General features: G+C 35.1%; 47 protein-coding genes and 1 pseudogene (2 of these 48 cut by a window edge). 31 read left to right on the top strand and 17 right to left on the bottom strand.

Translation table 11 applies throughout. The features are described from left to right. Nucleotides 1-324: the 3' portion of a neutral zinc metallopeptidase gene (locus tag H3S88_RS07495; protein ID WP_198228489.1), read on the top strand. The gene continues 534 nt to the left of window position 1, outside the view; the window shows 324 of its 858 coding nt (coding positions 535-858); the start codon falls outside the window, past its left edge; the stop codon is at nt 322-324. 9 nt (nt 325-333) lie between these two features. Then, nucleotides 334-1,116: a 5'/3'-nucleotidase SurE gene (surE, locus tag H3S88_RS07490; RefSeq protein WP_198228491.1), complete on the top strand. Its 783-nt coding sequence runs from the start codon at nt 334-336 to the stop codon at nt 1,114-1,116. A gap of 70 nt (nt 1,117-1,186) precedes the next feature. Here the strand turns inward: surE and H3S88_RS07485 are convergent, their stop codons facing one another. Further along, complete coding sequence (locus H3S88_RS07485; protein ID WP_198228493.1) at nt 1,187-2,395, bottom strand: MFS transporter; 1,209 nt, start codon at nt 2,393-2,395, stop codon at nt 1,187-1,189. Between the two features lie 215 nt (nt 2,396-2,610). Here H3S88_RS07485 and H3S88_RS07480 point away from each other — a divergent pair, with 215 nt between their 5' ends. Beyond that, nucleotides 2,611-4,953 carry a zinc/cadmium/mercury/lead-transporting ATPase gene (locus H3S88_RS07480; protein ID WP_198228495.1) on the top strand — a complete coding sequence of 781 codons (2,343 nt, stop codon included), beginning with the start codon at nt 2,611-2,613 and terminating at the stop codon, nt 4,951-4,953. A 51-nt stretch (nt 4,954-5,004) separates the two neighbouring features. Here the strand turns inward: H3S88_RS07480 and birA are convergent, their stop codons facing one another. From birA to murB, 3 genes are all read right to left on the bottom strand, one after another. Continuing rightward, nucleotides 5,005-5,958 carry a bifunctional biotin--[acetyl-CoA-carboxylase] ligase/biotin operon repressor BirA gene (gene birA / locus H3S88_RS07475; protein ID WP_198228497.1) on the bottom strand — a complete coding sequence of 318 codons (954 nt, stop codon included), beginning with the start codon at nt 5,956-5,958 and terminating at the stop codon, nt 5,005-5,007. Continuing rightward, a complete protein-coding gene (locus tag H3S88_RS07470; RefSeq protein WP_198228499.1) occupies nt 5,924-7,075 on the bottom strand; it encodes an MFS transporter in 1,152 nt (383 codons plus the stop codon). The genes birA and H3S88_RS07470 overlap by 35 nt, the downstream gene beginning before the upstream one ends. 84 nt (nt 7,076-7,159) lie before the next feature. Then, nucleotides 7,160-8,170 carry a UDP-N-acetylmuramate dehydrogenase gene (murB, locus tag H3S88_RS07465; protein ID WP_198228501.1) on the bottom strand — a complete coding sequence of 337 codons (1,011 nt, stop codon included), beginning with the start codon at nt 8,168-8,170 and terminating at the stop codon, nt 7,160-7,162. Between the two features lie 576 nt (nt 8,171-8,746). Between murB and H3S88_RS07460 the strand changes: the two genes are divergently transcribed. The 10 genes from H3S88_RS07460 to H3S88_RS07415 all read left to right on the top strand — a co-directional run bounded on the left by H3S88_RS07460 (nt 8,747) and on the right by H3S88_RS07415 (nt 21,746). Beyond that, nucleotides 8,747-9,976 (top strand): phosphopentomutase, encoded by a 1,230-nt coding sequence (locus H3S88_RS07460; RefSeq protein ID WP_198228503.1) that lies wholly within the window; start codon nt 8,747-8,749, stop codon nt 9,974-9,976. A 51-nt stretch (nt 9,977-10,027) separates the two neighbouring features. Further along, complete coding sequence (gene deoD, locus H3S88_RS07455; protein ID WP_025315976.1) at nt 10,028-10,741, top strand: purine-nucleoside phosphorylase; 714 nt, start codon at nt 10,028-10,030, stop codon at nt 10,739-10,741. A 152-nt stretch (nt 10,742-10,893) separates the two neighbouring features. After that, nucleotides 10,894-12,147 carry a nucleoside permease gene (locus tag H3S88_RS07450; protein WP_086309204.1) on the top strand — a complete coding sequence of 418 codons (1,254 nt, stop codon included), beginning with the start codon at nt 10,894-10,896 and terminating at the stop codon, nt 12,145-12,147. 291 nt (nt 12,148-12,438) lie between these two features. Continuing rightward, the gene (locus H3S88_RS07445; RefSeq protein ID WP_198228505.1) at nt 12,439-13,602 is read left to right on the top strand and encodes an adenosine deaminase family protein; all 1,164 of its coding nucleotides are present in this window, start codon (nt 12,439-12,441) and stop codon (nt 13,600-13,602) included. A 33-nt stretch (nt 13,603-13,635) separates the two neighbouring features. Further along, on the top strand, nt 13,636-15,615 hold the full coding sequence (locus H3S88_RS07440; RefSeq protein ID WP_198228507.1) for a bifunctional 2',3'-cyclic-nucleotide 2'-phosphodiesterase/3'-nucleotidase: 1,980 nt from the start codon (nt 13,636-13,638) through the stop codon (nt 15,613-15,615). Between the two features lie 28 nt (nt 15,616-15,643). Next, nucleotides 15,644-16,039: a cytidine deaminase gene (locus H3S88_RS07435; protein WP_086309207.1), complete on the top strand. Its 396-nt coding sequence runs from the start codon at nt 15,644-15,646 to the stop codon at nt 16,037-16,039. A gap of 169 nt (nt 16,040-16,208) precedes the next feature. Further along, the gene (locus H3S88_RS07430) at nt 16,209-17,510 is read left to right on the top strand and encodes a pyrimidine-nucleoside phosphorylase (protein ID WP_086309208.1); all 1,302 of its coding nucleotides are present in this window, start codon (nt 16,209-16,211) and stop codon (nt 17,508-17,510) included. A 29-nt stretch (nt 17,511-17,539) separates the two neighbouring features. Further along, nucleotides 17,540-19,225 (top strand): bifunctional UDP-sugar hydrolase/5'-nucleotidase UshA, encoded by a 1,686-nt coding sequence (gene ushA, locus H3S88_RS07425; RefSeq protein WP_198228509.1) that lies wholly within the window; start codon nt 17,540-17,542, stop codon nt 19,223-19,225. 132 nt (nt 19,226-19,357) lie between these two features. After that, complete coding sequence (locus tag H3S88_RS07420) at nt 19,358-20,905, top strand: YjjI family glycine radical enzyme (RefSeq protein ID WP_198228511.1); 1,548 nt, start codon at nt 19,358-19,360, stop codon at nt 20,903-20,905. Next, the gene (locus H3S88_RS07415; RefSeq protein ID WP_198228513.1) at nt 20,880-21,746 is read left to right on the top strand and encodes a YjjW family glycine radical enzyme activase; all 867 of its coding nucleotides are present in this window, start codon (nt 20,880-20,882) and stop codon (nt 21,744-21,746) included. Before H3S88_RS07420 ends, H3S88_RS07415 begins: the two co-directional genes overlap by 26 nt. Nucleotides 21,747-22,343: 597 nt before the next feature. Here the strand turns inward: H3S88_RS07415 and H3S88_RS07410 are convergent. Then, a complete protein-coding gene (locus tag H3S88_RS07410) occupies nt 22,344-23,813 on the bottom strand; it encodes a hypothetical protein (RefSeq protein WP_198228514.1) in 1,470 nt (489 codons plus the stop codon). A 789-nt stretch (nt 23,814-24,602) separates the two neighbouring features. After that, nucleotides 24,603-26,774, bottom strand: a pseudogene (locus tag H3S88_RS07405) (Tex family protein); the annotation flags it as partial. 44 nt (nt 26,775-26,818) lie between these two features. Here H3S88_RS07405 and greB point away from each other — a divergent pair. Together greB and H3S88_RS07395 are read left to right on the top strand one after the other, a co-directional pair. After that, complete coding sequence (greB, locus tag H3S88_RS07400) at nt 26,819-27,301, top strand: transcription elongation factor GreB (protein ID WP_039128773.1); 483 nt, start codon at nt 26,819-26,821, stop codon at nt 27,299-27,301. A 266-nt stretch (nt 27,302-27,567) separates the two neighbouring features. After that, a complete protein-coding gene (locus H3S88_RS07395; protein WP_198228516.1) occupies nt 27,568-28,668 on the top strand; it encodes a YcbX family protein in 1,101 nt (366 codons plus the stop codon). Between the two features lie 444 nt (nt 28,669-29,112). On the opposite strand, the gene H3S88_RS07390 is transcribed toward H3S88_RS07395, so the two are convergent. Beyond that, nucleotides 29,113-29,694: a cell division protein ZapC domain-containing protein gene (locus H3S88_RS07390; RefSeq protein WP_144092402.1), complete on the bottom strand. Its 582-nt coding sequence runs from the start codon at nt 29,692-29,694 to the stop codon at nt 29,113-29,115. 1,266 nt (nt 29,695-30,960) lie between these two features. Next, nucleotides 30,961-32,439: a ketol-acid reductoisomerase gene (ilvC, locus tag H3S88_RS07385; protein WP_065738831.1), complete on the bottom strand. Its 1,479-nt coding sequence runs from the start codon at nt 32,437-32,439 to the stop codon at nt 30,961-30,963. Between the two features lie 174 nt (nt 32,440-32,613). Here ilvC and H3S88_RS07380 point away from each other — a divergent pair, with 174 nt between their 5' ends. From H3S88_RS07380 to fis, 5 genes are read left to right on the top strand one after another with little or no spacing between them, the layout of a single operon-like run. Beyond that, nucleotides 32,614-32,850, top strand: a complete 237-nt coding sequence (locus tag H3S88_RS07380; protein ID WP_086318565.1) for a YhdT family protein — start codon at nt 32,614-32,616, stop codon at nt 32,848-32,850. 7 nt (nt 32,851-32,857) lie between these two features. After that, complete coding sequence (gene panF / locus H3S88_RS07375) at nt 32,858-34,309, top strand: sodium/pantothenate symporter (protein ID WP_086318564.1); 1,452 nt, start codon at nt 32,858-32,860, stop codon at nt 34,307-34,309. After that, nucleotides 34,284-35,150: a 50S ribosomal protein L11 methyltransferase gene (prmA, locus tag H3S88_RS07370; RefSeq protein WP_198228517.1), complete on the top strand. Its 867-nt coding sequence runs from the start codon at nt 34,284-34,286 to the stop codon at nt 35,148-35,150. Before panF ends, prmA begins: the two co-directional genes overlap by 26 nt. 36 nt (nt 35,151-35,186) lie before the next feature. Continuing rightward, nucleotides 35,187-36,194, top strand: a complete 1,008-nt coding sequence (gene dusB, locus H3S88_RS07365; protein WP_198228518.1) for a tRNA dihydrouridine synthase DusB — start codon at nt 35,187-35,189, stop codon at nt 36,192-36,194. Nucleotides 36,195-36,201: 7 nt separating this feature from the next. Further along, the gene (gene fis, locus H3S88_RS07360) at nt 36,202-36,498 is read left to right on the top strand and encodes a DNA-binding transcriptional regulator Fis (RefSeq protein WP_034883623.1); all 297 of its coding nucleotides are present in this window, start codon (nt 36,202-36,204) and stop codon (nt 36,496-36,498) included. A 104-nt stretch (nt 36,499-36,602) separates the two neighbouring features. On the opposite strand, the gene rbsR is transcribed toward fis, so the two are convergent. Genes rbsR through rbsD form a run of 6 tightly spaced genes read right to left on the bottom strand, consistent with a single transcriptional unit; the run spans nt 36,603 to nt 42,421 of the window. After that, nucleotides 36,603-37,586, bottom strand: a complete 984-nt coding sequence (rbsR, locus tag H3S88_RS07355) for a ribose operon transcriptional repressor RbsR (RefSeq protein ID WP_232352535.1) — start codon at nt 37,584-37,586, stop codon at nt 36,603-36,605. A gap of 24 nt (nt 37,587-37,610) precedes the next feature. Continuing rightward, nucleotides 37,611-38,540: a ribokinase gene (gene rbsK, locus H3S88_RS07350; RefSeq protein ID WP_198228521.1), complete on the bottom strand. Its 930-nt coding sequence runs from the start codon at nt 38,538-38,540 to the stop codon at nt 37,611-37,613. Between the two features lie 54 nt (nt 38,541-38,594). Continuing rightward, nucleotides 38,595-39,482, bottom strand: a complete 888-nt coding sequence (gene rbsB, locus H3S88_RS07345; RefSeq protein ID WP_086309026.1) for a ribose ABC transporter substrate-binding protein RbsB — start codon at nt 39,480-39,482, stop codon at nt 38,595-38,597. Between the two features lie 22 nt (nt 39,483-39,504). Then, nucleotides 39,505-40,455 (bottom strand): ribose ABC transporter permease, encoded by a 951-nt coding sequence (gene rbsC / locus H3S88_RS07340; protein WP_086309025.1) that lies wholly within the window; start codon nt 40,453-40,455, stop codon nt 39,505-39,507. Then, nucleotides 40,442-41,956, bottom strand: coding sequence for a ribose ABC transporter ATP-binding protein RbsA (gene rbsA / locus H3S88_RS07335; protein WP_198228523.1), 1,515 nt, complete (start codon nt 41,954-41,956; stop codon nt 40,442-40,444). Before rbsA ends, rbsC begins: the two co-directional genes overlap by 14 nt. Nucleotides 41,957-42,001: 45 nt before the next feature. Beyond that, nucleotides 42,002-42,421 (bottom strand): D-ribose pyranase, encoded by a 420-nt coding sequence (rbsD, locus tag H3S88_RS07330; protein WP_198228525.1) that lies wholly within the window; start codon nt 42,419-42,421, stop codon nt 42,002-42,004. 355 nt (nt 42,422-42,776) lie between these two features. Between rbsD and H3S88_RS07325 the strand changes: the two genes are divergently transcribed. Together H3S88_RS07325 and ruvC are read left to right on the top strand one after the other, a co-directional pair. Further along, nucleotides 42,777-43,520 (top strand): YebC/PmpR family DNA-binding transcriptional regulator, encoded by a 744-nt coding sequence (locus tag H3S88_RS07325; RefSeq protein ID WP_025316003.1) that lies wholly within the window; start codon nt 42,777-42,779, stop codon nt 43,518-43,520. Further along, nucleotides 43,520-44,008, top strand: coding sequence for a crossover junction endodeoxyribonuclease RuvC (ruvC, locus tag H3S88_RS07320; RefSeq protein ID WP_065738819.1), 489 nt, complete (start codon nt 43,520-43,522; stop codon nt 44,006-44,008). The genes H3S88_RS07325 and ruvC overlap by 1 nt, the downstream gene beginning before the upstream one ends. A gap of 193 nt (nt 44,009-44,201) precedes the next feature. Here ruvC and H3S88_RS07315 read toward each other — a convergent pair whose 3' ends face one another. Further along, entirely contained in the window at nt 44,202-47,414 is a 3,213-nt protein-coding gene (locus H3S88_RS07315; RefSeq protein WP_198228527.1) for an efflux RND transporter permease subunit, read from the bottom strand. Nucleotides 47,415-47,433: 19 nt separating this feature from the next. Continuing rightward, on the bottom strand, nt 47,434-48,630 hold the full coding sequence (locus tag H3S88_RS07310) for an efflux RND transporter periplasmic adaptor subunit (protein ID WP_198228529.1): 1,197 nt from the start codon (nt 48,628-48,630) through the stop codon (nt 47,434-47,436). 391 nt (nt 48,631-49,021) lie between these two features. Between H3S88_RS07310 and zipA the strand changes: the two genes are divergently transcribed. From zipA to H3S88_RS07290, 4 genes are all read left to right on the top strand, one after another. Continuing rightward, the gene (gene zipA / locus H3S88_RS07305; RefSeq protein ID WP_198228531.1) at nt 49,022-49,936 is read left to right on the top strand and encodes a cell division protein ZipA; all 915 of its coding nucleotides are present in this window, start codon (nt 49,022-49,024) and stop codon (nt 49,934-49,936) included. Between the two features lie 221 nt (nt 49,937-50,157). Further along, nucleotides 50,158-52,188: an NAD-dependent DNA ligase LigA gene (ligA, locus tag H3S88_RS07300; RefSeq protein WP_198228596.1), complete on the top strand. Its 2,031-nt coding sequence runs from the start codon at nt 50,158-50,160 to the stop codon at nt 52,186-52,188. A gap of 67 nt (nt 52,189-52,255) precedes the next feature. Continuing rightward, nucleotides 52,256-52,771 (top strand): S-ribosylhomocysteine lyase, encoded by a 516-nt coding sequence (luxS, locus tag H3S88_RS07295; protein ID WP_198228533.1) that lies wholly within the window; start codon nt 52,256-52,258, stop codon nt 52,769-52,771. Between the two features lie 9 nt (nt 52,772-52,780). Beyond that, nucleotides 52,781-52,969: a 2-hydroxymuconate tautomerase gene (locus tag H3S88_RS07290; protein WP_198228535.1), complete on the top strand. Its 189-nt coding sequence runs from the start codon at nt 52,781-52,783 to the stop codon at nt 52,967-52,969. A 106-nt stretch (nt 52,970-53,075) separates the two neighbouring features. Here the strand turns inward: H3S88_RS07290 and ribA are convergent, their stop codons facing one another. After that, the gene (gene ribA, locus H3S88_RS07285; protein ID WP_198228536.1) at nt 53,076-53,693 is read right to left on the bottom strand and encodes a GTP cyclohydrolase II; all 618 of its coding nucleotides are present in this window, start codon (nt 53,691-53,693) and stop codon (nt 53,076-53,078) included. A gap of 96 nt (nt 53,694-53,789) precedes the next feature. Between ribA and H3S88_RS07280 the strand changes: the two genes are divergently transcribed. From H3S88_RS07280 to H3S88_RS07260, 5 genes are all read left to right on the top strand, one after another. Beyond that, a complete protein-coding gene (locus tag H3S88_RS07280; protein WP_198228538.1) occupies nt 53,790-54,509 on the top strand; it encodes a phosphatase PAP2 family protein in 720 nt (239 codons plus the stop codon). A gap of 81 nt (nt 54,510-54,590) precedes the next feature. Next, nucleotides 54,591-54,902 carry a LapA family protein gene (locus H3S88_RS07275; protein ID WP_198228540.1) on the top strand — a complete coding sequence of 104 codons (312 nt, stop codon included), beginning with the start codon at nt 54,591-54,593 and terminating at the stop codon, nt 54,900-54,902. A gap of 5 nt (nt 54,903-54,907) precedes the next feature. Next, nucleotides 54,908-56,080, top strand: coding sequence for a lipopolysaccharide assembly protein LapB (gene lapB, locus H3S88_RS07270; RefSeq protein ID WP_198228542.1), 1,173 nt, complete (start codon nt 54,908-54,910; stop codon nt 56,078-56,080). 18 nt (nt 56,081-56,098) lie between these two features. Then, nucleotides 56,099-56,881 carry a YchF/TatD family DNA exonuclease gene (locus H3S88_RS07265; protein WP_086327208.1) on the top strand — a complete coding sequence of 261 codons (783 nt, stop codon included), beginning with the start codon at nt 56,099-56,101 and terminating at the stop codon, nt 56,879-56,881. Then, nucleotides 56,874-57,671, top strand: partial view of a cupin domain-containing protein gene (locus tag H3S88_RS07260; protein ID WP_086351321.1) — the 5' portion only. 318 nt of this gene lie beyond the right edge of the window; only the first 798 of its 1,116 coding nucleotides appear in the window; it begins with the start codon at nt 56,874-56,876; its stop codon lies off the right edge, out of view. Before H3S88_RS07265 ends, H3S88_RS07260 begins: the two co-directional genes overlap by 8 nt.

Here is a 57,671-nt window from a genome sequence, read left to right as displayed (position 1 = left end):
GTGTTCAATAAAATAGAACAATTAAAGCAAGGCCAATCTGAAGTGTTCGCCAATCAATTATCGGTTAAATTAGAGCTACAAGCCGACTGCTTTGCCGGTATGTGGGGGCATGCAATGCAACAAAAAAATATTTTAGACGTTGGCGATATTGAGCAAGCGTTAAAGACCGCTGAAGCGATTGGTGATGATCGCTTACAACGTCAAAGTAATGGTTACGTTGTACCAGATAGTTTTACACATGGTAGTTCTAAGCAACGTTATACTTGGTTTAAACGAGGATTTGATAGCGGTAATATCAATCAATGTAATACTTTTGCTGAATAAGGAAATAGAATGATGTTTAATAAATTAGTAAATCGCGTTTTGTTAGTCAATGATGATGGTATTGATGCATCTGGCATTAAAATTTTAAAGGATGTAGCACACAAAATTGCTCATGAAGTTTGGATAGTAGCGCCAGCAATTGACCAAAGTGGTGTATCATGTTCGGTCAGCTTAAAAGCGCCTTTTCGAGTTGCAAAACGAGATGAACGAGAATACGCGGTTTATGGAACTCCCGCAGATTGCTCATTATTTGCTATAAAGCATCTAATGGCAGATAAGTTGCCTGATCTTGTGCTATCGGGCATTAATAATGGCTCAAATGTTGGATTTGAAACGGTTTTATCCGGTACGGTTGGCGCAGCTATGATGGCAACAGCTTTAGGAATACCATCAATTGCCTTAAGCCAATGCTCTACTGAAGATAACCAACCAACAATATGGGATTGTGCTGCATACCATGCTGAATCAGTGATCAGCAAACTACTATCATTATCTACCCCTAAAAATATCTGTTTTAACGTTAATTTTCCTGCTTGTGATGCTCATCAGATTAAAGGATTAAAAATCACTAAACAAGGTGATTGTGATGTCAGTCGTTTTGTGGTGGCACCAACTAAAGATCCAGAAGGTCATGATTATTTTTGGTTTAGAGCTAAGCGTAATCAGCAGGTGTTTGATGATAATAAAGAGTTGGATGCGGCTAATGGTAATTTCATTGCCATTACACCTATTGGTTATGAAAGAACAAATTATGCTTTTTATGAAACGTTATTAAAAGAATTTGATTGTTAATAATTGATTTTGATATCGTCTTCCAATTCGTTTTGGAAGACGAACAAATAAAAGATAATGGATGGCTTACTTAAGGTGACCGTTTCTTTCCATCTTTAACCAGTGCACAAAACAGCAATGAAACAGCAACCATCACAAGCGCAATCCAGTAGATAGCTTCATGCCCATATTCATCAGAAACAAACCCTTGCAAAACACCTGCCAGAATAACGCTAAAAATAATCCCGTTATTAAATAGTGTCGAAGCTACGCCCATTCTAGTTGGTAACAAATCCTGAAAGTAGATAATACCAATATTAGCCACAATTCCGATAAATAATGCATTAAATATCTGTAGTGCTAACAAAGCAAATTTACTGGTAAAGAAAATCATGCCAATATAAAAAAATAAGCCACAAATAATGGCAATAAAAAATAGATTTCGCTTGCCCAAATAAGGCACTAAAAATCCAGCAATAAGCATCACAGGAATTTCAATACCCGCTGCTAACCCCATTAAAATGCCGGGTAAAGAGTCGGGAAGATGTAAAACTAAGTCAACATAAAGTGGCATGTCGATAATGTACATCATGTTAGCTGTCCACATAAATACTGTAGATAATAATAAACAAACGACATTTCTGTTTTTCCAAAGTGGTATATTAGCCGCTTGTAATTCAGCTGCACTGCTGAGTTGTGAAGTAGGATTTTTTTCGACTGATGGTAAGAATATTGCAACAAATAACATTGCAATAATAAACATGGACATTGCGGTTAGATACATTACAGTAAAGCCAAAGCTTAAAGCTAAACCGAATGAAATTGGTGGACCAAATACCCATGCCAACGATAACTGAGCACGAATTAATGAGTTGAAAGCAACTACATTACGTCCTGATTTAACCGCATATTCACGCGCTAAAGCAAAAACTTGCGGCATGCCGGCCGATGATAATGCGGCAAATAAAACCCCCAGCGTAATCAGTATAAAATAGTTGCGCGTAAACGCAAACGTAACACTATTGGCAACCCCCATTAAACAGCAAAATATGACGATATAACGTCTATCCCCTTTTTTGTCCGAATATTTTGCTAATAGAAAACTGCCCACAATGCTGGCTAAAGCATTTATCGAAAAGAAAAGACCGACTAAATGGGAATTTACATTAACTTCAAAGGTTAAGAAACGGCTTAAGGTAGGTGACTGTAATGCCCCTGCAATACCAATAATAAAGGTCGTAATTAGAAAAGCTAAAAAGACAATGCTCTGTTTTTGGCGAAAGGATGAAACTTTGGACATAAACTTTCTCTAACATTTTATTTTGTACAATTATAAACATAAAAAAGCGAGGGATACAGTAGAAGAAAGAAATAAAAAATGGTTATTTTTAGATTTGTTTCGTCACTTGTCATGTACTCAAAATTTTTGATCTAACGATCAAATAAATTAAAAAAAGATATCTTTTTATTTTTTTGAGCGTACAATCAAAATCATCCACGAAGCGAGGTAACGTTATGTTATATAATAACAAATCCACACAATCCCACCATGAAAATCACGCTCATTGTCATAGCGATTGTCAAAATATTGCTCATAATCATACACATGACACCCATCATTCCCATGATGCAAATCACAATCATTCTGGGGACCATTGCTGTGAGGGGCATGATCATGGATCAACGCAAAAAAATGAGATAGAAGATCCTCCCGAAGATCCCGAGCGGAAAAGCCAAGACATTAAATTGACTTGGAAAATTAAGGGAATGGATTGCGCTCATTGCGCTAGTAAAATCGAAAATGGTGTTAAAACACTGCCAAACATTAATCAAACCAAAATTATTTTCTCTACAGAAAAGTTAATCGTTTTTGTTCCTAAGCATGACGATGCAGTAATAAAAATGATTGAAGACAAAGTAGTAGAATTAGGGTATACCCCGATTTTTGAAAGCACCCCTAATCACGCACATCATCACGAGCATTCACATAGTTTTGATAAAAAAGCATTCATACCGTTAGCGGTGTTAGGTTCATTAATTGTGATAAGTTACCTTATTTTATTAGTGAATCATACAGCAGGTGAATATGCCTTTATCTTGACTGCAATTGTCGGATTGATTCCGATTTTGAAAGAGGCTTTAGTATTAACGCGAAGTGGTACACCATTTGCCATTGAATCATTGATGAGTATTTCAGCTATAGGTGCCCTATTCATCGGAGCGGCCGAAGAAGCCACCATGGTACTCTTCTTATTTATGATTGGTGAGATGTTAGAAGGCGTTGCGACTACTAAAGCAAAAAAAGGAATTTCATCCCTTGTACAACTAATGCCTGAAGAAACGGTAGTTATTATTGACGGCAAAAGGAAAACGGTTGCCAGTCATAGTTTAAAACCTGACGATATAATCGAAATTTCATCTGGTGGGCGATTACCTGCTGATGTTATTTTGGTAAGCGAACAAGCTAGCATTGATGAAAGCGCCTTAACTGGGGAATCAATTCCGGTCAATTATCTATCGGGCGATAAAATTTTAGCCGGATCGCTGGTTGTGGATAATACCATTCAACTAAAAGTTATCTCGCAATCAGGACAAAATGCCGTAGATCGCATTTTACAATTAATTGAAGATGCTGAAGAGCGTAAAGCACCCATTGAGCGATTTATTGATAAATTTAGCCGTTACTATACTCCAGCTATCGCCCTGTTTGCGCTATTGGTCATTGTTATTCCTCCGTTATTATTTAATGAGGATTGGTACACTTGGGTTTATCGTGGATTAACTTTATTATTAATTGGTTGCCCTTGTGCGTTGGTAATATCAACACCAGCCGTTATCACATCAGCCCTATCCAATGCGGCTAAGCAAGGTGTATTAATAAAAGGGGGTGCAGCTTTAGAACATATTGGTTCGATTAAAATGGTGGCATTTGATAAGACCGGCACCTTAACCGAAGGCAAGCCACAAGTCACCGATGTCATCGCACAATCTGTTACCCAACAACAGTTACTTACTCTTGCAGCAGCCATTGAAAGCGGTTCACATCACCCTTTAGCGAAAGCAATCGTTGATTATGCAGCTAAGCAGCAGATCGAAGTTATCGAAGCAAGTAATCGCAAAGCTAATGCGGGTGTAGGTATCCAAGGCGATATCGATAATCAAACTTATTATATTGTTGCGCCAAGTAAAGTTACTACGGTATCAATACCCTTAAATGATGAAAATGCACAAAAAATCCATCAACTGGAAAGCGCCGGTAAAACCGTTGTGGTACTAGTGACACAACAAAAATTAGTCGGAATGATTGCCTTGCAAGATGTGTTACGTTCTGATTCTATTACGGCAATAAAAGCGCTTAATGAATTGGGTCTTAAAACCTTAATGCTTACGGGTGATAATCAACGTGCGGCAAAAGCCATTGCAAGTCAATTAGGAATTAATTATCGTGCTGAATTATTACCAGCAGATAAATTGGTCGAAATTGAAAAAATTCGTAATACAACTTCAATTGCCATGGTTGGGGATGGTATTAACGATTCACCCGCAATGAAAGCGGCGACCGTTGGCATTGCTATGGGTAGCGGTACCGATGTAGCGCTAGAGGCAGCCGATGCCGCATTAACCAAAAATAGCCTACTAAGTTTGCCTAATTTAATTCGTTTAACTCGTTTTGCTAACCGTAATATTAAGCAAAATATCACTATTGCATTAGGGATCAAGTTGGTGTTTTTGTTAACAAGTTTATTCGGTTATACCGGATTATGGTTAGCGGTATTAGCGGATTCAGGAACAACAGCTATCGTAACAGCCAATGCTTTAAGAGTGCTTGGTTTTAAAAGTAAAAAAGACAAAATTTAATTACTGATTTAAAAACTATTCCATTGAATAAATGGAATAGTTTTCTATTGGTTACTCATCACCACGCAATGAGATTTCACCACCAATATGTGCATTGATTTTGCCATCTTGCTCCAACATTAAAGCGCCTTGCTCATTGATGCCTTTAGCAATCCCTCGGATAATCTTATCACCAATAAGCAGTTTTACAGGACGATTAGCGAAGTTATCTAATCGGTTCCAATCACTAATAAAAGGTGCTAAGCCCTGTTTTTCAAATTCAGATAATTTAATGTTTAAATTTTTGACAATACGCGCGACTAACAAATTACGATCGACCTTACCTAAATTTGCCCATTTTTGATTAACTATATTAGGATCTGGATTAGTCATCATTAAGTTGACACCAATACCAATAATTGCATGCGCACAATCACCCGTTTTACCCGCTAACTCAATCAATATTCCTGCTAATTTTTGATCGTTAAGATAAAGATCATTAGGCCATTTTACTTTAATATCTTGACCGGATAACTCCCTTAAAGTATCTGCTATTACAATTCCAACAACTAAGCTCATTCCCATAGCGGCAGCCACGCCCTGCTCTAACTGCCAATACATGGAAAAATAGAGATTAGAGCCGAACGGTGAAAACCATTTTCGTCCACGACGACCGCGCGCTTTTGATTGAAACTCCGCTACACAACAATCACCCGAGTGAAGTTGGCCAATTTTATCGAGTAAATATTGGTTAGTTGAATCAATAATGGGTAAAATTTCGCAACGACTATCCGCTTGATAATAGTGATCAATTTTACTCTTATTTAATAAATCAATCGGGGCAGTTAAGCAATAACCTTTACCTTGAACCGAGGTAAAATCCAGCCCCCATTCGCGCAGTACTTTCATGTATTTATTGATTCCAGCACGAGTTATTCCAAAACTCGCTGCAAGTTCTTCACCTGAATGAAACTCACCGTCCGCTAAGATTTCAATTAATTTGAGTGGATTTTGGTGGCTGCGCATCGATTCCTCTTTTTTTAACTAATAGGGCAATAAAATAAAGCGAGATTATAGCAAAACTTACAAATAAATAAGTATTATTCGTTTTATCCATAACTAAAGCAATCACTGCTGGGGCAATAAGGCTCCCTAATGTATTAGTTAATAACATGGCTTGATTCATTGCCACAATATCTTGCTTTCTAACGCATGAACATGCCCATGCCATAGAGATTGGATAAATGGTATAAATTGTTGCGCCTAATAAGATAATTGCTAATGTATCAAACCAATTAAATATCAACATTACACAAGCCAATAACATAAGTGTTGATTCAAACAATAATACAACTTGTCGACCAAATTTATCGGCACACCAATTAGCAGGCATTTGTGCTATTACACCAGATAAAATTAGCAAAATCATCCAATTGGCAACTTGAGTGTCGTTATAACCTAAATGAGAATAATAAGCAGGTAATAACGAATACAGCGATCCGATTAACATACCAGCAATCACACAACCAATTAAACCAATGCGTGACGGTTTATTGACAATCATGGGAATGATATTAAAACTGCTTTTTTTACGTTTAGGTAATTTATAGTGAGTTAGCAATATAAATAATATCGCAAGTCCCATTAGTAAAGCGGTCACTAGACCAAAATACAATACATTTTGCGGAAAATACTGTAATAACGCTTGTCCTAACACCGTGCCTAAATAATAAGTAGTTAGATACACCGCCAGCATTTTTCCACGAGTACGCACTGTACCTGTTACTAAAATACAACTTTCAATAACAACCCAAGTCACTGCGCAAGCAATACCAATAAAGAACCGCCATATTACCCAGCTATAAAAATCCATTGAAAAACTCAACCCAATGGTAGCAATAGCAAAAATAATACAACTGTAAGTATAAGTATAACGAGCATTAAATTTACTGATGAACCAATTCGCAAAAATGGTACCAATCAAGTTACCAGTAAAGTAACTTGAGCCAACTAAACCAATTTGCCCTAGTGAAAATTCATTACGCACTAACCATAGGGGTACTTGGGTATTAAGTGCCGATAATGCAATTGTCACAAATAATAAGCTTGTTAATAAAATAGGAAATGAATATGAATGTTTCATCGTCTTTTACAATATCATTGTTTAATTATAAATTGTTGGTTGCAACCTAAATGACTGACAACCTAAATTTATAACCGTTGTTATTTATAAAAAGTTGTCTACATCAATTTCAGCTATTTTGCCAATAAAACGGATTTCAGGTGAAAGATTAACTGAAAATTTTCGTAATACGGCATTTCGAACATAACGTGCTAATTCAACCACATCTTGCGCGGTTGCGTTATTTTTATTGACTAATACAAGTGCTTGATTTTGATGAACTGCAGCGCCACCCAATTGATAGCCTTTTAGACCACATTGATCGATAAGCCAACCTGCAGCAAGTTTGACTTGATTATTTACTTGTGGATATATTGGCATAGTTGGGTAAATTTCAAGTAGCTTATCGGCAACTTTTTTATCAACAACTGGATTTTTAAAAAAACTACCGCCGTTACCCAGCACCTTTGGGTCAGGCAACTTACTAAGCCGAATTTCACAAACTTTATCGAAGATCATCTTAGGGGTAATACTTTTTGGATCAAAGTTACGCAATTCGCCATAGGTTAATACAGGTTGCCACTGTTTAGGTAATTTGATACCGACATAAATGACCGCATAACCATCAGCATATTGCTTTTTAAAAATACTTTCCCGATAGCCATACTGACCATCTGTCACCTTAATGATGTTTCCTGTAGCAAGTTCCAATAATTCCACATAATCCGCCACTTTTTGAAACTCAACTCCATAAGCGCCAATATTTTGAATTGGTGCAGAACCCACACAACCTGGAATTAATGCTAAATTTTCAAGTCCTGCGATATTGTGTTCAATAGTTTGTGATACAAGTTGATGCCAAATTTCGCCTGCCCCCACTTTTAAATGCCATGCTTGTTCCGTTTCGGTGATGGTAATGCCTTTAATTCGATTCACAATCACAATGCCTTCAAAGTCACAAGTAAAAAGTGTATTACTGCCTTCACCAAGAATCATAATGGGCAGATTCTGGTGATTATCTTGCCAAACCTGCATTAATTGTTCGACCGTTGTTACGGTCACAACTTTTTGAGCATAAACTTCAAGATTAAAAGTATTTGGGATTCTTTGTTTCATCAACTACAACCTTATCTGGGTGGAAATAGACCGCCAATTTTAAATTGTTTTCAGTGTGTTATTTGATTTTATTGAGATGTCTATCACATATGGCAACATATATTATCACATTGGTTAATCTTATATTATTAATTATTTACTCACTCATTATTATAAGATTCTTGGAACTCAAAATATGTACATTTATTAACATTTTAATTACAAAAATGTGATAATGATCGAATTTGGAGGATCAATTAATCAAATAAACCGTTAAAGTAATGCTTAAATCTTTTTTGTTTTTTTAGATCATGTATTATAGATATATGAGCGATGTTTTTTTAAAATTACAGTTAAACAGATTACTGTTTACAGATACATTTAGTGCAAATAATAGACGTTATCATCAAGATATCATATCAAAGGTGTAATTACTTAAATGAGTATTATAAAATAGACAGCTAAGTATGAAAGTAAGAATGAAAGATTGTTCAAGTGGCTGTTCTTCCTTAACCCGTACCCATATAAGCGAAAAGTAAAATGCGAGTACGAAGATAACTTGTAGCAAGATCCGTTTTTGATAAGTTCGAGGAAATTATGAAAAGAGTTTTTATTATGATCCTAGATTCATTCGGGATTGGTAGTGCCAAAGATGCAGCAAAGTTTGGGGATGAAGGTTCCGACACATTAGGTCATATTGCTGAACAATGCGCATTAGGCAATGCAGAACAAGGACGCAGTGGTACACTTAAATTACCTAATTTGGGTAAATTAGGATTAATTGAAGCAGCATACGAATCAACAGGTCATTACCCTAAAGGTATGCAAACCGAAGGCGAGATTATTGGTGCTTACGGTTATGCTAGCGAAATTTCATCTGGTAAAGATACGCCATCTGGCCATTGGGAAATTGCTGGAGTTCCAGTACTGTTTGACTGGGGTTACTTCACTAATACAACCAATAGCTTTCCTCAAGATCTATTAGATAAAATCGTTACCCGCGCAAAACTACCTGGTTATCTTGGTAATTGCCACTCATCAGGTACCGTTATTCTTGATGAACTTGGCGCTGAACACATGGCGAGTGGCAAACCTATTTTCTATACATCAGCTGATTCCGTTTTCCAAATTGCTTGTCATGAAGAAACTTTCGGTTTAGACAAACTTTACGAAGTGTGCGAAATCGCACGTGATGAACTTAATAAAGGTAATTACAATATTGGTCGTGTTATTGCCAGACCTTTTGTTGGTAAAAAAGCAGGTGAATTTGTGCGAACAGGTAATCGTCATGATCTAGCGGTTGAACCACCTGCACCAACTGTGATTAAAAAACTGGTTGACGAAAAACAAGGCAATGTTGTTTCGATTGGTAAAATCGCCGATATTTACGCTCACGTTGGCATCACCAAAAAGATTAAAGCAACCGGCATTGAAGCATTATTTAATGCATCGTTAGAAGAAATTAAACAAGCTAAAGATAATACCATTGTATTTACCAATTTTGTTGATTTTGATTCCTCTTATGGACACAGACGTGATGTAGCTGGTTATGCTGCTGCATTAGAATATTTTGATAGTCGCTTACCTGAAATGTTAGCGCTAATTGAACCAGGCGATCTGTTAATTATCAGTGCAGATCATGGTTGCGATCCAACTTGGGCCGGTACTGATCATACTCGCGAACATATTCCTGTTTTGGTGTATGGTGATAGTGTACCAGTAGGCTCATTAGGTCATCGTGAAACGTTTGCCGATATTGGACAAAGTGTCGCTGACTATTTTGATTTATCACCAATGGAATATGGTAAATCTTTTATTAGTAAGTAAGCAAATGAAGTTAATGTAATACTTTTTTGAATTGAAGATCAGGAGAATTAGATGTCTACCCCACATATTAACGCTGTTGATAATGCTTTTGCAGAAACAGTTTTGATGCCAGGCGATCCGCTACGCGCAAAATTTATTGCTGAAACATTTTTAGAAGATGCACAAGAAGTCACAAATGTAAGAGCCATGTTAGGATTTACTGGTTATTACAAAGGGAAAAAAGTTTCAATCATGGGGCATGGCATGGGTATTCCATCTTGTTCTATCTATGCAACTGAACTGGTTAAGTTCTACGGTGTTAAAAATATCATTCGCATTGGTTCTTGTGGTGCCATTAGTCCTAATGTAAACCTTGGTGATGTGATAGTGGGCATGGGTGCTTGCACCGATTCAAAAGTCAATCGTTTACGTTTTAAAGATAGTGATTTCGCTGCAATTGCCGATTTTGATTTAACCTGTAATGCTGTTAATGCTGCTAAAAATTTAGGTGTAAACGTTAAAGTAGGTAACCTATTTTCAGCTGATCTTTTCTATAGTGTCGATCCTGAAATGTTCGATATTATGGAAAAATACAACATTCTAGGCGTAGAGATGGAAGCTGCAGGTATTTATGGTGTAGCGGCAGAATATGGTGCGAAAGCATTAGCAATCTGTACGGTTTCGGATCACATCCGTAAAGGTGATGCTATGTCACCAGAACAACGTCAGATTGGTTTTAAAGAGATGATAACTGTTGCGTTAGAATCTGTACTATTAAATCAATAATTGAAAATGGCAGATCAACTGCCATTTTTTTTAACTAAATATTGATAGCTTGAGCACTATAAAATTGATAATAGTGCTTGTTTATATAAATTTATTCATTAGTAATTGTTAGGCGGAAGATTATCAAATATGTCATTTAATAAGGAATCAAAATGAATATTAAGTTTAAACTTAAAATTATATTTTTCTTACAGTTTTTCATCTGGGGGAGTTGGCTGATCACCTTAGGTTCTTACATGATGGAGACATTACATTTTAATGGTGTAACCGTAGGTTCAGTTTATGGCACAATGGGGATAGCTTCTTTATTTATGCCTGGCTTACTTGGAGTTGTCGCAGATAGATGGATTCCAGCTAATCGTTTATTTATGCTTTGTCATTTAATTGGTGCCATCACGTTATTTATTGCAGCATCAATCACATCACCTTTTTTGATGGTAGTGATAATTTTGATTCATTGCCTTGCGTTTATGCCAACCATCGCAATTTCTAACTCAATTTCCTATTCTTGTTTAGAAGCACAAAATCTTGATGTTATTTCGCAATTTCCGAAAATAAGAATTTTTGGAACTATCGGCTTTATTGCAGCCATGTGGTTAGTGAGTTTCTTAGAATATGGATTAAGTAATATGCAACTTTATATTGCGGCGGCTGGTTCAGTTTTACTTAGCTTATATTCATTAACACTACCATTAATTAACATTACTAAAGACAACTCAAATAGAAAGTCTTTAGCAAGCTCTTTAGGTTTAGATGCATTCGTATTATTTAAAGACCCAAGAATTGCGATCTTTTTTATCTTTGCCGTATTCCTTGGCGGTATTTTACAAATAACTAATACTTTTGGTAATCCATTCTTACTTTCGTTTAAAAGCATTCCAGAATATACCGAAAGCTTAGTAGTAAAATATCCTTCGGTGTTATTGTCTATTTCGCAAATGTCTGAAGTGGTGTTTATTCTGTTTGTTCCATTTTTTATGAAACGACTTGGCATCAAATATGTCATGTTAATCAGTATGCTTGCTTGGGTAGCTCGTTTTGGTTTATTTGCTTATGGTGATCCATCTCCAACTGGCTTTATATTACTGCTTTTATCAATGATAGTTTATGGGTGTGCATTTGATTTTTATAACATTTCTGGCTCAATGTATGTTGAAAAATCAGTCTCACCAAGCATCCGTAATAGTGCGCAAGGTCTATTTATGATCATGACTAATGGTATCGGGGCATATTTAGGTTCGACAATCAGTGGCTTTGTTGTTGATTATTACACAACGGATGGTCTTACTGATTGGCGTACAGTTTGGCTAATTTTTGCTGGTTACTCTTTATTGTTGGCTATCGTGTTTATGATTATTTTTAAAAACGATGACTTAAATAAAACAACTACAGCCAATAATAATTAATCATTTATGGTGTTTTAAATAAAACTTTCCATAATCAAAATACTGGCAACAACCTTGGTTGTTGCCTTCTTCAAAAATATTTAATGAGTTAAAATGGCTTTTATTGCATATTACTGCATAAAAACTAATTAAGTCACACAAAATGTATGGTAATAAGATGTCTGTTCAAGGTAAAATAGCAAAGATTATGATGAGCAAAGCTAAGGTTACTATACTAAGCTTTCCAATAAGTGTTTTTCATATCATTATTATTTGTACTCAATTGGCAAAATAAACTAGATTAAATATTAAATGAATACACATACCGTACCAAAAGTCATTTTACATGAGCATATTGAAGGTAGTATTACGCCTTTTATGGCTCAACAGTTAGCCAATAAAAATAATATCGTTTTCCCTGAATCATTATGTTATAAAGCGGGTCAATACGATGCAAACGAGTATAAAAATGGTCGTTATTGCTATGATGAAACTGACTTTGTTCAATTCATTCAAACTTATGACACTGTTTCCAATTTTGTAAAAACACCCGAAGATTATTATCTAATTACTTATGATTTTCTCATTAGAAACGCCAAGCAAGGATTAATCTATTGCGAGCTTTTCTTATCCCCTTTTCATATCTGTACTACCGAAATTGATGGCGAAATTATTTGGAACAAAGAAAGATTCCAACAAACACTCAACCAAATGGATAACGCCATTATTGATGTACAAAAAGTTTATAATATTACAGTAAGGTATCATGTAATCGGTGTTAGGCATCTAGGCGCTAAAATTGTTTATGATACGTTGCGTTTTATTAAAGAAAATCCTCACCAATTTATCACTGGATTTAATATTGCTGGAAACGAACGTTTTGGTCATTTTGATGATTTTAAAGATGCACATGAGTTAGCAACTCAGCTTAAACTAAAAAAATCCTATCATGCTGGTGAAATTGAGTCTGCTGAAAGTATTATTCAAGCGCTTAAACACGGCGCACAAAGAATTGGTCATGGTATCCGTGCTATTGAGAATCATAACCTAATTCAGGAGTTGATTAATAAAAAAGTTACTTTAGAAATCGCATTGACCAGTAATCGGATACTCGTTAATGAACTTCATGGGGATATTCGAAATCACCCCGTACGTCAGCTTTATGATTATGGTGTACGCATCACATTAAATACCGATGATGCTGGAATTTTTGGTACAGATATTGAAAAAGAGTACCACCTTGCCTCATCCATTTTTGGTTTTTCAAGATTAGAATTATTGGATATTACATTATGTGGTATTGATGCCGCCTTTGTTGAAGATTCAGTAAAAGAACAATTAACAAATTATGTTTTGTCATTGTTTACCTTAGATGACAAACAAACACTACAAAAAGCAGTCAATGATGCAAGATATCATCCTGCAATTATAAAACGATTTATTAAATACCAAAAGTCACTACCAATAACAAGTTAGTGGATAACAAAGTCAGAAAAATAGGAGATTTATATGAAAAAAAACAAATTAACTTTATCCCTTTTAACCCTATTCATTTCTGGCTCCCTTCAAGCCGCAACCGTTGATTTAAGAATAATTGAAACCACTGACTTACATGGCAACATGATGAACTTTGATTACTTCAAAGATCAGCCTGTTGATACTTTTGGATTAGTCAAAACGGCAAATCTAATTCATCAAACAAGAAGCGAAGTAAAAAACAGCGTACTTGTTGACAATGGAGATTTGATTCAAGGTAGCCCTATGGCTGATTATGCCTTGAACAAAGGTTTAAAAGATGGTGATATTCATCCTGTTTATAAAGCGATGAACACACTTAATTATGTTGTTGGCAATATTGGTAATCACGAATTTAATTTTGGTTTAGATTATTTACAAAAAAGTCTTTCAGGGGCTAAATTCCCTTATGTTAATGCCAACGTTTATGATGCCAAAACTGGCAAACCCTACTTTCAACAATATATTATTATTGATACCCCTGTTGTTGATAGGGAAGGTAATCAACAAATCATTAAAATTGGCTATATCGGATTTGTGCCGCCACAAATTATGCAATGGGACAAGCTTAATTTAAATGGAAAAGTAGTAGTAAAAGATATCACTGAAACTGCAAAAAAATTAGTCCCTGAAATGAAAAAACAAGGTGCTAATGTTATTATTGCCATTCCACACTCTGGAGTATCTGCTGAACCATATAAAGCGTTAGCGGAAAATTCCGTCTATTATTTAAGTCAAGTTGAGGGTATTAATGCCATTATGTTTGGTCATTCACATGGCGTTTTCCCGAGTGATGATTATAAATCCTTACCTAATACCGATATCAAAACAGGTAACATCAATCATGTCCCTGCCGTTATGCCTGGTCAATGGGGTAGTCACTTAGGTGTAGTTGATTTAGTACTTGAGGGTGATAACTCTACTTGGAAAGTGACATCAGGGAAATCAGAAGCTCGACCTATTTACGATTTAAAAAATAAAAAATCATTAGTACAAGCCGATCAACAGATTGTCGAAATTTTAAAGCAAGATCATCAAGGTACCCGTGAATTTGTAGGTAAACCGATTGGTAAAGTTTCTAGCGATATCAACAGCTATCTAGCGCTCGTTGAAGATACATCCGCACTACAAATTATTAGTGATGCACAAATTGACTATGTAAAACAGTTTATTCAAGGCGATCCTGATTTGGATGGATTACCAATTTTATCAGCGATTGCACCATTTAAAGTGGGTGGAAGAAAGAACGATCCAAGCGCATATGTTGATGTTAAAAAAGGTGACTTATCATTTAGAAATGCTGCCGATATCTACCTTTATCCAAATATTTTAAGTGCAGTTAAAATTACCGGTAAAGATGTTAAACAATGGCTAGAATGTGCAGCCGGTATATATAATCAAATCGATGTTAATTCGACTCAACCACAATATCTAATTAATTGGGATAAGTTTAGAACTTATAATTTCGATACAATTGATGGCGTAAGTTATCAAATTGATGTCACTGCACCGCCACGTTATGATGGCAACTGCAAGTTAATCAATCCAACATCGGAAAGAATAAAAAATCTAACTTATCAACAACAGCCTATTGATCCTAATCAAGTATTTTTAATTGCGACCAATAATTATCGTGCCTACACCGGTACGTTCCCTGGTACAGGTGAAAATAATGTTAAATTCAACTCACCGGATGATTTAAGGGTCATTTTGTCTGCTTATATTACTAATACCACAAAAAAAGCTGGTATGGTTAATGTCACGGTAGATAATAATTGGCGAATTGCACCAATTGTTAGCGATAAAAAACTGGATATTCGCTTTGAATCTTCACCAACGGATGAAGCAAAAGCTTATATAGAGAAACATTCGCTTTATCCAATTAATTTTATTGAAAAAGATGAATTAGGCTTCGGTGTTTATCGACTTGATTTACAATCATCGGTTAACGCAAAAGCCAAAAATCAAAAATAGTACTATTAAGACCTGAAGGATTATCGATATGAAAATTGAAAAGTTAATCGAACTTGCTAAAACTGCTCGCACAAGAGCCTATGTGCCTTATTCTAAATTCCAAGTTGGCGCCGTGCTCATTACTGAAGACGATGAAGCAATTTTAGGCTGTAATGTCGAAAATGCTTCTTACGGATTAGCCAACTGCGCTGAACGCACAGCCATTTTTAAGGCAGTGTCAGAAGGCAAACGCAAGTTTAAGAAATTAGTGGTAATTGGTGATACCGATGGCCCTATTTCACCTTGTGGTGCTTGTAGGCAAGTTATCAGCGAATTTTGTGCTAAAGATATGCCCGTAATTTTAACCAATCTTCAAGGGAAAATCCAAGAAACAACCGTAGGTGAATTATTACCTTGGTCATTTTCGCCGAATGATCTTGATTAGTTAAAATCAATTGCAAGTAAAATGGATAAAAATAGATAAAAAAAGCACATTACTGTAGTTAAAAATTTTTGACTATATTTTCAAACATAATCGGTACAGACGTTTATGTAAATTTTATATAATCAAATAGATAGAGTAATTTGATTAATTGTTTTAAGTGAGAGATATAATGAGATTTGTAGATATTATTGAAAAAAAACGTGATGGTAATGCATTAACCACAGAAGAAATTCAATTTTTTATTACTAACTACACCAATGGCACCATTCCTGATTATCAAGTGAGTGCGTTATTAATGGCGATTTACTATCAAGGTATGACATCAAAAGAGTGTGCAGATTTAACCAGTGCTATGATGTATTCAGGTGATACGGTTGATCTATCCTCAATCAATGGTATTAAAGTTGATAAACATTCAACCGGTGGCGTAGGTGATACAACAACTTTAGTACTTGCACCATTAGTTGCCGCATTAGATGTTCCTGTTGCAAAAATGTCTGGACGTGGTCTTGGCCATACTGGTGGCACAAATGACAAATTCGAATCGATCCCTGGATTTAAAATTGAATTAGGCAAACAAGACTTTATTAATCAGGTAAATGAAAAAGGCGTTGCGGTAATTGGACAATCAGGCAACTTAACACCAGCCGATAAAAAATTGTATTCACTACGAGATGTAACGGCTACCGTTAATTCTATCCCATTGATTGCAAGCTCAATTATGAGTAAAAAATTAGCTGCAGGTGCAGATGCGATTGTCTTAGACGTTAAAACTGGAGACGGAGCCTTAATGAAAAACATGGCTGATTCAGAAAAATTAGCTCATGAAATGGTGAATATTGGTAATCAAATTGGTCGTAGAACCATGGCGATTATTTCAGACATGTCACAACCACTTGGTTTTGCAATTGGTAATGCCCTTGAAGTTAAAGAAGCCATTGACACTTTAAAAGGTCATGGTCCGGCTGACTTAACTGAATTGGTGTTAACACTTGGCAGTCAAATGGTCGTATTAGCCAATAAAGCCAAAACACTGGATGAAGCTCGTGAAAAACTACAAGAAGTCATCAAAAATGGCAAAGCTGTTGAAAAATTCAAAACATTAATTGAAGCTCAAGGTGGAGATAGTTCAGTTGTTGATAATCCAGAAAAATTAGCAAGCGCTCCTTACCAAATTGCCTTACCAGCACTTAAATCAGGTTATGTTTCAAGAATTATTGCTGACCAAATTGGTATTGCAGCAATGCAACTTGGCGCAGGTCGTGCAACCAAAGAAGATGTTATCGATCCATCTGTTGGAATTATGTTACACAAAAAAGTAGGTGATAAAGTCGCCGAAGGTGAGGCATTACTAACTATTCATGCTAATACTGATAAAATTGATGCGATTAAACAAAAACTCTACGACAATATTACCATTAGTGATAATGCGATAGAACCGCAATTAATTTATAAAGTGATTACGGAATAACTATTACACCTAAGGATTTAGGAGGCACCATGCATCATCCACAATTATATAAAAAACTAACGCTTATTGCCGTTTTGGGGTTCTTTTCGGTTAATGCTTTAGCTGATGTAACTAAGAAACAATCAACCGAGCCAACTTGGCAAAAAGATAAATCTTACCGATTTACAATTTTACATACCAACGATCACCATGGCCGTTTTTGGCAAAATGATATCGGTGAATATGGACTTGCAGCCCAAAAGACGGTTGTTGATGAGATCCGTAAAGAAGTTGCAGCAAAAGGTGGTAAATTATTGTTATTATCGGGTGGTGATATTAACACTGGTGTCCCTGAATCTGATGTACTGCAAGCGAAACCCGATTTTATTGGTATGAACGAAGTGGGTTACGATGCTATGGCGGTGGGCAATCATGAATTTGACCATCCATTAAGGATCATTCGTGAACAACAAAAATGGGCTAAGTTCCCATTTTTATCAGCTAATACTTACTTCAAAAACAGTGATAATCGGGTTTTTGATGCCTATAAAATGTTTAACTTAAATGGTATCAAAGTAGCGGTATTTGGATTGACTACTGATGATACGATCTTTTTGGCTTCACCTAAAAATACCGACGGTATTGAATTTCGTAAAACCTTACCTGAAGCACAAAAAATCATTACTCAAATCAAAAAAACCGAACACCCTGATATGATCATTGCTGTTACTCATATGGGACATTATGAAAATGGTGAACACGGTTCAATGGCACCTGGCGATGTTGAATTAGCTCGAGGGTTGCCAAACGGTGAATTAGATATGATTGTGGGAGGACACTCACAAAACCCAGTTTGTATGGCTAGCCCAAACAAACGTATTACCGAGTATGTACCGGGTACACCTTGTGCGCCAGATCAACAAAATGGCACTTGGATTGTTCAAGCCCATGAATGGGGCAAATACGTTGGTCGTGCTGATTTTGTCTTTTTAAATGGCAAAATTACGTTGCAAAATTATCAATTAATTCCAATCAATCTGAAAAAAGAAGTGGATAATGGTAATGGCACTAAGCGTCTTGAATATTACACGAAAGAGATACAACCACACCAGAATTTGTTAGAAACCCTAAGACCTTATCAGGAGCAAGGCAAACAACAATTACTCACTAAAACGGGTGAATTAATTGGCCGTTTAGAAGGTGATCGTAGCGTAGTGAGATATCAACAAAGTAATATGGGACAGCTGCTACTCAGTGCGTTCATTGAAAAAACGAATGCTGATATTGGTATTATGGCTGGTGGTATGATTCGTGATTCACTTATTGAAGGTCATATCACTTATCGCGATATTTTAAAAGTTGAGCCTTTTGGTAATACTGTAGTCTATTTTGATTTAACCGGCCGTGAGTTAATGGAATATCTTAAAGTTGCATTAAGTAAAAAACAGGGTTCAGGCGGTTATACTCATTTAAAAAATATCACGTTAACGAGAACTGGCGATACGATTAGTGACGTTAAAATTAAGAATGAACCTATTGATTTGCAAAAATCTTATCGCATTACGACCCTTGACTTTTTAGCTGCGGGCGGTGATGGCTACCCAATTACCAATACTTTACCAACTTATGTTGATACGGGTTATCGAGATGCCGAAGCAGTAAAACAGTATTTTGAAGCGCATTCACCAATCAAGGCGACAGATTTTGAACCATCGAATTTTATTTTAGAAAAATAATTTTACGGTTTTAAACACGATTTTTAGGAAATAAACAGCACTGATGATATTGATTTTCAGTGCTTATAACTAAGTAATTAGTCATAAAGATTTAATTTTTGCTCTCAGCATATAGGTAATATAGAGGTATTTATGAACATGACCGAATTTCAACAAAACTGTTATAAAATTGTGACCGATCCTAATTTGTCACCAAAACAAAAATCCAATTTACTCGCCTTAGCAGCAGAAAATAATTTACCTTATGTTGATTTGGATAGTGATACTAAGCAAGCTTTAGATGAGCGTGTGATTTGTGACATGTACGAAGGTCATGCACCTTACAAACCTCGTTATGTATTACCTGATTATGCAAAATTTCTTAAACAAGGATCTGAGTATTTAGAACTTGAACCAGCAAAAACATTTGATGATGCATTAAATATGCTTACTATTGCTTATCACCATATTCCATCGGTAACAAGTATGCCTGTTTATTTAGGCTGTCTAGATCAAATCTTATTGCCTTATGTTGGTAATCTTAGTGAAGAGGATCTTTATCAACGTTTAAGACATTTTTGGATAATGCTCGATCGCAATTTACCTGATGCATTTATGCATGCGAATATTGGTCCGACTGACAATGTTATCTGCCGTATTATTTTACGCGTCGACAGAGAACTTAAACAGGTCGCCCCTAACTTAACGTTTATCTATGATGAGAAAATTACTCCAGAATCATTGCTATCAGTTGCAATAGAAAATATCTGTGAAACAGCTAAGCCACACATCGCTAATAATGAGATGATCAAAAAAGATTTTGATGATAAAGGTTATGGTGTGGTTAGTTGCTACAATTCATTACCGGTTGCAGGTGGTGGCAGTACTTTATCTCGAATTAATTTAAAAGAGGTTGCATTGCGTAGTAAAAATATTGACGATTTTCTACAAAATACTCTACCTCACTATTGTCAGCTACAACTCAATTTGATTAAAGCTAGATCCGCATTTCTTTTCGAAAAATCTAACTTTTTCACTCATAGTTTTTTAGTGAAAGAAGGCATTATAGATGCTGATCGATTCGCTCCAATGTTTGGTATCTATGCAATGGCTGAAGCAGTCAATATTTTGCAAGAAAAATCTAACCTTGCTGGACGTTATGGTAAGGATGAAGATGCCAACGACCTTGCCTCAACGATTTCACAACAACTTGCGGGGTTTGTCGATAGTCATGAAATCAAATACGCATGGCGAGGCAAAGCTATGTTGCATGCTCAATCAGGTATTAGCACTGATAGAGGAGCAACACCAGGATTACGCATTCCGTATGGTCATGAACCTGATCCCGTTACGCATATTATGGCACTGTTTAAACATCATCATTACTATACATCGGGTATCAGCGATATTTTAACGATTGATGAGACCATTAAAAGTAATCCATCTGCCCTACTGCAAATATGTAAAGCTGCGTTTCAATTTGGTTTCAGAGAATTTACCGCCAACATCAGTGGTAATGATTTGGTGCGTGTAACAGGTTATATGGTTAGACTTTCAGATATTGCCAAATATAAACAAGAAGGCTCTCGTATTAACACGACATTCTTAGGTAGTGAAGCAGCCGAAGATACCGTAAATAATAGCTATCTATGCCGTACTCCGCGAGTCATCAGTCATGAACAAGTCATGGGCAATCGTTAATAAACTGTTACCATTTTCTTGTGTTGACGGACCGGGTAACCGATTAGTCATATTTTTACAAGGTTGTAATTTTAAATGCTTAAATTGCCACAATCCTTATACCATATCATTATGTAGGGAGTGTGGTGACTGTGTAAACACCTGCCCACATCAAGCATTATCTTTTATTAATCATAAGGTCATCTGGCAAACTTCGGCTTGCCAGCAATGTGATACTTGTATTAATACTTGTGGTTATCATTCTACCCCTATGACCTATAAATATAGCCTTGAAGATATTTTAAATATGATACGTAAATATCTCCCCTTTTTAAATGGGATAACGGTTAGTGGTGGCGAAGCAACCATGCAGTTACCATTTATCGAAGAATTATTTAAAACCATAAAACAAACGAATGATCTAAAACATCTAACTTGTTTTATCGATAGTAATGGGTATTTAGCACAAACAGGCTGGCAAAAAGTAGCCGATACGATGGACGGGGCAATGATTGACCTTAAAGCTTGGAATAATCAAGTACATAAAAAATTAACAGGTCGAGATAATCTTCGTGTAAAAAACACGATAATCTACCTTGCGAAAATTAAAAAATTATATGAAGTTCGATTCTTAGTTATACCAGAACATACCGATCTTCAAAATAATGCCAAGCATCTTGCGCAATTTTTAACAGAAATCAGTCCCAATATCAAAGTTAGAATTAATGCTTTTCATAATCATGGTGTTCATGGTATTGCCAAAACTTGGAAATCTGCCACTAAACAGCAAGTGGAAACTTTTGCAGATCAATTAAAACACTATGGTCTGAAAGATATTATGTTACCAAGTGTTTATTTATGACGCTTGAATCTTACTATAATTTAAGCATGACTAAATTTTATATTTTTTATGAACATTGCTTAATTAATTGATGATTATTATCATTTTTCATGAAATTAACCTACTTTTAATATTATTGTTTTCTTTCCAATATATTCATATGATTTACTTTTACTAAAATTTCAGCATTTATGTTAGTTGTTTTTTTCATTTAAGAACATGCTGAAAATAATACTACCCGTTTTTATGATGTTATCTAGGTTGATGCTAAAGTCAAAAATAAAATAGATTGTCTACAAGGTATTGTTGTTATGCCCTGCATGTTGGCAACACAAAACAACGTTTGGTTGGGGTAAAAAAACATGTAGGTCAATGATCAATTAAGTCATTTTCACACCTACCTATCAAACCAATGAAACTGTATTTAAATACGCGTTTGTTTATATGATAATTGGCTTATTAGTAATCGTCACTTTAGTCATATTTTGCCAACAAAAGGTTAAACTTATTTCTATCCCGATACAGAATGTGCTCAGTTTTTTGTATTGACATGGTAAACTTGCTGAAAGATTACAATATTTATTGTTCTTTCCAGCAAGTCATCATTTTAATTAATTCCTAATATTTAATACACATAGTATAGGCACTGTCTGGTTCTACAATGACATTACCCTCAGCTACTCCAACACTGTAAGCATGGACAAATCCATTAGAATCAACCCTAGGGGACATATCTTTGGTGAAATAAAAATCATAATTAAATAATCTTTGGTAATCGGTGAGGCCTGCCATCATATCGCGCAAGTCACCATTGATTGGTGCATAATAGAAGATTTTACCCCATTCTCCCATTAAGCTATTGCCAATAATTCGCTTAAAACCATTTCCTGCCAAATACCAATTATCATTATTATTATTATCATAAGAAAGCGGTGAATTGCTCAGTTCGGCTCGGGTTGGTAAGCGGTCACCACTGTTTTGGCATAAATTTTGCGCATCAGAGAGAGAGACGAAACTAAGATTACCAGTATGTACATAAAACCAATGAAGGATCGAGAATTGATAGAAGAATGTTGCATTTGTTTGAGTGTTGGTGACTTGAATCACAAAATCATCACCACTATTAGGAGCGTTATTAGTAAAAATAAATTCACTTTTTGAGTCTGGAACCGAACTGCGTGGTACATTTTTTAGTGATGAATTTGGATTTTTAAGAAGTTTATAAGTATATTGTGATATCGATTTTAAAGGTACAACTCTAAATCGAGCTGATGGAAATGCCGTTGTAGGAAAGTATCTTCCGTTGTTATCAGTTGCAGTCGCGTTAAATCCTTTATGGGGAACAAATTGATTTGTATCATAAGGATCAGTTCGATTTATCCAGTCAGCTCCCCAAGGAGCATTTTGACCTCCTTCTGGCCAACCATTTCTCATAATAAGTCCTAATACACCAGGCTGGATGTAACATACACCATCGTTGGTAGTAACTGGAAATGTTTTAGACACTTGTCTTGATTCGGAATCGGTTGGTATTCCGTATTGAGTTCTAGCATAAAATTGAACAGTTACAGTAACCGACGAATCACCTTTATAAGAACTACCTGTACATAAATTATCCCCTAATGGGTTGGTTGAATTCGAAGCGATAACATTATTATTCTGATCTTTCCACTCAGAAGTGATACTTTGAATAATGAAACTATTTGATGATTCTAAATAATCTCCATCACGATCACTAATATCTGCATTGGTTAATTGCGATAGATCAACATCAAATGAATAATTACTTGGTGAGGTATTAAAAGCAAGCGAAAGTTTTTTATTCGAATCGGGGGCTATAACTATGGGGTCAATATTTTTCAAATTTAACTTCACTTGAATACCATTTAAAATTTTAGTATCCGCTGTATCAAGTATTGATGGTGGAGTACCCTGTATGTAATTGACAGTAGTAACTGTCAAATAGGCAAAACAGGCATGCCCATAACTGAGTAAGACAGCAAACATTAAAATATTTAGCATTAAGTGAGCTAAACTAAATTTTTTATAAAAACCAAGATTTTTATTCATTGCTACTCCGCTTTTCATAAACTACTCCACCTATCCGAATTAGATTATCGTCAATAGAATCAAGTTAGCGAACAAACATGCTTACAAAAGGTATATGACAAAAAGGAGAACATGCTCCTTTATATGTATCATTGATACCTAATATTTTAAAATCGAGAATGTGACAAAATATAAAAATTTATTATATAGAACTGATTACTTTAACTAATTGTAATTTTTGACTATTTATTTAAATTTAATTTTTTATCCTAAGATTTCCATTACAAGAGAATCCTACTGAATAAAACTAAATAAAACTTTAAAAAAATACGTTATGAAATTTTTGGAATTAAATATCTTTTTACTTTAGTTTCTAACAAAGTTCATCACTAAATGTTTATTAAAACAATTAATAAAAAAATATTAGAACCAAAAAAATACTAAGAAGAGAAAATAAGAAAAAATAAAACTAAAATTGTTAGAGCTAATTTTAATCATTTAATTTTATAAAAGCAAATATTTCAGCAATAGATTCATTCAATAAAAAATTACCTTAATTATTAATAACTGATTTTACGTCATTTTAAAAGAATCATTCTAATCTGATTTTAAGCTCTTATTTTGAACAAGACAGGCCGATATAAATAAAGTTCCCATCATAAATATATGATATTAATGATGGGAAATCGTTAATTACTTCCCTTTTTTAAAGGCAGCGGCAAAGGCGTTACCCATAGCGCTATTGCTTAATGTCGATCTATTATTATTTTTAGAATGGTTAGCAGGTTTACTATTAATTGATTTATGTCCTTCCTGTTTTGGTGTAGCAGGATCATCAAGTCGCATTGATAAAGCAATACGTTTACGCGCAATATCAACTTCGACAACTTTAACTTTGACAATATCACCGGCTTTTACAACTGTTCTAGGATCATCAACAAATTTATCCGACAATGCCGATATATGGACTAACCCATCTTGATGTACTCCAATATCGACAAAAGCGCCAAAGTTAGTTACATTGGTAACCGCACCTTCCATAATCATGCCAATTTTCAAATCTTCCATCGTTTCGATATTATCAGCAAATTGTGCCGTTTTAAATTCAGGTCTTGGATCTCGACCCGGTTTATCCAATTCTTTGATAATGTCTGTCACGGTTGGAACACCAAAGTGATCATCGACATAATCGATAGCTTTAAGTGATTTCAAATAGCTTGAATCACCTAAAATCTCTTTTAATGTTTTGTGATTTTTATCCAAAATTCGCTTAACTACTGGGTAGGCTTCAGGGTGAACCGCTGAGGCATCAAGTGGATTTTTACCATCCATAATACGTAAAAAACCAGCACACTGTTCAAACGCTTTAGGACCTAAACGGCTAACTTTTAATAACTGTTTGCGATCGATAAATTGGCCGTTCTCATTACGCCAATCAACAATATTTTGGGCGATCACTTTATTCAGTCCAGCAATGCGCGCAAGTAACATCACTGATGCAGTATTCAAATTAACGCCAACGGCGTTTACACCATCCTCGACAACAGCATCAAGCTTTTTAGCTAATTGAGTTTGACTCACATCGTGTTGATATTGTCCCACACCAATTGATTTTGGATCGATTTTTACCAGTTCAGCTAATGGATCTTGTAAACGGCGAGCAATGGATACCGCACCACGAATTGATACATCTAGATCAGGAAACTCTTGAGCAGCAAGTTCAGATGCGGAATAAACCGATGCACCGGCTTCGCTGACAATGACTTTTTGCCCTTTTACTTCTGGATACTTTTTCTGAACATCAAGGTAGAAGCGTTCAGTTTCACGAGATGCCGTACCATTACCAATGGCTACTAATTCCACTTGATATTTGATGCAAAGTGCAGCCACCACCATTGCTGCTTTATCAGCTTGTCCTGTATGCGGGTAAATCGTTTCAGTTGCAACAAGTTTACCGGTCGCATCCACAACGGCAATTTTTACACCTGTTCGCAAACCGGGATCCATCCCCATAGTGACTTTCATACCCGCAGGTGCAGCCATTAACATATCGTGCAAATTTGCCGCAAATACATTAATTGCTTCTTCTTCTGCGCGTTCGCGCAAAGTAGTCATAAGTTCGGTTTCCATGTGCATTAAAATTTTAATACGCCATGTCCAATTGATCACGGCTTTACGCCATTTATCAGCTGGCTGATCATTAAATCGAACCCCAAGATGTTCAGTAATGATCTGCTCGCAATAACTCTCTTTTGGTGTTTCTTCAAATTGAGGATCAGCATTTAAAGATAGTTGTAAAAAACCTTCATTGCGTCCTCGAAACATCGCTAATGCACGGTGAGAGGGTACTTTGGAAATAAGTTCACTTTGTGCAAAATAATCACGAAATTTTGCCCCCTCTTCTTCTTTACCAGTAACAACTTGCGAAACCAAATGCGCATTATTCCAAAGATAATGACGCACTTTAGCCAATAATGTCGCATCTTCTGCAAATCGTTCCATTAAAATATAACGAGCACCGTCTAATGCGGATTTAGTATCAGCAATGCCTTTATCCACATTAAGATATTGTTCAGCTTCATTCTCAGGGTTTAACATTGGATTTTGCCATAAGTTATCAGCTAATGGTTCTAATCCAGCTTCGATCGCAATTTGACCACGAGTGCGTCGTTTTGGTTTATAAGGCAAATAGAGATCTTCAAGTTCAGTTTTACTTAAGGTTTGTTTAATACTTTGACTAAGTTCTGGCGTCAATTTTCCTTGTTCGTCAATTGACTTTAAAATGGTCTGTTTGCGATCTTCAAGTTCGCGTAAATAACTCAAACGGTTGTCTAATGTACGTAACTGGGTATCATCAAGCCCACCGGTTACCTCTTTACGATAACGGGCAATGAAAGGAACGGTACTGCCTTCATCTAATAACTGTATGGCAGCTGAAACTTGTTCTGGTTTTACAGTAAGTTCACCAGCTATAATATGGCTAATTTGATTATTTATCATGGTATCTCAGTATATCTTATCGATTAACGGAATTTAATTTAATCATGCAAAAAGCTAATTATATAACAAGAGAAGGCTATTTGGCACTTGATCGTGAATTGAAATATTTATGGAGGGAAGAAAGACCTCGTGTTACTCAAGCCGTATCAGATGCCGCAGCACTGGGTGATCGCAGTGAAAATGCAGAATATATTTATGGAAAACGCCGATTGAGAGAAATCGATAGGCGTGTTCGATTTTTAACAAAAAGGTTAGAGATATTAACCATTGTTGATCCAGATCCAAGACAGGAAGGCAAAGTGTTTTTTGGTGCTTGGGTCAAGTTAGAAGACGAAGCGGGCGAATCGCATATTTATCGTATTGTCGGCGCTGATGAATTTGATCCTAAAAAGAATTGGATATCAATCAATAGCCCTGTTGCACGTGCGTTAATTGGCCATAAAGTTGATGATGAGATATCGGTCAATACACCAAATGGCAAAACCTTTTTTTATATTTTAGAGATCAGTTATTCTAAATTAAGTTAATATTGAGATTAAATAGATATAATTATAAAAAAGGAAGAACTTAAAAATCTTTTCCTTTCTTTTAAATAAACACTTTTAAATAATATCGATTTAAGGTTAAAACTTGAGGAAATAATGATTAATGTAGATATGGTTTTTTTACAGAGATGATTAAATGTTCCTCATCCAATAATCAATAAAATGTAAACTATAAAAAGTTGTTAGCTACTAATTATGACTTATAAAGGTTACAATTAGAATAATTTATATTATTTATTATTAAAATTATGATTTCTGTCAATCAGTTATATATATATCCAATTAAATCGCTTTCAGGTATATCACTTCAAACAGCCAATACTGTTGATGGAGGTTTTGAACACGATCGAATCATGATGATTAGTGAACCTGATGGAACATTCATAACCGCCAGACAATTTCCCCAATTGTTAAAGCTTCGAGCCTCAGTAATAGGTAATGATGTTTCTGTTTCATTGCCTTTGTTAGAAAAAATTTGTTTTAATTTGGATGAGTTTTCTGAAAATAATGAACCAACCGAAGTTTGGGGTAACCATTTCACTGCGCAAATTGCACCAATTAGAGTTAATCAATTTTTTAGTCACTTTCTTCAAAAGGATGTGCAGTTACGCTGGGTTGGCCATAATCTAACAAGACGAACCAAACGCTATCCACAAATACCCGTGAGTTTTGCTGACGGTTACCCCTATTTGTTATTAAATCAGGCTTCATTTACTTATTTGCAGCAACAGTGCCCTGTTAAGCTCGATATTCAACAATTCCGAGGTAACATTATTGTTGATGGTGCATTACCTTTTGCCGAAGATGGTTGGAAAACAATTAAAATTGGTGAAGTCATCTTTGATATCGTAAAACCTTGTACTCGTTGTGTGTTAACAACGTTCAATGTCAACACAACCGAACCATTACCTAATAATGAACCTTTAAAAACATTGGGTTATTTTAGATCTGATTTGGAGGGAAATATCAATTTTGGCATGAATATGATTGCTCGAAATCATGGAACGGTATCGGTTGGAGATAAAATTGAGATACTTGAACGACAACCTGCCAATAGTTATGTTAAAAACTTTCCTAAAGTAGAAACAAACAACTATCAATCTTGCAGTATCTCTTTTGAAAATACAAAATTTGAAGGTAATAATCAACAAACACTGTTAGAACAACTTGAACAGCATCATATTTCACTTCCCTATTCTTGTCGAGCCGGTGTATGCGGTCGTTGCTCTGTGTTATTAAAGAAAGGGCAAGTAAAACCATTAACGCAATCTGGAATTAAGCGCAATAACACTATTTTAGCGTGTAGTTGTATTCCTATGAGTGATATCACCATAAAACTATTAAAATAATCATATAAAAATCAAATAATTAATTATTAAATACAAAAGGATAATAAATATAAGTATTAAAATTATCCTATAAAGATAAGGTGACACTGGCATGTTTAAAAAATTTTTCTATTTATGATAAACCTTTTCTTATTGATGCACGAGATGAGCTGCTAAAAGAATCTAAAAAGCAGGATTAAGATCATCTTTAATGAATTTATATGACTTTCACATTAATAATAAAATATATTGGCTAACAGATAAACGCCAAAACAAAAAGTGAATCATCACTGCAAAAATGACCTTTTTAGGGCAACGCTAATCATTAACCAAATTACGATTAAAAGTATAGGATATGATATTCAATATTAATTAAAATCTGAATTACTGTATTGAATTAAAAGAATAGTGGATTAAATAGGGATGAGTAGAGAATAACTACTCACTTTGAATTAAGTTTGAAAATTAGGAAATTGCCTTTAATTCTAATTCTTTATCATCTAAAACCATTGAATTATCTGATTGGGTAAATTGTTGTGCTAAAGCCAGTCTATCATTCATTACCTTAATCGCCTCTGAAAAATAGAAAGTTTTATTCATAGAGAAAAAAGTTGGTTGAGCAATAATACACAATGATGCATGTACACCAACTTCAACAACCATCATACAAACTTCAAATCCATCTTCTTGCATATGAACTTTAACGATATCAGCCACTTTTGGTATATATTCAATGGGCTGTTGAGAAAAATACCAACTTTTTGGCATTTGCGGTTTTAAAAAATTAGCTGCGACAATGGCGTTAATTGATAATTGAATCTTTTGTGATTCTGTCAAATTTAATGAATGACAACTATTGTGAAACTGATAATAAGATGCAGCATCACTAACAGAAAAAGCAAATTCACTAAAAACATCAGGAATTAGCATTTTACTTGGATAACAAGATCGGAACAACATATCAGATGAAACTTCCAGCATTAAACTATCGTATTCACGATCAAAATACCAACGCCAACCATCAGTTGGTCGAAAAGCCATCTTCATTGATATATTACCCCTCAATATAAGCAAATGCTGAAAGATAACATAATTTAAATAAGAAATAAATAAGAAATTAAAATAAAAAAATTTTAATTACCTAATTTTTAAAAACTTTATGATCATATTTGATCAATTAAAATGATCTAAATATGATCTTGTCATTATTTTTAGATCTTATTGAATTCAATGCGTTTTTTTTACTTACACGTAGGCATGACCTGAAACTTTTTCACAAAATTAAAATATAAAAAGCTGCCATTTGGCACCTTGTGTTTTAACCAGAATTAAATTGTCTCAGTGCTTAACTGGCTATATTAATACGTTTCATATCTGTCATGTAACTACGTAATTTGCGACCTAATTTTTCGATCAGTTAATCCTAGATCGTTTATTACAATTCTATAAAGGTAAAATATCTATTTTTTCAATCTGATTATTTTTTACTGAAACATAGGCATGACCTGAAACTTTTTTACAAAATTAAAATATAAAAAAGGTGCCATTTGGCACCTTGTGTTTTAATCAAAATTAAACGATTTCAGTGCTTAACTGGCTACATTAATACGTTTCATATCTGTCATATAGCTACGTAATTTGCGACCTAATTTTTCGATCAGTTAATTCTAGATCGTTTCTTAAAATTCTATAAAAGCAAAATAACGATTTTTTCAACTTAATTTTTTTACTGAAACGTAGGCATGACCTGAAACTTTTTTACAAAATTAAAATATAAAAAAGGTGCCATTTGGCACCTTATGTTTTAACCAGAATTAAACTGTATCAGTACTTAACTGGCTACATTAATACGTTTCATATCTGTCATATAGCTACGTAATTTGCGACCTACTTTTTCGATCAGTTAATCCTAGAGCGTTTCTTACAATTCTATGAAAGCGAAATATTGATTTTTTCAATCTGATTTTTTACTGAAATGTAGGCATGACCTGAAACTTTTTAACAAAATTAAAATATAAAAAAGGTGCCATTTGGCACCTTTGGTTTTAATCAGAATTAAACGATTTCAGTGTTTAACTGGCTACATTAAGATGTTTCATATCTGTCATGTAGCTACATAATTTGCGATATAATTTTTCGATCAGTTAATCCTAGATCGTTTATTACAATTCTATGAAAGCGAAATATCGATTGTTTCAATCTGATTTTTTTACTGAAACGTAGGCATGACCTGAAACTTTTTTACAAAATTAAAATATAAAAAGGTGCCATTTGGCACCTTGTGTTTTAATCAGAATTAAACTGTATCAGTACTTAACTGGCTACATTAATACGTTTCATATCTGTCATATAGCTACGTAATTTGCGACCTATTTTTTCAATTGGATGATTACGGATTTCTTCATTTACATCACGTAATTGCGCATTATCAACACTACCTTCAGGAATTGCTTTGCCAAGATCACCTGCTTGTAACATTGGCATAAATTTTTCTCTTAATAGTGGTACAGCTGCATTAGCAAATAGATAATTACCATATTCAGCCGTGTCAGAAATCACCACATTCATTTCATATAAACGTTTACGAGCAATAGTGTTAGCAATAAGTGGTAATTCGTGTAATGATTCATAGTAAGCTGATTCAGGTAAGATTCCTGATTCAAGCATGGTTTCAAAGGCAAGTTCAACACCCGCTTTAACCATCGCTACCATCACCACACCTTGATCAAAGTATGCTTGTTCGTCAATTTTGCCTTGATATTCTGCAGCTTTTTCAAATGCTGTTTCACCTGTTTCTTTACGCCATTTTAATAAGTTAGCATCATCATTTGCCCAGTCTTTCATCATCGTTGAAGAAAATTCACCTGAAATGATGTCATCCATATGTTTACGATAAAGATCAGTCATGATCACTTTTAATTCTTTCGCTAAAGCATTAGCGCGTAATTTAGCTGGGTTTGATAAACGATCCATCATTAAAGTTATACCACCTTGTTTTAATGCTTCGGTGATAGTTTCCCAACCAAATTGTAATAATTTACAGGCATATGCAGGATCTACACCATCAGCAACAAGTTTATCAAAACAAAGTAGTGAACCTGTTTGTAACATACCGCAAAGAATAGTTTGTTCGCCCATTAGATCGGATTTAACTTCGGCAACAAATGATGATTGTAAAACACCCGCACGATGTCCGCCCGTTGCAGCTGCCCATGCTTTAGCAATTGCTAGACCTTCACCTTTTGGATCATTTTCTGGGTGAACAGCAATCAGTGTCGGAACACCAAAACCACGTTTATATTCTTCACGCACTTCGGTACCCGGACATTTTGGTGCGACCATCACAACAGTAATATCAGAACGGATCTTTTCGCCCACTTCAACAATGTTAAACCCATGAGAATAACCCAATGCCGCACCTTGTTTCATTAGTGGTTGTACAGCTTTAACAACCGCTGAGTGTTGTTTGTCTGGGGTTAAGTTAATGACAAGATCCGCAGTAGGGATAAGCTCTTCATATGTACCAACTTTAAAACCATTTTCAGTTGCTTTTTTCCATGATGCACGTTTTTCAGCAATAGCCTCTTTACGGAGTGCGTAAGAGATATCCAATCCTGAATCACGCATATTAAGACCTTGATTAAGACCTTGCGCACCACAACCTACAATCACAATTTTTTTACCTTTTAAAAAATTCGCTTCTGAAGCAAATTCATCACGAGCCATAAAACGGCATTGACCTAATTGTTCTAATTTTTCACGTAAATTTAGGGTATTAAAATAATTTGACATCATTCTCTCCATGAGTTCAATTGTTTATTTTCGAATCATGAAACATGATATAGTAGTTTTATTGTTGCGAAAATTGATATATTTACAATATTATATTGCATAAATTGCAACATGCTTGCTAAGTTAAACACTTTCTTTTACTCTAAGCCACTTTCAATTCATCTATGAATCATTATGGATCCACGTTACCAGCAAGCAAATAAAGAAGCTAAACTATCACTGTTGTTGACCATTATCTACCTAATTGGGTGGATTATTTGTGCTTATTTTGTCGGGGATAACATTGGCTTTTTAGGGTTTCCTTTGTGGTTTGAGCTATCTTGCATAATGGTCCCATTAGGTTTTATTTTACTGTGTTGGATCATTGTAAAATTTCAATTCAAAAACATCTCATTAGAGCAAACTAAGTGATTAAAAAATGCATTTAGATATTATTTTACCTCTGGTTATTTATCTTATTTTTGTGTTTGCATTATCAATTTATGCTTATGCAAAACGTAAAAAAGTTAATCAATTTACCGATTATTTTATTGGTAATCGAACCATGGGCGGTTTTTTACTCGCTATGACCTTAGCGGCCACTTATATTAGTGCAAGTTCGTTTATCGGTGGCCCGGGTGCGGCTTATAAATATGGACTGGGTTGGGTATTGTTGTCGATGATTCAAGTGCCTACCGTGTTACTTTCTTTAGGGATTTTGGGTAAAAAATTTGCTATTTTGGCACGTAAATATAATGCGATAACGTTAAGTGATATGCTTTATGCTCACTATAAAAGCAAAATTATCGTTTGGTTTGCCAGTATTGCATTAGTGATTGCTTTTGTTGGCGCTATGACAGTTCAGTTTGTTGGTGGCGCTCGTTTGTTGGAATCGTCAGTTGGCATTCCATATGACATTGGATTACTGATTTTTGGCGTTGGCACCGTTATCTATACCGCATTTGGAGGCTTTCGAGCAAGCATTTTAAACGATGCTTTTCAAGGTTTAGTAATGATTATTGGTGCAATTTTGCTATTAACTGCTATTATTTATGCAGGTGGCGGAATATCAGCGATTATTCATCGTTTAAATGAAATTAATCCAGCACTTTTAACACCACAAGGTCCAGATAATTTTATGGACTTTCCTTTTATGACTTCTTTTTGGATATTAGTCTGTTTTGGGGTGGTTGGGTTACCACATACTGCTGTGCGTTGTATGGCATATAAAGATAGTAAAGCCGTGCATCAAGGCATCATTATTGGTACGATTGTCGTTACCATTATTATGTTAACTATGCACCTATCTGGCGCACTTGGACGAGCTATTATTGATGATTTAACGATACCAGATCAAATCGTTCCAACACTCATTATTAATGTTATGCCGCCATTAGCTGCTGGTATCTTTTTAGCTGCACCATTGGCTGCAATTATGTCTACAATTAATGCTCAATTATTACAGGTTTCATCTGTATTAATAAAAGATCTGTTTTTAAGTATAAAACCCGATACCAATTATAGTGATAAGATATTAACCCGCGCGTCGATCATCATTACCATTATTTTTGGTGGTTTGCTTATTTTAGCAGCTTGGAATCCTCCTGATATGATTATCTGGTTAAATTTACTTGCTTTTGGTGGACTTGAAGCTGTATTTTTATGGCCATTGGTATTAGGTCTATATTGGAAAAATGCCAATGCAACGGGAGCATTATGCTCAATGTTTGCTGGGGCTATTAGCTATACCCTATTAGCTGCTTATAATATTAAAATTTACTCTTTCCATCCAATTGTTCCTTCACTGATTATTGGATTATTTGTTTTTATAATTGCCAACATGTTTGGCAACTCGGGAAAAAATTATGCCTTGGATTCAACTCAGAATTAATACAACTAGCGAATTTGCAGAAGAAATTAGCGAACAATTAGAACAATCTGGTGCGGTATCAGTTACATTTCAAGATACCTATGATAACCCTGTTTTTGAGCCCTTACCTGGCGAAACGAAGCTTTGGGGCAATACGGATGTTGTGGGCCTTTATGATGCTCAAACCAATACAGATGAGTTAAAAGCAATATTAAATCTTGAGCAATATTCTTATAAAATTGAACAATTGGAAGACAAAGATTGGGAACGAGAATGGATGGATAATTTTCATCCTATGCAGTTTGGTCAGCGACTTTGGATTTGCCCAAGTTGGCGTGATGTTCCTGATCCCAATGCGGTTAATGTCATGTTAGATCCAGGTTTAGCATTCGGTACTGGCACGCATCCGACTACTGCCTTATGCTTAACTTGGCTCGAAAGCTTAGATCTGAAAAATAAATTAGTTATTGATTATGGTTGTGGTTCTGGCATATTGGCTATTGCAGCATTAAAATTAGGCGCAAAACGCGTTATTGGTATTGATATCGATCCTCAAGCAATTCAAGCTAGTAATGACAATGCACAACGTAATGGTGTCGATGACAAGTTAGAACTTTATTTAGCTAAAGATATTCCTGATAATTTACAAGCAGATGTAGTTGTTGCAAATATCCTAGCTGGTCCTTTAAAAGAGCTTGAGCCACAAATAAATAAACTTGTGAAATCCCACGGTGAACTGGGCTTATCTGGTATTTTGGCTACCCAATCATCAAGTGTTTGTAGTGCTTATCAAACACATTTTGATTTAGATCCTGTCGTTGAACAAGACGAATGGTGCCGTATCACTGGTAAAAAAAAGTAAAAAATTAACATTACCCCCTTTTAAGTTTGAGAAAAAATGCGTAATATAGCCGCCCTTAATTTGCTAAAAATTGGTGAAATTAAATTAAAAAATAATTTAATTGCTGCACCAATGGCTGGAATCAGCGATAAACCATTTCGTAAATTATGTTATCGATATGGTGCAGGAATGACAGTCTCAGAAATGTTTTTAGCAAATTCAGATGTTTGGCATACTGATAAATCTGCATTGAGAATGATCTCAAATGATGATGTTGGTATTCGGGCTGTGCAAATTGTTGGGTCTGATCCTGATGAGATGGCAAAAGCTGCGGAATTTAATGTCAAACATGGCGCTCAATTGATTGATATCAATATGGGTTGTCCAGCTAAAAAAGTTAATAAAAAGTTAGCTGGCTCTGCATTAATGCAGTATCCAGAACTAATAAAAAAAATTTTGCAAAGAGTTGTCGGTGCAGTTGATGTACCGGTAACATTGAAAACGCGGACTGGATGGAATAAAGATAATAGAAATTGCATAGAGATAGCACAAATAGCTCAAGATTGTGGCATAAAGGCTATTACTATTCATGGACGTACCCGTGCTTGCTTATTCAATGGTGTAGCGGAATATGAGTCAATAAAGGCAGTAAAGGAAAAGGTTACGATTCCGGTTATTGCTAATGGTGATATTCGTACACCTGAACAAGCAAAAGAAGTTTTTCAATATACGCAAGCTGATGCTATAATGATCGGCCGAGCGGCACAGGGTCGGCCTTGGATATTTGAAGAAATTGCATTCTATCTATCACATGGACAGTTAAAAAAAAGTAAAAGTATTGATGAAGTAGAGCAAGTGGTTTTATCGCACCTTGATGAACTTTATCGGCTTTACGGAGAATATAAAGGATTGAGGATTGCCAGAAAGCATGTAAATTGGTATACCAAGGATTATGCTGATAGCGATCAATTCAGGCGCTTATTTAGTGTACTTAGCAATACAAGTGAGCAAGTTAAAACACTAATAGCATTTTTTAGTCAAATTAGAAACAACCAAAAGAGTTAAGAATACTATGTCAGAACAACGCGTTACAGCTGCAGCACTTAAATTTACAACTGTAAATTCGCAGGACCAAATAACACAAAAGCCATTGCGAGATTCAGTTAAACAAGCTTTAAAAAACTATTTATCTCAATTAAATGGTGAAGATCCGACTGATCTATATGAATTAGTGTTAGCTGAAGTTGAACACCCATTCCTTGATATGGTTATGCAATATACACGCGGTAATCAAACTCGCGCAGCAAACATGCTTGGTATCAACCGTGGTACGCTTCGCAAAAAATTAAAACAATATGGAATGAGTTAATTATTCTATTTGATAAATTTACGACATTTTGAAAGCGCCTATTTATTAGGCGTTTTTTATAACAATAAAATAATTAAAAGTGAGTCACAACGTTTTTTGTTTTACTAAGCGGATAAGCGTTTTATCAATATTGGCGTTAATGACCGTTTATGTAATGGCTCTTTAGGATTATGAAATCGATTTATTAACATCTCAACGGCTAATTGACCCAGTTCTTTTTTGGGTTGATGAATAGTAGTTAAAGGTGGTGTCATATATTGTGCGATTTCAATATTATCATAACCAACAATTGCAATATCTTTTCCTGCTTCAAGTCCATTTTGGTAAAGTGCTTGATAAACACCTATAGCCATAGCATCATTAGAACAAAATACAGCTTGTGGAGGTTTAGCCAAACTTAATAAATATTGCATCGCAACAATACCTGATGCAAATCGAAAATCACCTTGCACTTCATAACCATTATGAATGATTAAATTAGCTTCATGCATTGCTTTACGATAGCCTTGCAGGCGCGATTGTGCTTGAGTATTATTTAAAGGGCCTGTAATACAAGCAATATCCTTGTAATTTTTCTCAATTAAATATTGAGTCGCTATAGTTGCACCATAAAAAGAATTATCCTGAATAATATCACACATACCCATTAATGGTGTCCAATCCATCATGACGATGGGCAGTTTGGGATAACGTGTAAAGATCTGTTGTGGGCTTGAATGGCTTTCAGTGCACATGATTAATAAGCCATCAACACGTTTTTGTAATAAATGCTCAATGTTATCAAGCATCCGTTTATGATCACCCTCTGTACTACATAAAATCAAGTTATAACCCAACTCATAACAACTTCGTTCAACGCCTTGAACCACTTCTGAAAAAAAAGGATTATTACTCGTTGTAACTAACATACCTATAGTATAGGTTTTATTACTCTTTAAACTACGGGCTATTGCACAAGGTGTATAATTTAGCTGTTTAATCGCTAATTCAACTTTTTCGCGTACAGCATGGCTAACATAACGATCGTTATTAATCACATGAGAAACAGTAGATGTAGAAACTTGCGCAAGATTTGCAACATCTTTCATCGTAGCCAATGGTTAGATCTCTTTTTACTGATTATGTAATTGAATAAAATTGTCAACCTCTATACGCGTTGGTACTGATGTTTGTGCTCCAGCTTTAGTTACTGACAGAGCCCCTGCAGCATGTGCATATTTGATAGCTTGGCTAAGCGATTTACCTTCTAATAATGCTGTGACTAACATGCCATTAAAAGTATCTCCAGCTCCAATAGTATCAATGGCTTTTACTTTAAAACCATCGATAAGTTCCCCTTTGCCTGAATCACTTACCCACGCACCTTTACTACCTAACGTAATTATGACAATTTTTATTCCTTTATTATGCAAAATAGCCGATGCAGTTTGGGCGTCTTGTTCAGTGACAATTTTTATACCGGTTAAATGTTCAGCTTCGGTTTCATTTGGGGTAATAATATCAATATGATTAAGCAAATCATCGGATAACTTCTGCGCAGGTGCAGGATTTAAAATCACTTGAGTATTATGTCGTTTGGCTAATTTAGCTGCTTGTTCTATGGTTGCTAAAGGTGTTTCAAGCTGCATTAAAATCGCATCTGCCTGTATAATATCATTTTCAAATTCACTTAAATAATCAGGCGTAACTGCAGCATTGGCACCTGCATAAATGGCAATTTGATTCTCGCCTTGAGCATTAACTAAAATGAGTGCAACACCTGTATTTTCGTTTTTGATTGTTGCAACTGAATGGGTATCAATATGATCACTTTTTAATTGCTGATCTATTTTTTTCCCTAATTCATCATCACCAACTGCAGCAATGAATTGTATATTGGCACCTAAACGACCTGCAGCTACAGCTTGGTTGGCACCTTTACCTCCAAATGAAATTTGGTAATCTCTGCCTGCTAATGTTTCACCTGGTTTTGGAAATTCATTAACATTTAAAATATGATCGACATTAACGCTACCCAGTACAATTAGTTTTTTACCACTCATGTAATTCGCTCCAAATTTTACCGCGATAGGACGCAATAATGCGTCCTTAACTCTTTATTTAGTAATTAATTTTAATTCTACAGGAACTTTTTGTTCAACTTTCTCACCTTTTATCACTTTATCAGCGATCTCAATACCCATTGAACCTATTTTTTCTGGTTGTTGTGCAACTGTTGCTGCCATTTTACCTCGTTCTACGGATTTAACTCCATCTTGTGTGCCATCAAATCCAACCACTAAAATATCATTACGCCCAGCAGTTTGAATTGCACGTACCGCACCTAATGCCATTTCATCATTTTCGGCAAATACAGCTTGTAAGGTTGGGTAAGCAGTAAGTAAATTTTGCATGACATTCATACCTTTGGCACGATCAAAGTCAGCAGGTTGCGCAGTTAAAATAATTAATTTATTCACTTGTGCGGATTGAACAAATCCCTCACCACGTTCACGTGATGCGGATGTACCAACAATGCCTTGTAGTTGAATTATTTTTGCATCAGCACCTAGTTTTTCAAAAATAAAATCTCCTGCCATTTTACCTCCAGCAACATTATCGGATGCAATATGGCTAATAACCTCACCTTTTCCGGCTGCTCTATCAAGAGTGATTACTGGGATTCCTGCTTTATTGGCAGCCAAAACGGCATTGCCGACCGCATCTGAATCAGTTGGATTAATTAAAATGACTTTAGCGCCTTTTACGATAGTATCTTCAACATTCGCCAGCTCTTTTGCTGGATTATTTTGCGAATCGAGTACGACTAAGTCATAACCTAATTCATTAGCCTTTTGTACCGCTCCTTCTTTTAGTGTTACAAAAAAAGGATTATTCAGTGTTGAAACAACTAAGGCAAGATTGTCTTTCGCTGAAGCTTGAAAACTAACGGTTAGACTTAAAGTTACAATTGTAACTGCAGTAATAATTTTTTTAAATTTCATAACCCTCTCCAAAAATAAGGAACTATTTATTGGTTTTTTTATCAACTAACACAGCTAATAAGATAACCACCCCTTTTACGATCATTTGATAATAAGCATCTACCCCTAACATATTGAGACCATTATTTAAAAAACCTAATATTAATGCACCAATTAATGTACCTATAATTTTACCTTTACCGCCAGACATGCTCGTTCCACCAAGAACAACCGCAGCAATCGCATCCATTTCATAACCAGTACCAGCAGTAGGTTGTGCCGATGATAGTCTTGCAACTTCAATGGTACTAGCTAATGCGCAAAGTAATCCACTAAGTGCATAAACCGTAATTTTGACTCGATCAACATTAATCCCTGAGAGTTTTGTGGCAGCTTCATTACCACCTAAAGCATAAATATAACGACCTAACCGGGTATATTTTAATAAGTACCATGCAGCAATAAATACCATCGCCATGATGATAATTGGCACAGGAATCGCAAAAACCCGACCAAAAGCAAACCACTCGAAAAGTTCTGAATTATCATTCATGCCTGTCGATATTGGACTACCTTTTGTATAAACCTGTGTTACTCCACGTAATATGAGCATCATAACCAGCGTAGCAATAAATGCTTGTATTTTACCTTTTGCAATGATCAGACCAGAAAAAGCACCTAATAACGATCCTAATGCTAAGGATACGGCTATCGCAATAAAGGGGGAGATATCTGAACCAACTAAAGAAGCCGTGATAGCACCAGCTAAAGCAAAGGTAGAACCTACTGTAAGATCAATACCGGAGGTTAAAATTACTAAAGTCATACCTACCGCAATGATCGCGTTAATGGATGTTTGCTGTAAAATATTGAAAAAGTTATTTAAAGTGAAAAAGTTATCACTTAAACATGAAACAATTGCAATTAAAATAAGTAATGTTACTAATGATTTTTGCTCAATTAAAAAATTCTTGAACGTTTTATTTTGCAACATCGACTCTCTCCTGTGATTTTCCAACGGCAGCAGCCATAAGTTTTTCCTGTGTCGCGTCACTAATTGAAAATTCGCCAGTCACAGTTCCGTCATAAATAACTAAAATTCTATCGCTCATACCTAATACCTCAGGCATATCAGATGAGACTAAGATAACGCTCAAACCCTGCTGTTTAAATTGATTAATCAGTTGGTATATCTCTTTTTTAGCACCTACATCAACTCCTCGCGTTGGTTCATCTAAAATTAAGATACTTGGTCGAGTCATTAATCCTTTAGCAATAGCGACTTTTTGTTGATTACCACCTGATAAGAGCCCAATAATTTGGTTGATTGAGGGCGTTTTGATGTTAAATAAGCTAACAAAATCCTCAACAGCTTGTTGCTCATTTTTAAGTTGTAATTTACCAAACTGATTAGCAAAATAACTCAATGCATTGAGTGACATATTGTCCTTAACAGACATGCCTAAAATCAGTCCATCTCTTTTCCTATCTTCAGAAATATAGACAATGCCATGTTTTAAACCATCTAACGGCGAATTCACTTTTATTGTTTTTCCTTTAAGTATAATAGAGCCAGACTTCGCTGGATTGGCACCATAAATCATTTTCATTAATTCAGTTCGCCCTGCCCCCATTAAGCCTGAAATACCAAGTATTTCACCTTCGTGAAGTTTGAAACTGATATTGTTTACTCCTGTACCGGTTAGATTTTTAACTTGCAGTGTTACCTCTCCATGTTCTTTATTGATGCGAGGATATTGTTCTTCAAGTTTTCGTCCAACCATCATTTCAATAAGGGAATTTTCATCAAGTTGCTCAACTTTCTTTTCGCCAATAAATTGTCCATCTCGCAAAACAGTAACGTCATCACAGATTTCAAAAATTTCTTTTAATCGATGAGAAATATAAACAATTCCACAATTTTGCTGTTTTAGTTTGCGAATAACTTCAAATAATGATGCCGTTTCTGTTTCGGTAAGCGCATCGGTAGGTTCGTCCATTATGATAACTTTGGAATTAAAGCTAAGTACTTTAGCGATTTCAACCATCTGCTGTTCACCTATCGATAACTCACTAATAAGCTTACGACTATCATAAGTTAAATGTAGTTCAGCTAATAATTTGTCAGCTTGATCATATGTTTTTTTCCAATCTATACAGCCAAATTTATTAGTAAACTCTCGACCTAAAAATATATTTTCGGCAATAGTAAGTTGTGGTATTAAATTTAACTCTTGATGAATGATGCCGATACCTGCTTCTTGTGATGATTTTGGTCCTTTAAAATTTACTTTATTGCCTAAGTAAATAATTTCACCCTCATCTTTTGAGTAAATGCCAGTTAACACTTTCATTAGTGTAGATTTTCCGGCGCCATTTTCACCAATCAATGCCATTACTTGTCCAGCTCGAACATTTAAATTTGCGCCTGTTAATGCTTTTACTCCGGGAAAAGATTTATGAATATTAATAAGCTGTAATAAATTATTGTGCATAAATTCCTCATCGCTTAATTAAAACAAACCTTTTTAAAACAACATTTAAAAAATGACACCCGATTGCAAAATAATATTTGCAAATGGTGTGCACTCACCGGTTCTGATAACGGCTTTGCAATGATGCGTTTGTTTTTTTAGCATTTCGTGAGGAAAATAAATAATTTCTATTTTATTGTTCTGAATTTGTTCAATCTGACTGATTCTTTCTATAATTTCTGCCAAAATTTGAGGATTTTTTTCTTTGATTTCTGTGGCAAGTATTACTTTTTCTATTTGCATCTCTTGTGAAATTAATTCGAAAACTTGCATAAATGATGGAACACCATAAGTGAGTGCCAAATCAATTCGTAAGGTCGTATTAGGTATAGGTAAGCCCGCATCCCCGATTGCAATTTGATCAGTGTGCCCCATTTTAGATAGTACTTGGTAAATATCAGAATTAAATAGTTGGCCTTTGCGCATAACAAATCCCTTTTAAAGATAGTTAACAAGAAATATCGAAACGTTTCGATACATAATCTTGTAACGAATAAGAGTTTCTTGCAATGTTTAAAATTCAAACTTGTGATCTCGATCAATATTCATACACGGCATGAAATTCATTTAATGAATCAAACATGAAATAATTTAAGATAATGGTATGATTTTTCTGTTAAATAAAATCATGTTAAAGATGTTATCAATGAAACAATGCGTTGTAATATTTTCAAAATTTTGACTTAACTATTGGTATAACTTATACACATATTGATAATGAATTTTTAGTTAAAGTTTGCTAAAATACACCGATTTTAAATTATTTATCTGGAGATATTTTATGGCAGGTCATAGTAAATGGGCCAATACCAAACACCGCAAAGCAGCACAAGATGCAAAACGCGGTAAAATCTTTACCAAAATTATTCGCGAACTTGTAACTGCAGCTAAACTTGGTGGTGGCGATCCAGCGTCTAACCCTCGTCTACGTGCTGCTATGGACAAAGCATTATCGAACAACATGACTCGAGATACCATGAATAGAGCTATTGCTCGTGGTGTGGGCGGTGAAGATGATACAAATATGGAAACAATCATCTATGAAGGTTATGGACCAGCAGGTACTGCGGTAATGGTTGAATGCTTAAGTGATAACCGTAACCGTACTGTTTCTGAAGTTCGTCATGCTTTTACAAAAACTGGCGGTAATTTAGGTACTGATGGTTCAGTCTCATATTTATTCACGAAAAAAGGCGTTATTTCATACCCAGCAGGTACTGATGAAGATCAAGTAATGGACGCGGCGCTTGAAGCTGGAGCTGATGATGTCGTAACCTATGACGATGGTGCAATTGATGTGTTTACGACACCTGAATCATTTGGTGAAGTTAAAGATGCTCTTGATGCAGCAGGTTTAGTATCAGAAGCAGCAGAAGTATCTATGATCCCAGCAACTAAAGTTGATCTTGATATTGAATCTGCACCTAAATTACTTCGTCTTATTGATATGCTTGAAGATTGTGATGATGTTCAAGAAGTTTATCATAATGGTGAAGTTTCTGACGAGGTTGCAGCAACGCTCTAATGGCCATTATTCTTGGCATCGATCCAGGCTCTCGTTTGACAGGTTACGGAGTAATTCGTCAAACGGGACGACAACTTACTTACCTTGGCAGCGGATGTATTCGTACTGCAGTTGATGATCTTCCTACCCGTTTAAAACGCATATATGCAGGTGTAAGTGAAATTATTTTACAATTCCAACCTGATATGTTTGCTATTGAACAAGTATTTATGGCACGAAATGCCGATTCTGCATTAAAATTAGGTCAAGCAAGAGGTTCAGCAATTGTGGCAGCGGTAAACAATGACCTACCTGTTTTTGAATATGCGGCGCGTTTAGTCAAACAAAGTGTAGTTGGGACTGGTGCTGCCGACAAAAAACAAGTGCAGCATATGGTTAAATTATTACTTAAGTTACCTGCAAGTCCTCAAGCCGATGCTGCAGACGCATTAGCTATAGCCATTACCCATGCTCATATGAGTCAACTATTAATCAAATCGCATAAATAAATCAGTTGTTATATCTTTTCAACGCAAATCACTTTTGGCATAGCAAATAAATAACCATTCTCAAGCTTAATCATTCCTTAAAGGATATTAAACTGAATCATTAATTAAATAATCAATGATAACTTGCATAAAAAAAGCACCAATACTATTGGTGCTTTTAACTTATCTTATATTAATAATTCGTTAACTTTGATTAACTATTTTTGGTATTACTATCATAGTTAGATGGTAAAACGACTTTGTTCTTATGTTTAGTAAACAGTTTGGTTACAAACAAGAAGAATAATGGAACATAGAATATCGCTAAAAATGTTGCCGTTATCATTCCACCGATTACCCCTGTACCTACTGCATTTTGGCTAGCAGATCCAGCACCAGTATTTAGTGCTAATGGTAATACACCCAAAATAAATGCAAATGATGTCATTAAAATTGGACGTAAACGTAAACGACAAGCCTCTAACGTTGCATCAATCAATGACTTACCTTCTCTTTCGAGTGCATCTTTAGCAAATTCCACTATCAAAATAGCATTCTTAGCAGATAATCCCATCGTAGTTAATAGACCTACGATAAAATAAATATCATTATCAAGGCCCCTAAACATGGTCGCATATACGGTACCAATAATACCTAATGGGATAACAAATAGGATTGAAATCGGTACTGTCCAGCTTTCATATAAAGCAGCTAATGATAAGAATACAACAATAAGTGAAATAATATAGAGTGTTGTAGTTTGAGAACCTGTTTGACGTTCTTGATATGAAATATCAGTCCAGTCAAACGAGAAACCTTTCGGTAACTGGTTAGATAATTCTTCCATTACTGCCATAGCTTGACCAGAACTCAAGCCAGGCGCTGCCGCACCACTAATTCCCATTGCAGCTACACCATCGTACCGAACAAGCGATGGAGAACCATAACTTTTTGTTGTGGTTGCAAAAGCATCATAAGGTACCATTTCACCTTTTTGGTTTTTTACATGCCAAAAACTAAAATCATCAGGTAGCATTCGATAAGCCGCATCAGATTGTAAATAAACCTTTTTAACGCGGTTATTGTAAACAAAATCATCAATATAAGCAGAACCTAATGCAGTTGAAAGTACTGTATTAACACTACTCACAGCCACGCCAAGAGCTTGAGCAGTTTCAAAATCCACATTAATTTTATATTGTGGAACATCTAACATACTACCTGGGCGAACTTGCTGTAATTGAGGCTCACGTGCAGCTAGGCTCAATAGTTGGAAAAATGCGCCCATCAAAGCATCATGACCAAGACCAGCCGAATCTTTTAACATATAAGAGAAACCATTGGCCATACCTAGTGATGGTACTGCTGGAACATTGGTGATAATGACACGGCCATCAGTAATCGTTGAAGCAAATCCCCAACCACTGCCAACTAAGGCATCAACTGTTTGATCTGGGCGTTTTCGCTCATCCCAATCTTTTAATCGAATAAAGCCAAGCCCCATGTTCTGTCCACGCCCAACCAGACTAAAACCAGCAACGGTGAAAATTTCTCTCACTGAATCGGCTTTTTGCGTCATATAGAAGTCAGAAGTTTTATTAAGCACGCCCATTGTTTGTTCTAATGTAGACCCTGGTGGTAATTCAACCAGAACAATCAATACTCCTTGATCTTCATTTGGTAAGAAACCAGTTGGTAAACGGTTAAATCCAAATACTAAACCTACAACAATTAAGACATAGCAAATAAATGAAATAACTGGATAACGAATAAATTTAATTACACCTTTCTCATAAACATGCAAACTTTTATTATATATATTATTAAATTTATCGAAAAACCATTTAGTTCCAGCTGAACACCAACTAAATGGCGCTATGGTTACGAGTTTTTCACCAAAAGTTGTTTTCTTAACTTTAGATTTCGATGGTGCTTTTAAAATTTGCGCGCAAAGTGCAGGCGTTAATACAATTGCCATCACAACTGATAGAGACATAGAAGTTACAATTGTAATAGAGAATTGGCGATAAATTCCCCCTGCTGCACCACCATAAAATGCCATTGGTACAAATACAGCTGAAAGTACTACGGCTATGCCAACTAATGCAGAAGTAATTTGTTCCATTGATTTAACGGTTGCATCATAAGGGGATAGACCTTCATCATGCATAATACGTTCAACGTTTTCGATAACTACGATGGCATCATCGACCAGAAGACCGATGGCAAGAACCATAGCAAACATGGATAACGTATTGATAGTAAATCCACAAATATATAAAACTGCAAAAGTACCTAACAATACGACAGGTACAGTAATAGTTGGAATAAGTGTAGAACGAAGATTTTGTAAGAATACGTACATTACGATAACAACCAAAATAATTGCTTCGATTAATGTATGAATTACGTTATTAATAGATAATCTAACAAAAGGAGTTGTATCATAAGGATACGCAAATTTAATGTCTTCCGGAAAAATTTGAGACAATTCCTGGATCTTTTCATCAACTTGTGCTGAAGTATCTAATTGATTAGCGCCTGTCGCCAAATAAATACCTAATCCAGCGGAAGGTTTACCATCATAACGAGAAAGAAAGTTATAGTCAGCAGCACCAATCTCAACCTTTGCCACATCTTTTAATAAAACATTTGACCCATCAGTATTAACACGGACTAAAATATTTTGAAATTGCTCAGGTGTTTTTAAACGTGATTGAGCAGTAATTGTCGCATTAAGTTCTTGCCCTTCCGTTGCTGGTAAAGCACCAAGTTGTCCAGCAGTAACCTGCGCATTTTGCGCTTGAATAGCAGCGGTAATTTCTTCAATAGATAAATTAAAATAGTTCAGTTTGTTTGGATCTAACCAAACACGCATTGCATATTCAGAACCAAATAACTGAGTATCCCCTACCCCTTGCACACGGCGAATAGGATCTTGTACTGTAGAATAAATAAAGTCAGCAATATCTGCTTGAGTTTTTTGAGGGTCAGTGGAGTAGAAACCAATAACTTTTAAGAAGTTAGTATTATTTTTAGCAACTGACACGCCATTTTTTTGAACGCTTTCTGGTAAACGTGATTTAATACTTTCTACTTTATTTAAAACTTGTACCTGTGCAAAATCAGGACTTGTTCCAGGAGCAAAAGTCAAAGTAGTTTGAACCACACCTTGAGCACTACTGGTTGATTTCATATAAATTAAATTATCCAAACCAGTTAAGTTTTGTTCAATTAATTGCGTAACAGTGTTTTCAATAGTTTGCGCATCAGCACCTGGATAAACTGCAGAAACAGTAACAGCAGGTGGGGCAATATCAGGATACTGTTCAACAGCTAGTAGCTTAATACATAAAGCACCGCCCAGCATCATCATGATAGCAATTACCCATGCAAAAACAGGTCTATCAATAAAAAACTTAGCCATAATTAAATCTACCCCTGTTTTATTTTATATTGTTATTGATGATGTTATCTAACTGTTCTTGAGAAAGAGTAGTAGGCTCACCAACAACTTCTGCTTGCATAGTCACACCTGATTCAACGGCAGTCAAATTAAGTAGACCTGTGGTGATAACTTGTTCACCAATATCGATACCGCTAGTCACTACCCAATAACCACTGATTCCTGTATAAACTTTAATATCTTGACGATATTCAACCGTATTATCTGGTTTTAAAATTTTAGCGGTATATTGACCTTTTTGGTTACTTGTAACACCTTGTTGAGGTACTAACACTGCATTTTTTATAGTTCCTAATGTCAATTGAGGTTTAACAAACATACCTGGTAAAATTTTGCTTTCACTGTTAGCAAATTGAGATCGTAGTGTTACGGTTCCGGTTGTTTCATTAACCGTCATATCTGAAAATTTAACATTACCTGGAAGTGCATATTTTGAACCATCATTAAAATAGAGTTCCACATTATTCCCTTTGGCTGGCTCATAAATAATGTTTTCATCTTGTAGATATTTATTATAACGTGTCGCTGCTTCTGTCATATCAACATAAATAGGATCAAGTTGTTGCACTAATGCAAGTGGTGTTGGTTGTCCAGCTGACACTAAAGCCCCTTCAGTCACACTTGATTTACCAATGTAGCCATCAATTGGTGAGTATACTTTAGTATAATCTAAATTAACTTTAGCAGCATGTTCTGCCGCTTGAGCAACCAATACGCTTGCATCAGCTTGTTTAGCATCCGCAGCCGCTTTATCATATTCTTGTTGGCTTATAGATTTTGTATTTAATAGGCCCGCATAACGTTTTAAAGTAAGTTGTGCAATATTAGCATTAGCTTTTGCACTTGCTACACTAGCAACAGCACTATCATAATTAGCTTGATAAATGGCAGGATCGATTTGATAGAGTGATTGCCCTGCTTTAACATCTGAACTTTCTTCAAATTCTCGATTCAAAACAATTCCACTAACTTGTGGTCTTATTTCTGCTATTTGTGATGCAACAACTCGCCCTGGTAGATTTATTTTCAGTGTGTAATTTAAAGGCTCCACTTTAAACACGGTTACCTTAGGCAATTGGCCATTACCATTTTGTGACTGATTATTATCACAACTTGTTAATAACAATAGACTAGTTAATGCCATTGGCAGAGTAAGTAACAGCTTATTAAATCTCATATAAGATAACCTCGGTAACTTAATAATTATTTAGATAACAATGAATTAATTATATTCAAAAGTAACGAGCGATTTTACAAAAAAAATACACAAAATGTAAGTATCTTTACAGGTTAATAGCACAGAGTTCTAAAAACAACAAAACTGGAATATGATCAGAAAAAAATTATATTATTAAATATGATTCTTTTTTTAAAAAAGTATTATAGGCTAATTGATTTTTTGTGCTATAAAAAAGCTAAAATAAAATGCTATACTAATATTATTATGTATAGGAAGTATCGTTCAAGTGGTTTCAATTTACATTTGTTGTACTCCGTCATCATTTTATTCAATTTTTCAATGTTGAATGATTTGACTCTATATTCAATTTAATTCTGAGATGGTTATTATGGATAATTTACGTATTGTTCTAATTGTTGTTGCATCCTTAGTCATTATAGCTCTATTGATTCATGGTTTTTGGATCAATAAAAGGGAACTTTATTCTTTTGGTTCAGAAAAACGGAAAAAAAATCAGACAAATGCCCAACAACTTGAAAATAACTTCATTGATGTAATTGAAGATGATGTAATTTTGATCACTAAAAATAAAAAAAATATTGAAAACCAAGATAATACACCTAAAGAGCCAGTTGAGGAAGTTCCTCCTCAGCAAGAAGAGCTATTTGTAAATAATGATGAAGAACAAATTAATGATGAAACTATCGGTGAATCGAAACCAATTATTAAAATAAAGAACGATTCTTTCGACGATAAAAAATTACAAACAAAAAAACAACCACAGCAAACTACTCAAAATAACGAAGAGAAAACCGATAATAATCCGCAGGCACCAGCAAAAGATAGTAAAACTCAGAAAAGTAGTTTAAATAAATTCGACGAAGACAAAACAGAAATTATCATATTAAATATAAAAGGAATTAATGGTAATTTATTACAAGGAGATGTACTTTTAGCAAGTATTATGCAATCAGGTTTCCAGTTTGGTGATATGAGAATATTTCATCGCCATGTTGATCCCGCAGGTAATGGGCCTGTGCTGTTCAGTTTAGCCAATATGGTCACTCCTGGATACTTAGATCCTGAAACAATGCATGAATTTACCACTCCTGGTGTCTCTATTTTCATGGTTGCGCCTACCGAAGGCAACAACCAACAAAATTTCAAATTAATGCTACAAACAGCACAACGTATAGCCGATGATGTTAATGGTGTGGTTTTAGATGATGAACATCGTATGCTAACACCACAAAAAATTGATAGTTATAAAAATCGTATTAAAAAAGCCTGTAACGAAATTTAATCGCAAAAAATTTCAACAATTCTTTAATAAAATGCCACCAATCCTATTTGGTGGCTAGAAACAAAAATTTATATAATGCAGCTATGAATTGATTTAATAACTGTATACTTCATTAATTAAGCAATTTTGATGATTTTCCTATAAGCTACGTTTTAATTTAAGAGCCCATTATCATGCCACTATCAACTAAAACAGAACATTCAGCTATTCAATCAGATTCGATTGAAGATATCATAGAACAATTGACTTCACTGCGAAATTTAATCAGACATCATGAGTATTGCTATTACGTACTTGATGCTCCAGAGATCCCTGACTCTGAATATGATAAATTAATAAAACAACTGCAAAAGATAGAGCAACAGTTTCCAAATCTAATTACAACTGACTCTCCAACCCAACGAGTTGGCGGTGCGCCTTTAGCCCAATTTGCTTCAATCAAACATGAATTACCTATGCTTTCACTTGATAATGTTTTTGATGAGTCGAGTTTTATTGCCTTTAATAAGAGAATTAAAGATCGTCTTCATCTTAATGAAAACGATGAAGTTGAATATTGCTGTGAACTAAAACTTGATGGTTTGGCGGTGAGTATATTGTATGAAAACGGGAAGTTCTCAAAAGCGGCTACACGTGGCGACGGCGCAACTGGAGAAGACATCACCGCAAATGTAAGGACAATTAAAACCATTCCTTTAGTATTAATTGGTGAAAATATCCCTGCCCGTTTAGAAGTACGGGGCGAAGTATTTATGACTCATAAAGGTTTTGCCAAACTTAATGCTGATGCAGAAAAACGAAACGAAAAAATATTTGCCAACCCCCGTAATGCCGCTGCTGGTTCATTAAGACAATTAGATCCTAAAATTACTGCTAAAAGACCGTTATCATTTTACTGCTATGGCGTTGGTATTATTGAAGGTAGTTTTCTACCTGATACTCACTATGATCGTTTAATGCAATTTAAAGCATGGGGATTACCTGTTAGTGATAAAGTAGAAAAACGACAAGGAGCCCAAGCTGCTTTAGACTATTTTAAACAAATCGGTGAACAGCGTATGTCATTAGATTTTGATATTGATGGTGTTGTCATTAAAGTTAATAGTATTGCACTACAAAATGAACTTGGCTTTGTTGCACGTGCTCCGCGCTGGGCAACAGCATTTAAATTTCCGGCTCAAGAAGAAGTAACACAATTAAATAAAGTGGATTTTCAAGTTGGGCGCACTGGAGCAATTACACCCGTAGCAAGACTTGAGCCTGTTTGTGTTGCTGGAGTTATTGTCAGTAACGCTACACTACATAATAGTGACGAAATAGCCCGATTAGGTATACGGGAAGGTGATTATGTGACTGTACGTCGAGCGGGTGATGTCATCCCTAAAATTGTTGCAGTCTTATTAGATCGAAGACCTACTGATACAAAAGAAATTGTTTTTCCCTCTCATTGCCCTATTTGCGGTTCATTAATTGTTCGAGATGAAGGACAAGCGATTTCACGTTGTGCAGGAGGATTAATTTGCCCAGCACAGCGCAAAGAGGCCTTAAAACATTTTGTTTCTCGACGGGCAATGAATGTAGATGGGATGGGTGATAAAATTATTGAACAATTAGTCGATAAAGATTATGTTAAAACTCCAGCAGATCTCTATAAACTTAATCTGCCTACCCTGTGTTCATTAGATAAAATTGGCGAAAAATCTGCCAATAACTTATTAAATGCGTTAAATGCTTCTAAAAATACCACATTAAGCCGATTTATATTTGCTCTGGGTATCCCTAATGTTGGTGAAGTCACTGCGGAAAACTTAGTTAACCAACTTGGGAGTTTATCGGCAATCGAAAACGCCTCTCTTGAACAACTACAAACAGTAAATGATATTGGTGTGGTTATTGCTGAAAGTATCATTGATTTCTTTCAAGAACCTCATAACCGAAATGTGATTGAGCAATTAACCAATGAAGAAATAAATATTCATTGGCAAGATATTACGCCTCAAGCTCAGACAACGATTGTTGATTCCCCATTTTCAGGTAAAACAATCGTATTAACGGGTACGCTATCGGTTTTAACAAGAGACGAAGCAAAGAATAAATTAAAACAACTTGGGGCTAAAGTGACAGGCAGTGTATCTAAAAATACCGATCTTGTCATAGCCGGAGAAGCAGCCGGCTCTAAGTTAGATAAGGCCCAAGAACTCGGAATTAAAGTCATTGATGAGCAAGAAATGTTAAATTTACTTGCCGAGTAAACATAAAAAATATTGGTTATCGAGGTTGAATTGATTAAAATAACGAATACCAAATAAGGAGAAAGTTATGCCATTACTAGATAGTTTTAAAGTTGATCACACCAAAATGAAAGCTCCCTTTGTTCGAGTTGCCAAAACTATGGCAACGCCAAAAGGCGATAACATAACAGTGTTTGATTTGCGTTTTACCATTCCCAATAAAGAACTATTACCTGAAAGAGGAATCCATACCTTAGAGCATTTATTTGCTGGATTTATGCGTGATCACCTCAATAGTAAACAAGTCGAAATTATTGATATTTCGCCAATGGGATGCCGTACTGGCTTTTACATGAGTCTTATAGGTAAACCAGATGAATCGTTAGTTGTTGATGCGTGGTTAAAATCCATGCAAGATGTTTTAGGAGTTAAATCGCAGAATCAAATTCCTGAACTTAATGAGTACCAATGTGGTACCTATAAAATGCATTCATTAGATGAAGCTAAAGCCATTGCAGAAAAAGTTATACAATCAGGTATCGGTATCTGCCGTAATGAAGAAATCGCTTTAACCGACGAACAGCTTGCTAACATTAATCACTAGGAGATTTTTATGCCAAATGTTGTTATTGACTTTTTAGAAGATCGTACAGTAGAACAAAAAAGGGAAATGGCAAAACGTGTAACAGCAGCAATCGCTGAAACGCTTAATTGTAAACCAGAAGCTGTACAAATCATTATGCACGAAATATCAAAAGATCAGATCGCCAATGGTGGTGTACTTCGCTGTGATAACGAATAATCATAAAGGTAAAAATAGATCTTTATTTCTAAAATATAAAAAAACCTCGAAAAAAATATTTTTTGAGGTTTAGTTAAATTAAATCGATTCTTTTCAGTGTTATTGGCTAATGATTACAATTGCAATTACCATGATGTAAATGCAATAAATGTCCCATTTTATTCACTTTTGTTTCTAAATAATGTTCATTATTTGGATTTTCTCCAACTTCTAATGGCACTCTTTGTAAAATTTTAATGCCTGACTGTTCAAGGACTTTTATTTTTTCAGGATTATTCGTCAATAAACGAATTTGCGATACATCAAGTAAAGTTAATATATCAGCACACAAAGTAAAATCACGTTCATCAGCCGCGAAACCCAATTGTTCATTGGCTTCAACAGTATCAAAGCCTTTATCTTGTAGCGCATAAGCTCTGATTTTATTTAGTAAGCCAATATTACGGCCCTCTTGACGATGATAAATTAAAATTCCGCGACCTTCTTTAGCTATTTGTTTTAAAGCTGCTTCTAACTGAAAGCCACAGTCACAACGCAAACTGAACAAAGCATCCCCAGTTAAACACTCTGAATGAATTCTAGTCAGAACTGGAGCATCGCCAGATATATCGCCAAATACTAAAGCTGCATGATCTTTCCCTGTTGCAATTTCTTCAAATCCAACAATAGTAAAACATCCCCATGGTGTTGGTAATTTTGCTTGTGCAACATGTTTTAATTGCATTATCATCTCCGTTTAAATAAAACATAAATAGACTTTTAAAAAAAGCTATCTTCCATGCTAAACTATTTAGCAATTAGTGTTAAATTGAGTCTATAAATGGGGTTTGTAATAAAAAAAACAATGGCACCTTTAGCCATTATGTTAGTAGTACCATTAGTTATTATAGCCATAAATTGGCATTGGCAACCAGAATCATTAAATAATACATCAAAATATTTTTTCTTTATAACAGAAACTGCAAGTTTTCCTTGGGCGATTATTACATCAACCATTTTTTTTATGGTATTTTGTTATTTATTACCCAACAAAACCAAAACAAAGATTATTGCATTATGGTTTTGTCTAGTTTGTGCAATATTAGGTGGGCAAATAGTCAAAACCATTATAAAATCTCAAACAGCAGAATCAAGACCTTATGTACTTTGGATGGCAAAAGAATTTCATCTTAGCGACAAACAATTTTATTTATTACCTAAATCAGAAAAACAAAAAATTATTTCTGAAAAGTTAAGTAATTCAACTACCATTCCGAAATGGTTAGGTAAGCATTGGCAAAGTGAAACAGGCTATTCGCTACCCTCTGGACATACTTTATTTTCGGCGACATGGGCATTTCTTGCAATAACATTATTAGGATTTAGACGTCACTATATTATTGTTAACGCAATTATTGTATGGGCATTATTAATTGAAATTAGTCGATTAGCATTAGGTATGCATAGCCCGATTGATTTATTATTGGGTATTACACTTGCTTGGATCATTTCATTAATATGCTATTTTTATTCACGAAAATGGCATATAGTAGATAGATAATTTTTCAACTAATATTTTGTAAAAATGTTTAAGGTTATATAGACGTTTAAGTAAAATTAAAAAAATATAAAGGTCATTATTATGAAATTTGTTATATCAATTATATTGATAACTGCTATTTTCACTATATCTATAGCATTAGGTGCATTTAACGGTGAAGTTGTGTCTTTCAATTATTTGTTTGCTAAAACAGAACTCCGATTATCAGTTCTTTTAGCTATATTTTTTGGTTCTGGCTTTATTGTAGGTACAATATTAACAGGGATTCTTGTCATAATTTCTAAGCTACAACATTCATCCACTAAACGAAAATTGAATAAATTACAAAAAAAGTATGATGATAACCTAACAGATCATCAAAAATTAAGTTTAACTAAAATCAATCAAGAATAAATATTATGTTTGAACTGTTATTTCTGTTGTTACCTATTGCTGCCGCTTACGGCTGGTATATGGGCGACAGAAATGCAAAACAAAAATATATCAATCAATCTAATCGATTGTCACGTGAATATGTAGATGGTCTTAATTTTCTCTTGTCTAACCAAAAAGATAAAGCAGTTGATCTTTTCTTAGATATGCTTAAAGAAGACGAAGGTACGCTTGAAGCTCATCTAACATTAGGTAACTTATTTCGCTCTCGAGGTGAAATCGATAGAGCCATACGAATTCATCAAGCATTAATGGAAAGTTCCTCGTTGACATTTGAACAACGTCTTTTAGCCATCCAGCAATTAGGTCGTGATTATATGGGGGCTGGACTCTATGACCGTGCAGAAGAGATGTTTTTGCAACTCATCAATGAAGAAGATTTTCAACAAAATGCCCTACAACAACTTATCATTATTTATCAATCCACCAGTGAATGGATTAACGCAATTAATGCTGCAACTAAACTGGTCAAACTTGGCAACGAAAAATACAAAATATACATTGCTCAATTTTATTGTGAGTTAGCATCCCTCGCAATTGCCAATGATGATCTCGATAAAGCATATAGCTTATTACAAAAATCAGCAGCAGCGGATCCAAATTGCGCCCGCACATCATTAATGTTAGGTCGAATATTGATAGTGCAAAACAGAACAGAAGAAGCCATTGAATCACTTAAACAGATATTACAGCAAGATAAAGCATTCATTGGTGAAGCATTACCTTTATTAAATGAATGCTATAACAAATTGAATAAGCAAGAAGAATTTAAACAGTTTTTACAATTGTGTGTCGATAAAGACACAGGTAATGTGGCTGAACTAATGTTAGCTGACATTATTGAAAAACAAAATGGGCTTGATTCAGCCCAATACTATATGTACCGAGAATTATTAAAGCATCCTAATTTAAAAGGATTTTACCGATTAATGGATTATCACGTAGCCGATGCCGAGCAAGGGAAAGCCAAAAAAAGCCTTTTATTATTACGTAATATGGTTGGTGAACAAATAAAAGCTGTCCCGAATTATCGATGCCAAAAATGTGGTTTTACTGTTAATACTATCTATTGGCTTTGCCCTGCTTGTCGTTCCTGGTCAACCATAAAACCCGTCCGTGATTTTGAACAACATTCCTAAAAATAAAAAGAGATTATTATGTTTTTAATTGATTCTCACTGTCATTTAGATAGTTTAGATTTAAAAAGTAAAACTATCGAAGATGTTTTACAACAAGCTATAAATAATGATGTTAAACACTGCTTAAGCGTGGCAACAACATTGTCAGGCTATGAAGCGATGAAGCATCTACTTATGCCTTTTAAAAATCAATGTTCCTTTTCATGTGGAATTCATCCTCTTAATTTAGATGATGAAAAATATGATGCCGATCGCTTTCAACGCTTAGCTCAAGAGGATAATGTTGTCGCTTTAGGTGAAACAGGTCTTGATTACTATTATCAACAAGATAATTTAGAACAACAACAAGAAAATTTTAAAGAACATATTCGGTTAGGACGAAAACTAAGTAAACCTGTGATTGTTCATACTCGTAATGCAAAAGAAGATACTTTAAGAATATTAAAAGATGAACATGCCTTTTCTGGTGTATTACACTGTTTCACTGAAGATATTGCTACAGCTAAACAGCTGTTGGATATTGGTTTCTATATCTCTTTTTCAGGTATCATTACCTTTAAAAATGCCGAAGCGTTACGGGAAGTAGCAAAATATGTACCGCTCGATCGTATTTTAGTCGAAACGGATTCGCCTTATCTTGCTCCTGTCCCATATCGTGGAAAAGAAAACCAACCCGCATACGTGCGAAAAGTCGCTACTTATCTATCGGCATTAAAAGGTGTTACTTTAGAAGTGATAGCGAAACATACAACCGACAATTTTTGTCAATTATTCAACTTACAAGGGGTGTTAAATGAATAATAAATTAAATATAGATTGGGATGACTTTTTAACAAATTATTGGCAAAAAAAGCCAGTGATATTACGCAAAGCTTTTAGTCATTTTATTGATCCAATCACCCCTGATGAACTTGCTGGGTTGGCAATGGAAGAAGAGATTGAAAGCCGAATTGTTACCAATAAAAATGGCAATTGGGATGCTAAATTTGGTCCTTTTGATGATTTTAGTAACTTAGGCGAGGAACACTGGAGTTTATTAGTTCAAGCGGTTGATCACTGGCACGAACAAGCTGCAACTTTAGTTGAACCATTTAAATGTATCCCACAATGGCAATTCGAAGATCTAATGATTTCTTATGCTACACAAGGTGCAGGTGTAGGTCCACATATCGATAATTACGATGTTTTTATTATTCAAGGTATGGGGCGTCGACGTTGGCAAGTTGGTGATCGTAATCCTAACTATAAACAATTCAGTGCCCATAAAGCGTTATTACATGTTGAAGATTATCAACCGATTATTGATGAAGAGATTACTTCTGGTGATATTTTATATATTCCAATTGGTTTTCCGCATAATGGTGTATCAATCGGTGAATCACTAAGTTATTCGGTTGGTTTTAGAACGCAAACATCACAAGAAATGCTAAGTGGCTTTGCAGATTATATTATTGATAATTTACCAAATGGGATTTTTTACCAAGATCCAGATTTAAAATTACCTAAAGATCCCTACCGTATACAACCTTATGAATTAACCAAATTACAAGATCAAATCATTGATTTAATCAAAACACCCGATCTTTTTAAC

The sequence above is a fragment of the Gilliamella sp. B14448G11 genome, assembly GCF_016101765.1.
In the GTDB taxonomy this organism is placed as follows: Bacteria; Pseudomonadota; Gammaproteobacteria; order Enterobacterales; family Orbaceae; genus Gilliamella; species Gilliamella apicola_N.
The sequence above is the reverse complement of the archived record's forward strand: the minus strand, read 5'-3'. Positions and strand labels throughout refer to the sequence as shown.

Coding starts and splice junctions, on each gene's coding strand:
- surE (WP_198228491.1), top strand. CDS start 334: ATGATGTTTAATAAATTAGTAAATCGCGTTTTGTTAGTCAATGATGAT.
- H3S88_RS07485 (WP_198228493.1), bottom strand. CDS start 2,395: ATGTCCAAAGTTTCATCCTTTCGCCAAAAACAGAGCATTGTCTTTTTA.
- H3S88_RS07480 (WP_198228495.1), top strand. CDS start 2,611: ATGTTATATAATAACAAATCCACACAATCCCACCATGAAAATCACGCT.
- birA (WP_198228497.1), bottom strand. CDS start 5,958: ATGCGCAGCCACCAAAATCCACTCAAATTAATTGAAATCTTAGCGGAC.
- H3S88_RS07470 (WP_198228499.1), bottom strand. CDS start 7,075: ATGAAACATTCATATTCATTTCCTATTTTATTAACAAGCTTATTATTT.
- murB (WP_198228501.1), bottom strand. CDS start 8,170: ATGAAACAAAGAATCCCAAATACTTTTAATCTTGAAGTTTATGCTCAA.
- H3S88_RS07460 (WP_198228503.1), top strand. CDS start 8,747: ATGAAAAGAGTTTTTATTATGATCCTAGATTCATTCGGGATTGGTAGT.
- deoD (WP_025315976.1), top strand. CDS start 10,028: ATGTCTACCCCACATATTAACGCTGTTGATAATGCTTTTGCAGAAACA.
- H3S88_RS07450 (WP_086309204.1), top strand. CDS start 10,894: ATGAATATTAAGTTTAAACTTAAAATTATATTTTTCTTACAGTTTTTC.
- H3S88_RS07445 (WP_198228505.1), top strand. CDS start 12,439: ATGAATACACATACCGTACCAAAAGTCATTTTACATGAGCATATTGAA.
- H3S88_RS07440 (WP_198228507.1), top strand. CDS start 13,636: ATGAAAAAAAACAAATTAACTTTATCCCTTTTAACCCTATTCATTTCT.
- H3S88_RS07435 (WP_086309207.1), top strand. CDS start 15,644: ATGAAAATTGAAAAGTTAATCGAACTTGCTAAAACTGCTCGCACAAGA.
- H3S88_RS07430 (WP_086309208.1), top strand. CDS start 16,209: ATGAGATTTGTAGATATTATTGAAAAAAAACGTGATGGTAATGCATTA.
- ushA (WP_198228509.1), top strand. CDS start 17,540: ATGCATCATCCACAATTATATAAAAAACTAACGCTTATTGCCGTTTTG.
- H3S88_RS07420 (WP_198228511.1), top strand. CDS start 19,358: ATGAACATGACCGAATTTCAACAAAACTGTTATAAAATTGTGACCGAT.
- H3S88_RS07415 (WP_198228513.1), top strand. CDS start 20,880: ATGAACAAGTCATGGGCAATCGTTAATAAACTGTTACCATTTTCTTGT.
- H3S88_RS07410 (WP_198228514.1), bottom strand. CDS start 23,813: ATGAAAAGCGGAGTAGCAATGAATAAAAATCTTGGTTTTTATAAAAAA.
- greB (WP_039128773.1), top strand. CDS start 26,819: ATGCAAAAAGCTAATTATATAACAAGAGAAGGCTATTTGGCACTTGAT.
- H3S88_RS07395 (WP_198228516.1), top strand. CDS start 27,568: ATGATTTCTGTCAATCAGTTATATATATATCCAATTAAATCGCTTTCA.
- H3S88_RS07390 (WP_144092402.1), bottom strand. CDS start 29,694: ATGAAGATGGCTTTTCGACCAACTGATGGTTGGCGTTGGTATTTTGAT.
- ilvC (WP_065738831.1), bottom strand. CDS start 32,439: ATGTCAAATTATTTTAATACCCTAAATTTACGTGAAAAATTAGAACAA.
- H3S88_RS07380 (WP_086318565.1), top strand. CDS start 32,614: ATGGATCCACGTTACCAGCAAGCAAATAAAGAAGCTAAACTATCACTG.
- panF (WP_086318564.1), top strand. CDS start 32,858: ATGCATTTAGATATTATTTTACCTCTGGTTATTTATCTTATTTTTGTG.
- prmA (WP_198228517.1), top strand. CDS start 34,284: ATGCCTTGGATTCAACTCAGAATTAATACAACTAGCGAATTTGCAGAA.
- dusB (WP_198228518.1), top strand. CDS start 35,187: ATGCGTAATATAGCCGCCCTTAATTTGCTAAAAATTGGTGAAATTAAA.
- fis (WP_034883623.1), top strand. CDS start 36,202: ATGTCAGAACAACGCGTTACAGCTGCAGCACTTAAATTTACAACTGTA.
- rbsR (WP_232352535.1), bottom strand. CDS start 37,586: ATGAAAGATGTTGCAAATCTTGCGCAAGTTTCTACATCTACTGTTTCT.
- rbsK (WP_198228521.1), bottom strand. CDS start 38,540: ATGAGTGGTAAAAAACTAATTGTACTGGGTAGCGTTAATGTCGATCAT.
- rbsB (WP_086309026.1), bottom strand. CDS start 39,482: ATGAAATTTAAAAAAATTATTACTGCAGTTACAATTGTAACTTTAAGT.
- rbsC (WP_086309025.1), bottom strand. CDS start 40,455: ATGTTGCAAAATAAAACGTTCAAGAATTTTTTAATTGAGCAAAAATCA.
- rbsA (WP_198228523.1), bottom strand. CDS start 41,956: ATGCACAATAATTTATTACAGCTTATTAATATTCATAAATCTTTTCCC.
- rbsD (WP_198228525.1), bottom strand. CDS start 42,421: ATGCGCAAAGGCCAACTATTTAATTCTGATATTTACCAAGTACTATCT.
- H3S88_RS07325 (WP_025316003.1), top strand. CDS start 42,777: ATGGCAGGTCATAGTAAATGGGCCAATACCAAACACCGCAAAGCAGCA.
- ruvC (WP_065738819.1), top strand. CDS start 43,520: ATGGCCATTATTCTTGGCATCGATCCAGGCTCTCGTTTGACAGGTTAC.
- H3S88_RS07315 (WP_198228527.1), bottom strand. CDS start 47,414: ATGGCTAAGTTTTTTATTGATAGACCTGTTTTTGCATGGGTAATTGCT.
- H3S88_RS07310 (WP_198228529.1), bottom strand. CDS start 48,630: ATGAGATTTAATAAGCTGTTACTTACTCTGCCAATGGCATTAACTAGT.
- zipA (WP_198228531.1), top strand. CDS start 49,022: ATGGATAATTTACGTATTGTTCTAATTGTTGTTGCATCCTTAGTCATT.
- luxS (WP_198228533.1), top strand. CDS start 52,256: ATGCCATTACTAGATAGTTTTAAAGTTGATCACACCAAAATGAAAGCT.
- H3S88_RS07290 (WP_198228535.1), top strand. CDS start 52,781: ATGCCAAATGTTGTTATTGACTTTTTAGAAGATCGTACAGTAGAACAA.
- ribA (WP_198228536.1), bottom strand. CDS start 53,693: ATGCAATTAAAACATGTTGCACAAGCAAAATTACCAACACCATGGGGA.
- H3S88_RS07280 (WP_198228538.1), top strand. CDS start 53,790: ATGGGGTTTGTAATAAAAAAAACAATGGCACCTTTAGCCATTATGTTA.
- H3S88_RS07275 (WP_198228540.1), top strand. CDS start 54,591: ATGAAATTTGTTATATCAATTATATTGATAACTGCTATTTTCACTATA.
- lapB (WP_198228542.1), top strand. CDS start 54,908: ATGTTTGAACTGTTATTTCTGTTGTTACCTATTGCTGCCGCTTACGGC.
- H3S88_RS07265 (WP_086327208.1), top strand. CDS start 56,099: ATGTTTTTAATTGATTCTCACTGTCATTTAGATAGTTTAGATTTAAAA.